Annotated in this window: 63 protein-coding genes (2 of these 63 running past the window's edge); 37 read left to right on the forward strand and 26 right to left on the reverse strand. The window is 36.1% G+C overall.

Features of this window, described 5'->3' with window-relative positions; genetic code table 11:
- The 8 genes from lpxA to VCM44_RS11070 all read left to right on the forward strand — a co-directional run.
- Nucleotides 1-753: the 3' portion of an acyl-ACP--UDP-N-acetylglucosamine O-acyltransferase gene (gene lpxA / locus VCM44_RS11035; RefSeq protein ID WP_334678803.1), read on the forward strand. Its footprint begins 51 nt before the window's first position; only the last 753 of its 804 coding nucleotides appear in the window; its start codon lies off the left edge, out of view; the stop codon is at nt 751-753.
- A gap of 16 nt (nt 754-769) precedes the next feature.
- Nucleotides 770-1717: a Gfo/Idh/MocA family protein gene (locus VCM44_RS11040; RefSeq protein ID WP_334678804.1), complete on the forward strand. Its 948-nt coding sequence runs from the start codon at nt 770-772 to the stop codon at nt 1715-1717.
- Nucleotides 1714-2850: a lipid-A-disaccharide synthase gene (lpxB, locus tag VCM44_RS11045; protein ID WP_120404169.1), complete on the forward strand. Its 1137-nt coding sequence runs from the start codon at nt 1714-1716 to the stop codon at nt 2848-2850. Before VCM44_RS11040 ends, lpxB begins: the two co-directional genes overlap by 4 nt.
- 15 nt (nt 2851-2865) lie before the next feature.
- Entirely contained in the window at nt 2866-3957 is a 1092-nt protein-coding gene (gene lpxK, locus VCM44_RS11050) for a tetraacyldisaccharide 4'-kinase (RefSeq protein WP_334678805.1), read from the forward strand.
- On the forward strand, nt 3950-5035 hold the full coding sequence (locus VCM44_RS11055) for a DUF3108 domain-containing protein (RefSeq protein ID WP_158536867.1): 1086 nt from the start codon (nt 3950-3952) through the stop codon (nt 5033-5035). The genes lpxK and VCM44_RS11055 overlap by 8 nt, the downstream gene beginning before the upstream one ends.
- Nucleotides 5035-6183 carry a glycosyltransferase gene (locus VCM44_RS11060; RefSeq protein WP_133296937.1) on the forward strand — a complete coding sequence of 383 codons (1149 nt, stop codon included), beginning with the start codon at nt 5035-5037 and terminating at the stop codon, nt 6181-6183. Before VCM44_RS11055 ends, VCM44_RS11060 begins: the two co-directional genes overlap by 1 nt.
- Nucleotides 6184-6346: 163 nt before the next feature.
- On the forward strand, nt 6347-8080 hold the full coding sequence (locus VCM44_RS11065) for a 30S ribosomal protein S1 (protein WP_115361886.1): 1734 nt from the start codon (nt 6347-6349) through the stop codon (nt 8078-8080).
- 515 nt (nt 8081-8595) lie between these two features.
- Entirely contained in the window at nt 8596-9432 is an 837-nt protein-coding gene (locus VCM44_RS11070) for a type II secretion system protein (protein WP_334678806.1), read from the forward strand.
- Nucleotides 9433-9435: 3 nt separating this feature from the next.
- Here the strand turns inward: VCM44_RS11070 and VCM44_RS11075 are convergent, their stop codons facing one another.
- Nucleotides 9436-9723, reverse strand: a complete 288-nt coding sequence (locus VCM44_RS11075) for a hypothetical protein (protein ID WP_115361881.1) — start codon at nt 9721-9723, stop codon at nt 9436-9438.
- Nucleotides 9724-9773: 50 nt separating this feature from the next.
- Between VCM44_RS11075 and VCM44_RS11080 the strand changes: the two genes are divergently transcribed.
- Nucleotides 9774-10121, forward strand: a complete 348-nt coding sequence (locus VCM44_RS11080; RefSeq protein ID WP_115361879.1) for a hypothetical protein — start codon at nt 9774-9776, stop codon at nt 10119-10121.
- A gap of 99 nt (nt 10122-10220) precedes the next feature.
- Nucleotides 10221-10493: a peptidylprolyl isomerase gene (locus tag VCM44_RS11085; RefSeq protein ID WP_334678807.1), complete on the forward strand. Its 273-nt coding sequence runs from the start codon at nt 10221-10223 to the stop codon at nt 10491-10493.
- A 3-nt stretch (nt 10494-10496) separates the two neighbouring features.
- Here VCM44_RS11085 and VCM44_RS11090 read toward each other — a convergent pair whose 3' ends face one another.
- From VCM44_RS11090 to coaBC, 4 genes are read right to left on the reverse strand one after another with little or no spacing between them, the layout of a single operon-like run.
- Nucleotides 10497-10850 carry a hypothetical protein gene (locus VCM44_RS11090; protein WP_334678808.1) on the reverse strand — a complete coding sequence of 118 codons (354 nt, stop codon included), beginning with the start codon at nt 10848-10850 and terminating at the stop codon, nt 10497-10499.
- A 34-nt stretch (nt 10851-10884) separates the two neighbouring features.
- Nucleotides 10885-12204: a GTPase HflX gene (gene hflX, locus VCM44_RS11095; protein ID WP_334678809.1), complete on the reverse strand. Its 1320-nt coding sequence runs from the start codon at nt 12202-12204 to the stop codon at nt 10885-10887.
- Nucleotides 12197-13066 (reverse strand): pantoate--beta-alanine ligase, encoded by an 870-nt coding sequence (gene panC / locus VCM44_RS11100; protein WP_334678810.1) that lies wholly within the window; start codon nt 13064-13066, stop codon nt 12197-12199. Before panC ends, hflX begins: the two co-directional genes overlap by 8 nt.
- Nucleotides 13066-14289 carry a bifunctional phosphopantothenoylcysteine decarboxylase/phosphopantothenate--cysteine ligase CoaBC gene (gene coaBC / locus VCM44_RS11105; protein WP_334678811.1) on the reverse strand — a complete coding sequence of 408 codons (1224 nt, stop codon included), beginning with the start codon at nt 14287-14289 and terminating at the stop codon, nt 13066-13068. The genes panC and coaBC overlap by 1 nt, the downstream gene beginning before the upstream one ends.
- A gap of 99 nt (nt 14290-14388) precedes the next feature.
- Here coaBC and VCM44_RS11110 point away from each other — a divergent pair, with 99 nt between their 5' ends.
- Nucleotides 14389-14613: a hypothetical protein gene (locus tag VCM44_RS11110; RefSeq protein ID WP_133296935.1), complete on the forward strand. Its 225-nt coding sequence runs from the start codon at nt 14389-14391 to the stop codon at nt 14611-14613.
- Here the strand turns inward: VCM44_RS11110 and VCM44_RS11115 are convergent.
- Genes VCM44_RS11115 through VCM44_RS11125 form a run of 3 tightly spaced genes read right to left on the reverse strand, consistent with a single transcriptional unit; the run spans nt 14545 to nt 16946 of the window.
- Nucleotides 14545-15219, reverse strand: coding sequence for a type III pantothenate kinase (locus tag VCM44_RS11115; protein ID WP_334678812.1), 675 nt, complete (start codon nt 15217-15219; stop codon nt 14545-14547). The two genes, VCM44_RS11110 and VCM44_RS11115, sit on opposite strands and share 69 nt — an antisense overlap.
- On the reverse strand, nt 15200-16006 hold the full coding sequence (gene panB, locus VCM44_RS11120) for a 3-methyl-2-oxobutanoate hydroxymethyltransferase (RefSeq protein ID WP_334678813.1): 807 nt from the start codon (nt 16004-16006) through the stop codon (nt 15200-15202). The genes VCM44_RS11115 and panB overlap by 20 nt, the downstream gene beginning before the upstream one ends.
- The gene (locus VCM44_RS11125; protein WP_334678814.1) at nt 15978-16946 is read right to left on the reverse strand and encodes an NAD(P)-binding domain-containing protein; all 969 of its coding nucleotides are present in this window, start codon (nt 16944-16946) and stop codon (nt 15978-15980) included. Before VCM44_RS11125 ends, panB begins: the two co-directional genes overlap by 29 nt.
- Before the next feature lie 39 nt (nt 16947-16985).
- On the opposite strand from VCM44_RS11125, the gene VCM44_RS11130 reads away from it, so the two are divergent.
- From VCM44_RS11130 to VCM44_RS11150, 5 genes are all read left to right on the forward strand, one after another.
- Complete coding sequence (locus VCM44_RS11130; RefSeq protein ID WP_115361862.1) at nt 16986-17786, forward strand: aminotransferase class IV; 801 nt, start codon at nt 16986-16988, stop codon at nt 17784-17786.
- A complete protein-coding gene (locus VCM44_RS11135) occupies nt 17783-17995 on the forward strand; it encodes a DNA gyrase inhibitor YacG (RefSeq protein WP_199506641.1) in 213 nt (70 codons plus the stop codon). The genes VCM44_RS11130 and VCM44_RS11135 overlap by 4 nt, the downstream gene beginning before the upstream one ends.
- Nucleotides 17979-18821, forward strand: coding sequence for an inositol monophosphatase family protein (locus VCM44_RS11140; RefSeq protein WP_115361860.1), 843 nt, complete (start codon nt 17979-17981; stop codon nt 18819-18821). Before VCM44_RS11135 ends, VCM44_RS11140 begins: the two co-directional genes overlap by 17 nt.
- A 119-nt stretch (nt 18822-18940) precedes the next feature.
- On the forward strand, nt 18941-19975 hold the full coding sequence (locus tag VCM44_RS11145; RefSeq protein ID WP_133296934.1) for a hypothetical protein: 1035 nt from the start codon (nt 18941-18943) through the stop codon (nt 19973-19975).
- Nucleotides 19976-20012: 37 nt separating this feature from the next.
- Nucleotides 20013-20777, forward strand: a complete 765-nt coding sequence (locus tag VCM44_RS11150; protein ID WP_334678815.1) for a HEAT repeat domain-containing protein — start codon at nt 20013-20015, stop codon at nt 20775-20777.
- Here the strand turns inward: VCM44_RS11150 and VCM44_RS11155 are convergent.
- The 6 genes from VCM44_RS11155 to fabF all read right to left on the reverse strand — a co-directional run bounded on the left by VCM44_RS11155 (nt 20774) and on the right by fabF (nt 26390).
- Nucleotides 20774-21175, reverse strand: coding sequence for a hypothetical protein (locus VCM44_RS11155; RefSeq protein WP_115361854.1), 402 nt, complete (start codon nt 21173-21175; stop codon nt 20774-20776). The genes VCM44_RS11150 and VCM44_RS11155 overlap by 4 nt on opposite strands.
- A 4-nt stretch (nt 21176-21179) precedes the next feature.
- Nucleotides 21180-21656, reverse strand: a complete 477-nt coding sequence (gene nusB, locus VCM44_RS11160; RefSeq protein WP_115361852.1) for a transcription antitermination factor NusB — start codon at nt 21654-21656, stop codon at nt 21180-21182.
- Complete coding sequence (nrdR, locus tag VCM44_RS11165; protein ID WP_233500255.1) at nt 21634-22185, reverse strand: transcriptional regulator NrdR; 552 nt, start codon at nt 22183-22185, stop codon at nt 21634-21636. Before nrdR ends, nusB begins: the two co-directional genes overlap by 23 nt.
- Before the next feature lie 9 nt (nt 22186-22194).
- Entirely contained in the window at nt 22195-23775 is a 1581-nt protein-coding gene (locus VCM44_RS11170; RefSeq protein WP_334678816.1) for a YiiX/YebB-like N1pC/P60 family cysteine hydrolase, read from the reverse strand.
- 93 nt (nt 23776-23868) lie between these two features.
- On the reverse strand, nt 23869-25119 hold the full coding sequence (gene glyA, locus VCM44_RS11175) for a serine hydroxymethyltransferase (protein WP_334678817.1): 1251 nt from the start codon (nt 25117-25119) through the stop codon (nt 23869-23871).
- A gap of 17 nt (nt 25120-25136) precedes the next feature.
- Complete coding sequence (gene fabF, locus VCM44_RS11180; protein ID WP_115361846.1) at nt 25137-26390, reverse strand: beta-ketoacyl-ACP synthase II; 1254 nt, start codon at nt 26388-26390, stop codon at nt 25137-25139.
- Nucleotides 26391-26582: 192 nt separating this feature from the next.
- On the opposite strand from fabF, the gene VCM44_RS11185 reads away from it, so the two are divergent.
- Together VCM44_RS11185 and VCM44_RS11190 are read left to right on the forward strand one after the other, a co-directional pair.
- Nucleotides 26583-28157, forward strand: a complete 1575-nt coding sequence (locus tag VCM44_RS11185; RefSeq protein ID WP_334678818.1) for a protein-glutamine glutaminase family protein — start codon at nt 26583-26585, stop codon at nt 28155-28157.
- On the forward strand, nt 28157-28417 hold the full coding sequence (locus VCM44_RS11190) for a hypothetical protein (RefSeq protein WP_115361842.1): 261 nt from the start codon (nt 28157-28159) through the stop codon (nt 28415-28417). The genes VCM44_RS11185 and VCM44_RS11190 overlap by 1 nt, the downstream gene beginning before the upstream one ends.
- 50 nt (nt 28418-28467) lie before the next feature.
- Here VCM44_RS11190 and acpP read toward each other — a convergent pair whose 3' ends face one another.
- The 7 genes from acpP to VCM44_RS11225 all read right to left on the reverse strand — a co-directional run bounded on the left by acpP (nt 28468) and on the right by VCM44_RS11225 (nt 34036).
- On the reverse strand, nt 28468-28692 hold the full coding sequence (acpP, locus tag VCM44_RS11195; protein ID WP_115361840.1) for an acyl carrier protein: 225 nt from the start codon (nt 28690-28692) through the stop codon (nt 28468-28470).
- Nucleotides 28693-28781: 89 nt separating this feature from the next.
- The gene (gene fabG, locus VCM44_RS11200) at nt 28782-29546 is read right to left on the reverse strand and encodes a 3-oxoacyl-ACP reductase FabG (protein ID WP_162929500.1); all 765 of its coding nucleotides are present in this window, start codon (nt 29544-29546) and stop codon (nt 28782-28784) included.
- Nucleotides 29547-29554: 8 nt separating this feature from the next.
- Nucleotides 29555-30508, reverse strand: coding sequence for an ACP S-malonyltransferase (gene fabD / locus VCM44_RS11205; protein ID WP_115361838.1), 954 nt, complete (start codon nt 30506-30508; stop codon nt 29555-29557).
- A gap of 17 nt (nt 30509-30525) precedes the next feature.
- Nucleotides 30526-31524, reverse strand: coding sequence for a beta-ketoacyl-ACP synthase III (locus tag VCM44_RS11210; protein WP_115361836.1), 999 nt, complete (start codon nt 31522-31524; stop codon nt 30526-30528).
- Nucleotides 31525-31672: 148 nt separating this feature from the next.
- Entirely contained in the window at nt 31673-32992 is a 1320-nt protein-coding gene (locus tag VCM44_RS11215; RefSeq protein WP_334678819.1) for a cytochrome-c peroxidase, read from the reverse strand.
- Between the two features lie 148 nt (nt 32993-33140).
- Complete coding sequence (gene rpmF / locus VCM44_RS11220) at nt 33141-33350, reverse strand: 50S ribosomal protein L32 (RefSeq protein ID WP_115361832.1); 210 nt, start codon at nt 33348-33350, stop codon at nt 33141-33143.
- Between the two features lie 113 nt (nt 33351-33463).
- A complete protein-coding gene (locus VCM44_RS11225) occupies nt 33464-34036 on the reverse strand; it encodes a YceD family protein (RefSeq protein ID WP_334678820.1) in 573 nt (190 codons plus the stop codon).
- Between the two features lie 98 nt (nt 34037-34134).
- On the opposite strand from VCM44_RS11225, the gene VCM44_RS11230 reads away from it, so the two are divergent.
- Genes VCM44_RS11230 through VCM44_RS11275 form a run of 10 tightly spaced genes read left to right on the forward strand, consistent with a single transcriptional unit; the run spans nt 34135 to nt 43538 of the window.
- A complete protein-coding gene (locus VCM44_RS11230) occupies nt 34135-34641 on the forward strand; it encodes a shikimate kinase (protein WP_158536866.1) in 507 nt (168 codons plus the stop codon).
- Between the two features lie 59 nt (nt 34642-34700).
- Nucleotides 34701-36053, forward strand: a complete 1353-nt coding sequence (locus tag VCM44_RS11235; RefSeq protein WP_115361826.1) for a hypothetical protein — start codon at nt 34701-34703, stop codon at nt 36051-36053.
- Entirely contained in the window at nt 36050-37177 is a 1128-nt protein-coding gene (alr, locus tag VCM44_RS11240) for an alanine racemase (RefSeq protein WP_334678821.1), read from the forward strand. Before VCM44_RS11235 ends, alr begins: the two co-directional genes overlap by 4 nt.
- A 37-nt stretch (nt 37178-37214) precedes the next feature.
- Nucleotides 37215-38015, forward strand: coding sequence for an MlaE family ABC transporter permease (locus VCM44_RS11245; RefSeq protein WP_120404178.1), 801 nt, complete (start codon nt 37215-37217; stop codon nt 38013-38015).
- Nucleotides 38016-38768, forward strand: a complete 753-nt coding sequence (locus VCM44_RS11250) for an ABC transporter ATP-binding protein (RefSeq protein WP_115361820.1) — start codon at nt 38016-38018, stop codon at nt 38766-38768.
- Nucleotides 38769-38792: 24 nt separating this feature from the next.
- Nucleotides 38793-40163: an MlaD family protein gene (locus VCM44_RS11255; RefSeq protein WP_115361818.1), complete on the forward strand. Its 1371-nt coding sequence runs from the start codon at nt 38793-38795 to the stop codon at nt 40161-40163.
- Between the two features lie 10 nt (nt 40164-40173).
- Nucleotides 40174-41247: a hypothetical protein gene (locus tag VCM44_RS11260; protein ID WP_334678822.1), complete on the forward strand. Its 1074-nt coding sequence runs from the start codon at nt 40174-40176 to the stop codon at nt 41245-41247.
- 5 nt (nt 41248-41252) lie between these two features.
- Nucleotides 41253-42344, forward strand: a complete 1092-nt coding sequence (locus tag VCM44_RS11265) for a hypothetical protein (RefSeq protein WP_120404180.1) — start codon at nt 41253-41255, stop codon at nt 42342-42344.
- Complete coding sequence (locus tag VCM44_RS11270; protein WP_334678823.1) at nt 42341-42928, forward strand: L-threonylcarbamoyladenylate synthase; 588 nt, start codon at nt 42341-42343, stop codon at nt 42926-42928. The genes VCM44_RS11265 and VCM44_RS11270 overlap by 4 nt, the downstream gene beginning before the upstream one ends.
- Nucleotides 42912-43538, forward strand: a complete 627-nt coding sequence (locus VCM44_RS11275; protein ID WP_334678824.1) for a methyltransferase — start codon at nt 42912-42914, stop codon at nt 43536-43538. The genes VCM44_RS11270 and VCM44_RS11275 overlap by 17 nt, the downstream gene beginning before the upstream one ends.
- Here VCM44_RS11275 and VCM44_RS11280 read toward each other — a convergent pair.
- Nucleotides 43512-44090 carry a DUF721 domain-containing protein gene (locus VCM44_RS11280; RefSeq protein WP_158536865.1) on the reverse strand — a complete coding sequence of 193 codons (579 nt, stop codon included), beginning with the start codon at nt 44088-44090 and terminating at the stop codon, nt 43512-43514. The two genes, VCM44_RS11275 and VCM44_RS11280, sit on opposite strands and share 27 nt — an antisense overlap.
- A gap of 77 nt (nt 44091-44167) precedes the next feature.
- On the opposite strand from VCM44_RS11280, the gene VCM44_RS11285 reads away from it, so the two are divergent.
- Nucleotides 44168-44827, forward strand: coding sequence for a hypothetical protein (locus tag VCM44_RS11285; RefSeq protein WP_120404183.1), 660 nt, complete (start codon nt 44168-44170; stop codon nt 44825-44827).
- Nucleotides 44790-45740, forward strand: coding sequence for a hypothetical protein (locus VCM44_RS11290; RefSeq protein WP_334678825.1), 951 nt, complete (start codon nt 44790-44792; stop codon nt 45738-45740). The genes VCM44_RS11285 and VCM44_RS11290 overlap by 38 nt, the downstream gene beginning before the upstream one ends.
- A gap of 107 nt (nt 45741-45847) precedes the next feature.
- On the opposite strand, the gene rpsT is transcribed toward VCM44_RS11290, so the two are convergent.
- Entirely contained in the window at nt 45848-46108 is a 261-nt protein-coding gene (rpsT, locus tag VCM44_RS11295; protein WP_115361801.1) for a 30S ribosomal protein S20, read from the reverse strand.
- Nucleotides 46109-46356: 248 nt separating this feature from the next.
- Here rpsT and VCM44_RS11300 point away from each other — a divergent pair, with 248 nt between their 5' ends.
- The 4 genes from VCM44_RS11300 (at nt 46357) to VCM44_RS11315 (ending at nt 50239) form a co-directional block, all read left to right on the forward strand.
- The gene (locus VCM44_RS11300) at nt 46357-47202 is read left to right on the forward strand and encodes a 3-hydroxybutyryl-CoA dehydrogenase (RefSeq protein WP_334678826.1); all 846 of its coding nucleotides are present in this window, start codon (nt 46357-46359) and stop codon (nt 47200-47202) included.
- On the forward strand, nt 47192-47983 hold the full coding sequence (locus VCM44_RS11305) for an enoyl-CoA hydratase/isomerase family protein (protein ID WP_334678827.1): 792 nt from the start codon (nt 47192-47194) through the stop codon (nt 47981-47983). The genes VCM44_RS11300 and VCM44_RS11305 overlap by 11 nt, the downstream gene beginning before the upstream one ends.
- Before the next feature lie 2 nt (nt 47984-47985).
- Nucleotides 47986-49125 carry an acyl-CoA dehydrogenase gene (locus VCM44_RS11310; protein ID WP_115361795.1) on the forward strand — a complete coding sequence of 380 codons (1140 nt, stop codon included), beginning with the start codon at nt 47986-47988 and terminating at the stop codon, nt 49123-49125.
- A 73-nt stretch (nt 49126-49198) separates the two neighbouring features.
- On the forward strand, nt 49199-50239 hold the full coding sequence (locus tag VCM44_RS11315) for a hypothetical protein (protein ID WP_334678828.1): 1041 nt from the start codon (nt 49199-49201) through the stop codon (nt 50237-50239).
- 291 nt (nt 50240-50530) lie between these two features.
- Here VCM44_RS11315 and VCM44_RS11320 read toward each other — a convergent pair whose 3' ends face one another.
- The 3 genes from VCM44_RS11320 to VCM44_RS11330 all read right to left on the reverse strand — a co-directional run bounded on the left by VCM44_RS11320 (nt 50531) and on the right by VCM44_RS11330 (nt 54227).
- On the reverse strand, nt 50531-52399 hold the full coding sequence (locus tag VCM44_RS11320) for a hypothetical protein (RefSeq protein ID WP_334678829.1): 1869 nt from the start codon (nt 52397-52399) through the stop codon (nt 50531-50533).
- 110 nt (nt 52400-52509) lie between these two features.
- Complete coding sequence (locus VCM44_RS11325; protein WP_115361792.1) at nt 52510-52740, reverse strand: ferredoxin; 231 nt, start codon at nt 52738-52740, stop codon at nt 52510-52512.
- 23 nt (nt 52741-52763) lie between these two features.
- The gene (locus VCM44_RS11330) at nt 52764-54227 is read right to left on the reverse strand and encodes a peptidylprolyl isomerase (protein WP_334678830.1); all 1464 of its coding nucleotides are present in this window, start codon (nt 54225-54227) and stop codon (nt 52764-52766) included.
- A gap of 130 nt (nt 54228-54357) precedes the next feature.
- Between VCM44_RS11330 and mreC the strand changes: the two genes are divergently transcribed.
- The 3 genes in view from mreC to mrdA are tightly spaced (each overlapping or abutting the next) and all read left to right on the forward strand, a layout consistent with a single transcriptional unit that may run on beyond the window.
- Nucleotides 54358-55248 (forward strand): rod shape-determining protein MreC, encoded by an 891-nt coding sequence (mreC, locus tag VCM44_RS11335; RefSeq protein WP_115361788.1) that lies wholly within the window; start codon nt 54358-54360, stop codon nt 55246-55248.
- Nucleotides 55245-55775, forward strand: coding sequence for a hypothetical protein (locus VCM44_RS11340; protein WP_115361785.1), 531 nt, complete (start codon nt 55245-55247; stop codon nt 55773-55775). Before mreC ends, VCM44_RS11340 begins: the two co-directional genes overlap by 4 nt.
- Nucleotides 55775-57671: the 5' portion of a penicillin-binding protein 2 gene (mrdA, locus tag VCM44_RS11345; RefSeq protein ID WP_334678831.1), read on the forward strand. It continues 122 nt past the right edge of the window; the window shows 1897 of its 2019 coding nt (coding positions 1-1897); it begins with the start codon at nt 55775-55777; its stop codon lies beyond the right edge, outside the window. Before VCM44_RS11340 ends, mrdA begins: the two co-directional genes overlap by 1 nt.

A 57671-nucleotide genomic window follows, 5' to 3' on the forward strand; every position in this document is an offset into this window, starting at 1 on the left:
GCAGAAATTGGAGAGGGGACAACAATAGGTGCATATTGCATTATTGGTCCAAATGTAAAGATTGGAAAAAACTGTGAAATTAGAAATCACGTTATTATAAATGGTCATACTAGAATTGGTGACAATAATAAGTTTTATCAATTTTGTTCTATTGGTGAAGAACCACAAGACTTAACTTATAAAGAAGATCCAACAGAAGTTGAAATTGGTGATAATAATGTAATGAGAGAATATGTCTCAATTCACCGTGGAACGATGAAGGATCGCCAAAAAACATCTCTAGGTAGTAATTGTCTTCTTATGGCAAAAGTTCACCTGGGTCACGATGTAGTTGTTGGGGATCGAGTAATCATGGCCAATTCGACAAACCTCGCAGGTCACGTAAAAGTCGGTAATAAAGTTATTATTGGTGGTGGAACAAATATTTCACAATTTGTTAAAGTTGCAGAGGGAGCATATATCGGTGGTGCTTCTGCAATTGATAAAGATATTCCTCTTTATTGTACTGCTTATGGAAATCGCGCAAAGCTTCGTGGAATCAATATTATTGGTCTTCGTCGTGCTGGAGTAGAAAGAAATGCTATTTCAGAAATCGTTGATTTCTTCCGTGATATGGAAGCTTCTACGTATTCTCCTCGTACATTTGTTGAAACAGAAGAACTTATGAAGCCATATGCGAATAATGAAATTATTGCACAAATTAAAGAACATATTATTTCGACGAAAATGGGAATTGCACCATTTTTAACTTAAGAACTAGGTTTTAATTATGACAAAAGTAAAAGTTGCTTCAATTGGATTTGGTCACCTCGGACAGTGGCATGCTCAGAAGGCCCATCAATTAGATGGATGTGAACTGATTGCTATTGTAGAGCCTTATGAGCCGAATCAGAAAAAAGCACAGGAAAAATATCCAGAAACAAAAATTGTTTCAGATATCAAAGAAGTGATGAATGAGATTGATGCTGCTGTTATTGCAACACCTACAAGTTATCACTATGAAATAGCTAAAAGCCTCCTTGAAAATGGAAAACATGTTTTTTGTGAAAAACCTGTAACGGTAACAGTTGAAGAAGCTAAGGAATTAAAAGAACTAGCTTCTAAAGCGGGTGTTAAGTTACAAGTTGGACATAGTGAAAGATGTCACCAGGTTTGGGAGAGATTAGAAGAGTTTGGTGAGATCGTTAAAAATAATAGCGTCGCAACTATTGTAAGAAATTCTCCTTTTAAAGGAAGGGCCGCAGATGTTGGAGTTGTTGAGGACTTGATGATTCATGATCTCGATCTTGCTCTGATGTTATTTGGTAAGCCTAAGTCAATTAGAGCTTATGGAATGAAGGTTCTCACTGATAAATTTGATCATGTTAAAGCACTATTAAATTACGGTCATTCTGTTGTAACAATTGAGAACTCTCGAAATGATGTAAAGACAGAACGAAGTGTTCAGCTAAATTCAGCTAATGGAATCTTAAGAGTCGATCTTCTAAATAATAAAGTTTCTTATTCAAAAGATATTAAATCTGATAGTGAACAAGAAATTCACGAGTTTGACTATGAGAAGAGAGATCATCTCTATATTGAGCAAGAAAAATTCTATAATTCAATTACAAATAATACTGAAGAATTTGTAACAATTGATGATGGGATTGCTGCAATGGAATTAATTGCTGCCGTAAATACTTCATTGAATGAAAACAAAGAGGTTAACTTAGTTTGAAAAGCTGTCTAATTATTGCTGGTGAGAAATCTGGTGAAGAACATGCAATGACATTTCTTCCGTCCCTTAAAGAAGGGGCTTCGGATATCCATTTCTATGGAGTAGGCGGTAGTCAGATGAAAGAGTCTGGCGTTGAACTGCTATATGAATTAAAGGACTTCTCAACTTGGGGAGTCACTGAAGCAATAAGAAAGGTTCCTTTTTACTACAAGGCATATCGTCATCTTATCGATGAAGTAAAGAAGAGAGATACTAAGGTTGCTATACTGATTGATTTTCAAACCTTTAATCTAAAGTTAGCAATGAAACTTGAGAAATTAGGTGTAAAAGTTCTCTATTATGTTGCACCTCAGGCATGGGTTTGGAAAGAATGGAGAACGAAGTATCTACAACAATCTGTTGATACGCTTTTTTGCATCTTACCCTTTGAAAAAAAGTGGTTTATGGATCGTGGTGTAAGTAAGGCCATTACAATTGAGCATCCTCTTTTGAAAAAGACAAAGCCGCTTCTTAAAGATTTTACACGCAGAAGTGTAGACTTTAAGAATGAAGAATTTAACTTACTTCTTCTTCCTGGTAGTCGTCGGTTTGAAATTGAATTTATGCTTCCAGAGTTCATAAAGGCCGTAAGAAGTCTTAAAGAAAAATATAATTTTAACTTAACTATTGTTAAAGCAAGCTCTGTTGATAATGAACTCTTCTCTCGCTTTGAAGGTGAGTTTGATAAAATTTATCGTGATGATCAACTAGATGAAGCATTAAAAGAAGCAGATTTTTCTTTTGCAACTAGTGGTACGGTAAATCTCTCACTTGCCTTATATGGTGTACCAAGTGTTATTTCTTATGATTTAAATTTACTCAATACTTTTATTGCTGAGAATATCGTAAAATATAAGGGATTTGTTTCAATTCCTAATCTCATTCTCGGACATGATGTCTATCCTGAGTTATTAGGAGATGCTTTTGGCCATTATAATTTAGAGAGGAAGGCAAAAGAGTTATTTGAAAATAAAGAACGTTATGAGTTTGTTATTAATGAACTCAAGAAAGTAAAAGAATTAACTGAGGGAGAGGATATTGAGATCTCTCAGTATTTGATTGATAAGCTTAAGCAAGCTTACCCTGAAGGATAATAGGAAAAAAGACTCATGAGTCAGTTAAATGTAAAAGTTTTCAACATGCTATCCCTGCTTCTTACTCCAGTAAGTTTCTTGTGGGAATGGATCTATCGTCTTCGTCGTTTCGCATTTAAGATGGGAGTTTTTAATTCTTCAAAGTTTGAAGTGCCTATTATTAGTATTGGAAACCTATCTCTTGGTGGAACTGGTAAAACACCATTCACTTTATGGATAGGGAATTATCTAAATGACTCACTAGAAAAAAAGACAATGGTTCTAACAAGAGGTTATAAAGGCGAGCTTGAAAACTCTAGCGGAATTATTAAAACGGGAAAGAAAATATCTGAAAACCCATTTGTTTTTGGAGATGAGGCCCTAGTTTTAAGTCGAAACTTAAAGAATGCTAGTGTTGTTGTTGGAGCTGATCGTAGAGATAATCTAAGACGCTACTATGAAGAAGAGAAGGCCGATATCGTCCTACTTGATGATGGGTTTCAGCATTTAAAAATAGAGCGTGATTTAAATATCGTACTATTTGACTCTCTTTTACCGATTTCTAAATATCATTGTCCACCTAGGGGATATCTTAGAGAGGGACTAAGTGCTCTTAAGGAAGCAGATGTCGTCTTATTTGGACGAGCTGACTTGGTTGATAGAAGCGAATTAGATGAATTGGAAAAGTTTGTCCTTACTCACTGTAAGAAAGATACACCAAGTGGTCAGTTTAAGTATGCACCTGGGGCGATTAGAAATCTCTTACACGAAGAAGATATTGCTCTTGATGAATTAAATGGAAAGAATGTTATTTGTGTATCTGGGTTAGCTTCACCACAGTCTTTTTTAAAGTTAGTTAAACAGCTAAACGCCAATATAGTTGATGATTTTAATTTTCCTGACCATCACCTATATAAAGTCAATGAGTTAGAAAGCTTAGTGTCCTTAGCGGAAGAAAAGGATGCCATCATTCTTACAACAGAAAAAGATATTGTTAAAATGAAGAGGTGTTCAAGTAGTGAGCGCATCCATTACTTACAAATTGGAATTGAATTTCTAAAGGGTGAGGAATTGGTAAAACAAAGAATTGATTCTGTTATTAGGGACTCTAGGGGGCAAGTTGAATAAACTTCTTTCAATCATACTTTTTCTATTACTTGTTAGTTGTGCTGGGGCACTTATGCAAGGTGAGAGTGATGAAAAAGATCTCGTTGAGATCTTTGAAAATGGTGACCGTGAAACCTTAGAAAAGTTTAAAACAGAAAATCCTGTTGCTGAACCATCATTGAAGTCTGCAACTCAAGAGCCAACTAAAGAAGAAAAAGAAATCGTCAAAAAAGAAAAGGCCAAAGAGAAGAAGCTTAAAGAAAAAGTAACCAAAAAGAAGATAGAGAAAAAAGAAGAAAAAATTATAAACCCTCAGACTCTTGATGATTATCCTGAGCAATATATTGCGATTGATGAAAAATCTAAAGAGTATTGGAAGTCTTATCGTCCAATGTATTTAATTGGTGAAGAATTTAAGTTTGAAATTGGGTGGTCAATTTTTAAAGCAGGTACAGCAACCATTAGAACAATGCCAATGGCGACAATGGGCGGTAAAGAAGTTCTCCATGTTAATGGGCTTTTAGAATCTGCAGAATACTTTGAAGGTATTTATAAGTTAAAAGATACACTCGATGTTTATGTTGATATTGAAAAAGGTGGCTTTTCACCTCTTAAGTATGAAATGAAGCAAAGAGAGTCTGGTCAGCTTGTTGATGATCTACAATTATTTGATCATGATAAGTTAAAGACTTATTTCTTTTATCATCGCTTAAAAGATGGAAAGACTAAGAATAAAAAGATTCAAGAATACTTACCACGTTATTTTACTGACTCTTTCTCTGCATTATATTTCCTGCGCGGGCTACCAATGAAAATTGGTTCAAAATTTGAATTCCCAATTGTAACAAGAGGGAAGGTTTGGATCTTAAAAGCAGAAGTGGATAATGTAGAAGAAGTCGAAGTCATGAATAAGAAGTTTCAGGCTTATCGAATAACAGCTCAAACTCAGTTTCCTGGTGTTTTGAAAAAGTCTGGAGATATTAACTTTTGGTTCTCAACTGATGAGAGTCGAATGCTTCTAAAATTTGCCGCTAAAATTAAAATAGGTGCTGTAAAAGGTGAGCTTATTAGTCATAAGAAAGGTGAATATAAGAAATAATGATGATTAATATCTTTAGAAAACAACAAAATATTCTCTACGTATCACCTACGTATAACTCTGGCTCTAGAGAGAGAATGCTCATTAGAGATTGCTTACTGCTAAAAGAAATTGGGCATAATATTTTTCTATACTGTTTAAAAGACTCGTTTCTACATCGTGAATGTAAGAAGGCGGGGATTGATTGTATCTTTCATACAGGGACAACAAAGCTTCGTGTCTGGAATTGGTATAAGTTAAATAAACTTAGAGGTATCATCAAAAGATACGATATTAATATTGTTCACTGCTATCAATTAAACTTTCTTTGGCCTTTAGCCTCTTATTTAAGAAAGAGAAACCTTACTGCCTTATTCTTTACAATTAATTTTGAAATGAAGAAGTTTTACAAGCAGTTCTGGTATCGTCCATTAATTAAAAGAATTGATCTGATCTTCATTCCTTTTAGAGAGATGATAGAGTCGATCAATGCTCATATGGATGTTCCCGTAAGAAAGATTTATTCTTCAGGTCTTGGTGTCGATAAAATTAACTTTGATCAGAAGTATACTTTCGATGAGGAAAGCCTAACGCACTTATCTTGCTGGGTTAATGATCATGAAGTTGAATTAAATGACTTAACTGTCTGTCTTGAAAGTTTATGGGCCTTAAATCTCGACAGCACAATGCCAAAGCGCTTTAAATTACATATTTTCTCTAATCGTAAATGGAAAAGAAATATTCTTTATAAGCCGCTTCAGGAAAAAATTGCAGAATATAAGCTTGAGAATTATGTCGAGTTTCATGAGGCCGATGATATTTACAATGTACGCTCTGATATTTGGATATCATATACTTCAAAGTCACCAATTGAAGATTATGCACTCTTGGCCATCTTAAAAGGAATTCCCACTGTTGTGCCGCGTAATGCCACAACTCAGGAACTTCATCGAATTTATCATGGCTCCCTTGAAACTTATCGACAAGGAGATGCAAGAGAGCTTAGATCCAAGGTAAAAGAGATCGTCTTAAAGAATAAAGAATATAAGCAGGCGTGTTTTAATTCTCGTGATGAATTATGGAATGAGCACGGTATTGATGGCTATAAATACAATTTATTCAAGCTCTACGAAAAGCACCTTAATAAACGTATAAGATTCTATAATTAATAGGTTTTATTGTTGACGTACAGTCCCAAAAATCATAAGATGCGCAAAATCAAAAAATGTAAATTGTCTTCAGTAGAAGAGATTTGCGCTAAAGGCTTTGCCTTTAGATATCAAAATTAAGACGCTGATTGGACACTTTCAGTTGTCTGCCGTGAGGTAAATTATGACAGATTTAAACAATCTAAAACAATCTTGGATGCAAGATTACGAAGTTGTTCTTGGTGAAGACATCGAGACAAAGGAAGAGACAGAGTTTTCGAAACTATTAGATTCGACAGAAACTCCAACTTTCACAGAAGGTGAAGTTTTCAAAGGTAAAGTTGTTAACATTTCACCAGACTATGTTCTTGTTGACATTGGTTACAAGCAAGAAGGACTAGTTCCAAAAAGAGAATTCACTAACTACGATGGTTCTCTAAAAGTATCTATGGGTGACGAAATTGAAGTTTATTTAGATAAGCTAGAGTCACACCTAGGAAACCTTGTTCTTTCAATGGACAAAGCTCAAATCCTTAAAGCTTGGGATAAAATTTCTGAAGCTTGTGAAGATGGTACTCCAGTTACTGGTACTGTTGTTGCAAAAGTTAAGGGTGGTCTTTCTGTTGATATCGGTGTTAAGGCATTCTTACCAGGTTCACAAATTGATGTTAGACCTACAAGAAACCTTGATAAGTACATCGGTAAAAAGATGGAATTCAAAGTTATTAAATTCAACAAGAAACGTGGAAACATCGTTCTTTCTAGAAGAGCTATTCTTCAAGAAGAAAGAGGTAAACTACGTGGTGAAGTTCTTTCTCAAATTGAAGAAGGAATGGTTGTTAAGGGTATCGTTAAAAACATCACTGATTACGGTGCATTCATCGATCTAGGTGGAATTGACGGTCTTCTACACATCACTGATATGTCATGGGGACGTGTTAAGCACCCATCTAATATCCTAACTCTTGGTGACGAAATCGAAGTTAAGATTCTTAAGTTTGATAAAGAAAAAGAAAGAGTATCTCTTGGTCTTAAGCAAGTTCAAGATAATCCATGGGAAACTGCTAACGAGAAATACGTTGCAGGAACTAAAGTTAAAGGTGAAATCGTATCTGTTAAAGATTACGGTATCTTTATTGAACTTGATGACGGAATCGAAGGTCTAATCCACGTTTCTGAAATGTCATGGACAAACTCTATCAAGAACCCAACTAAGCACTTCACTGTAGGTGAAATTGTTGAAGCTCAGGTTCTAGAAGTAGATGTAGAAAACAAGAGAATCTCTCTTGGTATCAAGCAACTTCAAGAAAACCCATGGGATGCTCTAGAAGCTAAATTCCCTGTTGGTTCAAAAGTTAACGGAAAAATCAAATCAATTGTTGAATTTGGAATCTTCGTTGACCTTGGAGAAGAAGTAGATGCACTAATTCACGTATCTGATTTTTCTTGGACTAAGAAGAATATCAACCTAAACGAAGAATACAATGTTGGTGACGAGATTGAAGCTGCTGTAGTTTCAGTTGATAAAGAAAACCAAAAATTCTGTCTAGGTGTTAAACAACTTAAAGAAGATCCTTGGAAGAAGATTGAAACAAGACTTCCAGTTGGTACAATCGTTGAAGCACAAATCGTTAGAGTAACTGACTTTGGTGCTTTCGTTGAACTTGAAACTGGTATTGAAGGTCTAGTTCACATCTCTGAACTATCTGAAGATAGAGTTGAGAAGCCAGAAGACGTAGTTAAGAAAGGTGACGTAGTTAAGGCTATGGTTATCTCTCTTGATAAAGATGCGAAGAAAATCGCTCTTTCTATCAAGTCTGCTCTAAACTCTGATACTCAAGGAATGCAACAAGATGTAGTTAAGTCTGCAACTCTTGGTGACGTTCTTAAGGGTTTCAACCTAGGAAATGAGGAGTAAGCAACCGCAAAATTGACTGGCTAAGGCCAGTCTATTGTTTGCGGTGCTAGCTCCCCTCAAAAGGAGCAAGCAACTGACCGAGAGGAGTGCATTTATGCACGACGGTTCGACTCAGGAGCAATGGGAAGTCTCCGTAAGGAACCTCCCGCAATCATGAAGTGATTGCAAAAAAAGAATATCTTAAATAAAAAGATATATAGGGCCACCGAAAGGTGGCCTTTTTTGTTTGTGGTAAACAACCGAATCACGCGAGCTTCGCTCTTTGATTCTTGAATCACATCCATCTCTGCTTCAAAACTGCCCGTTGGGGCACTTTTGCCGCAGGATGTGCCTCAGGAGCAATGGGAAAGTTGGCGAGCAGAAAGCGACACTTTAGCTTCGCTAAAGTTAGCAAAAAATATCTAAGATAAAATAGATATATAGGGCCACCGAAAGGTGGCCTTTTTTGTACAAGTTCCCGAAACTACATGAAATACCTACTACCATAAAATCCATTTATCCACTAAAATATACCCATGCTTAAATTTACGAAAAATGAGAATGGTTTTACCTTAATGGAAATAGTTATTGCTGCGGGACTTTTGGGTTTCTTAGCTTTAGCGTTTATGAAATATCAGCAAAATCAGATTAAATCGACAAAGACAAATATCAATAAAACCGAGTTAAATAACTACTTTCAGGGGATGAAGGCCTATATGGGGAAGCCTGGAACTTGTAAAAGAACTTTTGAGAAGCTTGGACGCTTAGAGAATCGATTAATAGTAGAAAAGATTTTAAGACCTGATGGTGAAGCAAAGTATTCTCTTGAAGAAAAAGTGGCCGGTACTAACTATATTCTTTCATCGATGTATATAAGTGATTTATTTGTTAATAAGATTGAAGACCGCGAACTTCACCGCGGTGAAGCCGTCTTAAACGTTGAGCTTACGCGAATAAATAATGCTTCCTATGGAGCGAAAAAACTTAATAAGAGTTTTGAGATTGATATGTATGTTGATAATGAGAATAAGATCTCAGATTGTGGTGTTTTAGGAGGGCTTTATCTCCCACTTGGTCCTTCTGTAATTTCTAACACGCAAGCCACTAATGAATCTCAGGATGATAGCAGTAGTGAGAGTGTAAGTTCTGCAGATGACAGCAGTAGTGAGAGTTTAAGTTCAAAGGATGATATGGACAAGGTCTTTCAAAGGTCTATACAGGAAGCAAGTCAGAAAACGGGACAGCAAATTTCACAGGAAGATATCAAGAAGGCCGTTCAAGATAGTCCTGAACTTCAAAAGGCAATGGAGTCTTTAAAGGTACTTCAAGAATCAAATAAGAAGATGGAAGCCTTGATGAACGAAGAGTTTTAGCTCTTATTGATGAATTTTTCCATCGGGAAGACAAATTGAGCAACTACCTTCTTCTTCGATATGGGATGCAATTTCTTCATCCATCATTTCTTTGAGTTTTTCAATTTTATCAGCATTTGCACCTAGAGATTTAATGAGTGTTTCTGAAACTGAAGGGATAATAAGCTTTATATCAAGCCCCATTTCCTCAAGTTCCTCTGACTTCTCATATGCACGGTCTGCGTCTTCCATTGAAAACTCATATAGGGTAGAATTAGATAAGTTATCAATAATTTTAATGCGACTCGACATAAGATCTCCATTTCGATTATTGTTTTAATGTAACATATCAGGACCTAAACGTGAAAATTAAAAAACTATTCTTTCTATCCGACAACCAAATGATGATCACTGCTATAGAGGCTTTAGGTAAAGAGGTTGGAGGAGAGTTTTTTACGCTTTCAAATGAAGATGATGCTTTCCATTTCATCCGAGATATTGTGCCTGAAGTCATTCTCGTCGATATTTCAACAATTTCAGCTGAAACAATTAAGAAGATTGAAGCTGAGTTTTGTGAAAAAATTCCAGTTGTAGAGCTCGTAACTAAGGGAGAAGAAGGCGCAAAGCGCGTCATTCAAGCACCTCTTGATATTGCAAATCTCATGTCTAATCTCGATCGTATTTGTGGAGACTTCAATGGAGAAGGATGAGTTTTACATGTGGCTGGGACTGGCCGTTATCTTACTTGTAATAATAGGAACATACTATTGGCGATTTCATTCTTAAAAAATCTATTCAAAGGAAATAACATGAGCAAGATTCGTTGTGCCCACATATTGGTGGATCAAGAATTTGAAGCAAAAGACTTATTAAAAAAGATGCAAGAGGGGAAGAGCTTCGAAGAGCTTGCAAAAGATTATTCGAATTGTCCTTCTGGGCAACAAGGTGGAGACCTTGGTGAGTTTGGAAAGGGAATGATGGTGGCACCATTTGAAAAAGCTGCATTTGCTCTTGAGGTTGGTGAAATGTCACCAATCGTTAGAACGCAATTTGGATACCACCTAATTAAGCGATTGGCCTAGCCCTTAAGGTTGAGCAGGGCACTTGCTATCTAGAACAAGTACTTTGCCTTCTGAATCATTAATAGCAAGGCATGAGCTTTTCTTGGCCTTGATATTTTTGATAATCTCGTTATGGATTGCCATACAATGTCCATAGCCTGGAAGAGTGAAGATATCATGTCCTCGAGTGCTATAGAGATTAAGGCCATTAATAAAGCCTTGGCAATCAAGAACAATTTTATCGTATTTCTTATTCTTGATTAAGAACATAAAGTCCATATCAGTTCGGTGATATGATTCTACGTCAATTGTTGTTATTCCAGCAGAAGCTGTCCATGCCATAAGGCCAAGTGTGAGTGCGAGTAGGATTTTTTTCATACTCGCTTGTCGGATGATTCAATAGAAAACTTAGCTACACTTCTTCAAGTAGAGGGTCATGTGGCCCAAGCTCAAACTTTTGTAAACCTAATGGGTTATAAATAAAGTCAGGTACTCGGACTTGATAGTAGATCCCTTTTTCATGATTAGTTGTCTTAATTACGTTAGTTTTTGAAACAACGATTGAATGGGCAGCTCCAGCATCATAAGGAATAAATAGGTCGTAATTATTTTGTTTTTCTAAGAAGTAATCCACGACATATTGACGTAAATTATCAATGTCAGCTTTATCAAAACTTGAAATTACGAAGCTATTTGGATGCTTTCTCTTAATAATATTTTCAGCTATTTTATCATTTAATTTATCTTTCTTATTAAAGATAATGATACGTTCTTTGTCTTCAAGCCCTAGTTCTTTAAGAACATTGTTAGTAACTTCAAGATGTTTTTCGTAATTTGGGTCACTAATATCACAAACAATCATAAGAAGATCAGCTTCAAGAGCAGATTCAAGAGTTGTTTTAAAACCATCAATTAGAGTGTTTGGTAGGTTTGATAAGAAACCAACCGTATCGATAAGGATCATTGGCGGTTTTGTATCTGGGTTTAACATCCTAAAAGTTGAGTCAAGTGTTGCAAAGAGCTTGTCTTCTTCAAGTACATCAACACGACATAGGCGATTCATTAAAGAAGACTTACCTGCATTGGTGTATCCAACGAGTGCTGTCGTAATTGCTTTTTTTGACCTACGCTTCTTTTGTTCAATACGAGACTTTTCAACTTCTTTAAGCTCACGTTTATAGAACTCAATTCTTTCGCGAATAATACGACGGTCAAGCTCAATTTGTTGCTCACCCTCACCACCGCGAACACCAATACCTCCTTTTTGACGGCCAAGGTGTGACCAGAATCCGGCCAGTCGTGGAAGAATATATTGAAGACGAGCAATTTCAATTTGAATACGTGCTTCTTTTGTTCTTGCGTGCTCTGAGAAGATCTCAAGAATAATGTGGCAACGATCAACGACAGATAGCCCTGTCAGCTTCTTGATATTTCTAATTTGCGAAGAAGTTAACTCACAGTCAAAAACGAGTAGAGATGAGCCTTCGGCCTTTGCCGCTGCTGCAATTTCTTCAAGCTTTCCTGTTCCTAAAATCGTTCCAGCATCAACAGTCTTCTTATTTTGAATATACTGTTCACCTGTTTCAATATTTAAAGTACGCATTAGCTCTCGAAGCTCTTCTAAACTTCGAAGAGTGTCTTTTTCTGTCGCATGTTCTTTAAACTTAGGACAAATTAAAGAGACAAGGGAGGCCTTTGCCTCACGTGAGATATAAAATTCATTATCAAGCATATGTAATTTCCACTAGTCGGTTATCGATGATTCTCGTTGGACGATCTCCAACAAAATAAGCTCCAGCGATAACGACTTCTTTTGTATTTTGATCAACATCTTCAAGAGTCTTGCTATCTAGAATATCTAGATAGTCCCAAGCCTTATCAATAAGTGTTGATTCTAGTATTTCATTTAATTGTGCTCCAGCGTCTACCCAAGTATTGAACTTTAAAAGAGATTCAATAACTTCTAATTTTGTAGGAAGATTTAGAGCGATTTCTTTTTCTTCGTTTGATAAGTAACCATTTCGAGAAGAGAGGGCAAGTCCCGATTCTTCTCTTATAATTGGTACGGTTTTAATATCGATATTTAAATTTAAGTCCTGTGCCATCTTACGAATAACACATACTTGTTGGTAATCTTTTTGTCCAAAGTAAGCACGAGCAGGATTTATTAGAGTAAATAATTGGTAGACTACAGTTGTCACTCCTGCAAAATGAGTAGGACGACTCTTTCCACAAAGCTTTTCAGTTATTCCAGAAACACTAATCGTTGTATTGAATCCTGGAGGATAAACTTCGGCATTACCCTCTGGCATGAAAACGATAATATCGTTAGCACGATTGCCCGCAGTTTCTTTTATCTTATCGAGATCTTCCTGAGGAGTTCTTGGGTATGTTGAGAGGTCTTCATTTGCACTAAATTGTTTTGGGTTAACAAAAATTGTTAGAACAACTTGCTGACAGTCATTAAGAGCACTTTCAAGTAAGCTCATGTGTCCAGCATGAAGATTTCCCATTGTTGGAACAAGTCCAAGACTTTGGTGGGAAACTTCCTTCATTGTGTTAATAAGTTCATTACGTTTTGTGATAACTTTCACTATTTAATCCTCTCAAATATTTCTTTGGCCAATTGAAGCTTTGAAAGTTCTCCTTCAAAAGCAACTTTTCCATTTTCAAGAATCGTATATGTTGCACTATCATTGCCAAATCCTTGGCGTGCCTTATCACAAAGTCCACTATTTACATGAGTACCTATTAATAGCTTTGTTGGTTTACGATTATATTTGCTTTCCAAGACTTCTTTAGTCATTTGTGTCTCAGCTGCAAATCCAACAATACATTGAGAAGGACTTTGATTTGAAACTACATAGCTTAGAATATCTTGTGCTTTTTCAAATTCAAGTGAATTTGAGAGAGTGTCTTTCTTTAACTTGTCACCAGCGGTTTTAAATTTAAGATCACTAATAGCGGCAGTTGAAATATATGTATCAAAACGATTCTCAAGAGATTTCACTGCTTCATACATCTCATCCGTTGTACGAACCTTAATGATTTTAACTCCTGGAAGTTTTGCTAGGTGCTTAAAGCCATCGCATGAATTTTCTCCTAAAAGAACTGTGGTGCGATTGCCAAGGCGAAGGGATTGTTTTGCTATCTCAAGTCCTGTCTTTCCTGATGAAGGATTCGTCACAAAACGAACAGGATCAATTGGAGCAACTGTTGCACCTGCTGTAATGACAACATGAGGAGAGTTATCAGTGATACCAAGGTTTATGGCATCGTAATTTGTTAGCACTTCTTCTACATCGGGAATTTTTCCACTACCAGTATCACCGCAGGCGAGTGTTCCACTCTGTGGTGGATATATATAGATATGATCATACTTATCAAGACGATTTATTAAATCAATATTTTCTTGGGTAATTGGATTAGTCCACATCGAAGTGTTCATGGCCGGGTAAATAATTGTTTGAAACTTATCCCATCCTGCGAGGAAGACACTACTAAGTAGGTCATTGGCCTGACCCATGGCAAGCTTGGCTATCGTATTGGCACTGGCCGGGTAGATATGGAGCTTGTCGGCCCACTTTGCTAATTCTATATGAAGTACACTCTTTGACTCAATACTGCCGCTAAAGTCAGCACTCGCTTCGTAAACTTCTTGGGCGCCAAGGTATGAGTATAGGTTTGGGCAAACAAATTCCTTTGCTCCATTTGTTAAAATGACTTTTACTTGGTGGCCGGCCTTAACAAGTCCTCTGACAAACTCAATTGACTTGTAAGCGGAAACTGAACCACATACACCTACTAATATTTTCATATAGTTAACTTTATGGTTGTTAATACCCTGAGACTCCCTTATATATGTTTTAAAGGGTTTAGGCCATTGAATTTGAAACGATGTAACAAAGGTAAGTATATGAAATTTGGTAAGTTTTCGATTATTTCACAACGCGATGTTCAAGCATTGGGAGATACTTGTGAGCCAATTTATATAAACTATGATCACATTGTATCAATGAAGCCAATTAATATTGTTATTGATGGTGAAGTGCAAGAAGGTTACTGGATCCGACTAAGTAATGGGAAGAAGTACCGAGCTATCGAAATCCCTGCTAAGTTCAAAGAGAGCATGGTGCATTAGATCGCCTTGTTCATCTGCACAGTCTTGAAAGTTTCTAGCGTCACCACCGGTTACGATAACTTGATCAGTCTGAAATTTCTGAATTTCATTTTTAATCATTGAAAGATATTGAGTGAATGCTGTGCTAATGGCCTCTTTCGTATTTGCACATTCTCCTGCTTTTACATTATCAACTAGAGGAAGATTTTGTGAAAATGCCGGATAAGCTTTGAGGTAATTCCCAAGTCCAAGGTAGATGGGCCCGCCTCGATGGATTCCACTCTCTATATAGTCAAAAGTGATAAAACTACCCGCATCGATAATGAGAATATTTTCATTTGGAAACTTCTTTTGAAGATAATGTGAAATGATTTTTCGATCCACACCAAATGTTGATTGATCATAAGTAGACTTGAAGTCTTCTATTAGCCCAGCTGCAGCTATGGCAGACGATGGTAATTTGTGGATAATATTTTTGGATACATTTGAAAAAATGATTTTTTCATCTTTTTGAAATGTTGGATTAAAGTCTTCTGGCGTATAGCGAGTGATCTTTGAAAGAATATTATTTTCAAACTTCGCTACTTTAATAAATGTGTTGCCACTATCAATGGTGTAAGTCGGCATTATCAATTCCTTGAGGAATTTTCTTATCCTGAATATACTTTGAAACAAGCTCTAGCTTTAAGTCGTAAAAATTTGCAATTGGCTTACAGAAATTAGGGTACTTTCCTGGACCCATCTTTAAAAGGTCGTTGATTACGAGAACCTGTCCATCTGTACCGTTGCCTGCTCCAATGCCAATTGTTGGAATTGAAATCTCTTTTGTAATAAGATTTGCAATCTCTTCTGTTACACACTCAAGTACTAGGGAAAAACATCCGGCAGCTTCTAAGTCTTTTGCCTCTTTTAAAAGTCTTTCTTTATCGGCATCAGTCTTACCATGAGTATAGTATCCACCTTGTTGATGAACACTTTGAGGAGTTAAACCGATATGTCCCATTACAGGAATTCCACTTTGAGTTAAGCGGTTGATTATCTCAAGTTGATGAGGGAAAGCGCCTTCAAGCTTTAAGGCTTCAGCTTTTGTTTGTTGATAAATCTTGGTCGCATTTTCAATGGCCTTATTAAAAGTAGAATAAGAACCAAAAGGCATATCGACGATGACGAATTTATTAGGAGCACCTCTTTTAACGGCCGCTCCAAAGATTGCCATTTCTTCTAAGCTCACTTCAACAGTTGTATCGTATCCTAAAACGACATTTCCAAGGCTGTCACCAACGAGAATCATATCTAATTGAGTCTCATTTAACATTTGCGCTGTTTGGAAGTCATAGCAAGTGAGAACTTGCAGTGAAGTTTTAGTCTTTTCGGCTTTGAAGCTTCTAATTTTTCTCGTTGTTAACTTTTTCATTCACATGAACCAATTTTTTTCCAAAGCGTTGATAAACTTTGGAAATTTCAAGATTATCCCACTCACTTATAGCTTGTTTCAGCTGCATTTGGAAATCACTATGAAGAATTTCATGGGCAAATTGGCCATTATCGATTTCATTGTAGATTTTATGGAGTTTCTGCTGATACCCTTCATCAAATATCAGTGACTTAGCTTTCTCTCCACCCATGAAAGCATTAGGTGAAATTAATTTAAGAAGAGCACTTGGCCCGTGTTTAATCATAGCATCAGCAATGAGTTTTACCTCATGCCAACATTCGATATACGCAATCTCCGGCGAGTGACCCTTATTTACAAGAGTTTCAAAAGAAAGGCGTGCGGCCTGTGGAATGACTGAGCAAAGAAGAGACTGCTCTGAAAATAAATCACAAATTGTTTCTTCTCTAAAACTGCTCTCAATTGGACCAACAGTAATACCCAAATCTTTGGCCAACCTTTTAAGGGCATCTTTAGACTCAGCATCGCTATTGATAACAGCAGTTAAAGGTGCTTTTGTTTCATAACCAAATCTTAATTCACTTGCGATGGCCTTCGGTGCTAAGAGCATATGTTCGTGATGAGGAAGTAGCTTCCTTAGCTCATCGTATATAACACTGTAACCATGGGCATAAATAAATTTTTGCTTACTTTTCTTATTAGAAAATTTAAGTGAAGTTAAAATCTCTTTATGGGTATCATCAGGTGTAAGGATAATGATAAATTCGTATTGAGGTAGTGCAAGATTTTCAATATCAAGAACCTTAAAGCCTAATTCGTTGGCCAGCTCTATAGAAGAGCTATTTGATCGAAGGCCAATATGAATATTTCGCTTTGAGTCTCTTAGGTTCATTGCCCAAGATTTTGCTTGAGAGCCAAAGCCAATAATTAGAATTTCTTGATTATCACTATCTGTCATCATGATTTTTAGATATCATGTTTTATAACAATAAGGAAAGTTATGGCACAGGAAGTAATCTATTTTTCGAGAAAAGGTTTATCGGCAAGAGATGCATTTATTAATGAAGGGAACTTATGGGGGAATTCATTCTTTACCACGGCCCTTGTTCGCTCAGGTAAGGCCATATTTTGGGATCAACATCGAGCTCGACTTGAAAAGTGCTTCGAGTTTTGTTGGCCTAAGCAATTTGATAAAGGGCTTATCGATGAAGCACAATTAGCGACGGCCCAAATATTAGATGAATTTGTCCACATTGATCATGCTTATTTGAGAATAACTTTCTATCGTGAGTTATCTGGTGATATTCAGTTTTGGATATGGGCCTTAGAAAAAGAACAGGTGACTACACCTTTGAAGTTAACAACTCACTGTTATTATCCTGATCGAAATTTTCCCGACTATTTAAAACGTAGCGATTATCAATATCAGTTTAAGATAAGAAAAGAGGCCATTTTTAATGGTTATGATGATGTTCTCTTACTAGATCATGATTCGTATTTATTGGAGCTTCCCACGTCAAACCTAATTTTGAAAAAAGGGGATACTTATATAACTCCAACAGCAGAATATGGAGTCTTAGATGGAATCACTCTTGATCGGGTAAGATTTATGCTAAGTGAAACAGGCCATGAATTTAAAGAAATGCGAGTACATGCTGCTGAACTACATGAATTTGATAGCTGTTTTGCGACGAGTTCATTTAATGGCATAAGGCATATTTCAAGTATAGGTGAAGTAGCATATAATGAAGATAGTAAGATAAAAGATATGATCAAAGAATTTTACGGAGAAATTTGGTGACAAAGAAGTTGAATGTTAAGTGTCCTGAATGCTCACAAGAGTTTAATTATTATGAAAGTGAATTTAGACCATTTTGTAGTGAAAAATGTAAGATGGTTGATTTAGGGATGTGGCTAACTGAGAATTATACAGTGGCTTCACATGAGCCTCTTTCAGACTCTGACCTTGAAGCAGTTATAAAGAAGAGACAGGATGAAGAAGATTACTAAGAAAGATTTATTAGCTTATGAAGCGCAGCTTATTTCAATAGCAAAGGGAGCAGGTAAGATTCTTTCTCCTTATCAAAAAGATTTAGCTAATCTGAAAATTGATATTAAAGAAGCTCAAGGGGCAGTCTCTGCAGCAGACCATGCTTCTGAAGAGTATATAATTAAAAAGCTTAAAAAGTTAAATCCAGAGATTCCTGTTTTGGCCGAAGAAGACTTTTATAAGAAGTATCAAGGCAATTATAAATATTTAAAAGAATATCAAGACCATGATTATATGTGGGTTATTGATCCTTTGGATGGTACGAATAATTTTGTTCATGGACTTGAGCATTATTGTATTAGCCTCTCCTTAACATATAAGCTACAACCGGTTGTTGGAGTTATCTATATCCCTGAACGCAAAGAGACTTATTGTGCAACTAAAGGCAACGGTTCATACTTTATTAAGGGAAAAGATAAGAAGAGACTCAAGCAAAATAAATCTCGTTCAAAAGGTTTCTTATTAGCAACTGGCTTTGCTACTGAAAAAGGCAAGCCGTTCAATGATGAATTCCGTAAGTTTAAAAAAGTCATGACTAGTATCTCCGCTGTGAGAAGATTGGGCTCGGCGGCCATCGACTTATGTTATGTGGCCCAAGGAATCTTTGATGGTTTTTGGGAGAAGGGGCTTGCTCCTTGGGATGTGGCCGCAGGAAAGATCATTTGTTTAGAAGCTGGGGCAAAAATAACTGAGTATAATGGTCATGATCATAATATTTTTTCTAAGACAATCATAGTTGGCAGAAATCCTCTTTATAAGAAACTTAGTGAAATGGTTTCTGACTAAAAAACTCACCTTATAAATGGAAATAATGGGTTCATAATTGCTCTTTTTTCATATCTTTTAAATAATGCTGATTATGTTAAAATAATCAAAGGTTTATCTAATTTAAAAGGAATAAAGAAGTGACTGGTACTATTACAAGATTATCGAGAGAAATGATGTACGTTAGTGATAACGTCTTCTATATTTTGTTCTCAGTTCTTATATTGTTAATTTGTGTCATTGTCGTTTACTGGTTTTACACAAGAAAACGTATGCAGGAATTACAACATCAAATTCCAGCAAATGTATTAAAGAGCTATCTCGATTCAGTAATTCAAAATTCAAATGCGTTAAAGTCATCTCTATTTAGAGGTGGAGGGCTTGAGGCCGGAGAGGGGATACCATCTGTTGTTCCAGGTGGAAGTTTACCTACTGGTAATGTTGATGGGGCCCAGCTTGCAAGTAAGAATGCCGAAATAGCTGCCTTAAAAGGGCAAGTTGCAAATAAAGAATCTCTTATAAAAGATCTTGAAGCACAATTAAGTGCAGCAGGTAGTAGTGATGATTCAGAGTCAGCTGCTATTATCACAAAGTTAAATACAGAGATCGCAGACCTAAAGGCACAAATTGCAGCACTTAAAGCTGCTGGTGATTCTGCGGCTGCCTCTAATGAAGAAATTGATGCTCTTAAAGATGAAAGAGACGAACTACAGTCTCGTCTTAAAGAATATGAAATGATTGAAGGTGATCTTGCCGATCTAAGAAAGTTCAAGCAAGAAAACGAACAATTAAAAGCTCAACTTGCTCAAGCTGGTGGGGATCCAACTCCTGCTCAGCCTGAACCTGAAATCGATCCAACTCCGGCCGAAGAGCCTGAGATTGATGTTACTCCTGAGCCTGCTGAAGTTCCAGTTCCTGAAGAAGAGCCTACGACTCCTCCAGAACCTGAAGAAGTTCCAGCGCCTGAGCAGCCACAGCCGACTCCTGAGGAGCCAATTGCAGAAGCTGCACCAGAGCCAGCACCTGAACCAGTTGCTGAAGAAGCGCCGGCACCTATTGAAGAAGCCGCGGCCCCTGCTGCTGAAGCTGCACCTGAAGAAGCTAAGGATGATGGAGCAGGTGAACAGAAATCAGCTGAAGAGTTACTAAGCGAATTTGAAAAAATGTTAGGATAATATTTAGAGCAAATTTTTTTGCAGACAAGGATGTCTTTTGAAGAAACTACTTTTAATTGTAACGATACTTGCAAGTTTAAATACTACTGCCGCAGTTAACCAAAAGGCACAGCGTTCTGTTCTAACTCAAAAGCTAGAAAGACAATTCAAATATAATATGAAAACAGCAGATATGGATAAGCTTAAGAAACAAGTCTTAAAGCTTAAAGGAAAGTCTGTTGCGGCCCTTATAAATGTCATGAAAAGTGATAAGTACCCAGATAAGAATCGTTGGATGGCAACATTCTTACTTGGAAGAATTATGGGGAAGAAGTCGGCACCATTTATTTCAAAATTCACAATGCACCCAAATTGGGTAATGCGAATGGCCGCTTTAAAATCTCTACTCGCTCTAGGGCAAACTGAATATACTGATATTTATAAAAAGTCTTTAAAAGATAATTCTCTAATTGTTCGTTACCAAGCACTTGAAAACGTAAAGAAGCTTAATCTTACAGGGCTTGCTCCAAATATTTGGGCAATGCTTTATGATAAGAGAAATTATCATATTAATGAAAAATTAAAGTCATCTAAAAGGGCCCATATTGTAAAAGAAATTATTAATACAATTGGAGATCTAAAATTTGAAAAGGCCCAAGGTCCACTTTTATCGATGATTCAAAAACCGAAGTATTCTGATATTCATTCTGAAATATCTGATACGTTAGAAAAGATTACAGGACGCCGAGCTCCTAAAACTAGTCTTAAGGAAAAGAAAAGATTCTGGTCTAAATTTGCTCAAGCAAAAGTGGTTATTCGCTAATATTCAAAGTGGTGAATTTGAAGGCTTGGGTGGTGAAATTTAAATGAATTTCCAGTGGGCTTTATAATTACAACTTCACATTCATTTTCTATATCGTATTGCTTATCAAGAATAGAGATAAATTGATTGATTTCATTCTTAGTTGGAGTCTTTGGTATCTGACTAAAAATGATATTAAGTTGCTGTCCAAAGTTTTTTGAAAAGAAGAAATGAGAATAATCTTCTTTTATTAAGTCTTGATTCTTCTTTTTTAGAATTCGTTCTTCTAGAGTTCCGTCAACCAGATGGTTAATTGCCTCAATCACATCGATAGAGTTAGAAGATGACTGGTCATATAGACAAATCACTGCTCCTACTCTTTCGTTTACTAATGTGAAGATCTCTTCTTTTACTGACATATCGTTAAGACTTACTCACTCTGTCTAAAAGACCATTTACAAAGTTCTTAGAGTCTTCTTTCCCGTAACTCTTTACAAGATTTACATATTCATTGATTGCTACATTATTTGGTGTTTCTTCAAATTTAATCTCATAAATACCAAGGCAGATAATAGCTCTTTCAATAGCATCAACAGAGTCAAAACTTCTTTTTAGAATACACTCCGAAGCTGTGGACTTAATGCTTTCAAAGTTTTTGATAACACCTGTGATAAGCTTATTTCCATAATTTTGAACACTTGGATTTAATTCATTATCACTGTGTTCATCATCTTCTTTAATATATGACTCTTCAAACTCTTCAATATCAACTTTTAATTTCTCAAGGTCAGATTGGTAGTCACTTAAATCATTTTTGAAATCTTTAAGAAAGAGTTTGTAGATGAATTTAAATGCAAAGCTTCTAGCAGCTGATTTATTATTGAATGCTTGGTTTTTCACTTAGTATATCCTTATTGATAAAAATCTTTTCTTTTATATTTGTAAATTGCCCAATACTTTTTTGTAAACTTTCAATGAAGCCATCAATGTCATTAAAGTTCCAATAAAAAGAAGCATAACGAACATAGGCAACAGGGTCTAATTCGTATAACTTTTCCATCACAACTTCACCAACAACCTTGGCCACAACTTCAGTATTATTCTTTTGAGATAAAGTCATTTCAACATCATCAATTAATCGGTTAATTTGTGCTGTTGTTAAAGGTCTTTTTTGACATGCCTTATTGATACCTTTTGAGATCTTTTCACGATTATATGGCTCACGTCTTTTGTCATTTTTAACAATGGCCGGAACCTGAAGCTGAAGCTTCTCATAAGTTGTGTAGCGAAAATCACACTTTGGGCACGAACGTCTACGGCGAACAGCAAGTCCATCCGAAAGATGACGCGAGTCGATAACTTTAGTGTTTGGTGTTTGGCAATTTGGGCAATACATAATTATTTCTATCATAATTGAGATGCATTGCATATTCCCATTTTAGTTTTGAGAGGAAATGGTTCGAAAATTTTCCTCAAGGTCTTCTAGAACTTCTTTACCATTTCGATATAGTAGAACTGTGAAGAAGTCTTTTTCTTCACCGGTGCGCTGTGTAATCTTATACGGAGAAACTGCTTCTTGTTTATACATATGTGACTTATCCCAATTCACTTGAGGAAAGCTGTCAAAGACGAGCTGCGCAAAAGATACTTTCTCTTTATCTTGTGGATTCATTGAGTAATCATAAGGTTTTCCAAGATTGCTAAAGGCAAGAGTTAGGCCTTTAACTGTTTCTTCGTAGCTAAGTCTTCGTTTTCTAACAATTGCAATATCGTCTTGATTTAATATCGAGCTCATATTCTTAAGTTTAACCCCTTGTCTGGTTGAGACTAGGAAGTTTAACTCTTTCGTTTGAATTTTTTCTTGATGCTCTTTGATCAGAGGATGAGTGGAAAGTCCTAATTTTACAATATCGTCCCAGCTTCCAATCCAGATTCCTACATTATCCCAAAACTTTTCAACAACAGCATTGTTGAAATTATTTTCATTATGAATAAAGACAATATCCATAGGTTTTAGTTGATAGAGTAGATGTGCTTTTTCATTCTTACCAATTTTTGTCACTTCACCATAAGTTGGGTTTTCAAACTTGATAGACTTCTTAAAGTAAACAGCAAAGCGCTTGTCTACTGTCGTTGCCATCTTTGCAACTATATCGTGGATCACTTTAGTTTCTTGATTCCATCTCTTTTTCTTGTGAAGCTCTTTGTGAACATTACTATAAACTAGAGTCTCTTCAATTAAAGGGTCAATATAGTAAGAAAGTTTTGATTTTGTTTTTGCCTTCTCAAAGATCGTGATATCTCGATACATCGATAAGAGATTTGCTAATTTCATATGTGAAGGAGAGTTCTTTAACTTCTCTTCTAACTTCTCATGGTATAGTTCAAGTTCTTTTTGAAGTGTTGGGTCGGATTCAATTTTTATTGCCTCTGCAATTTTTCTTTTAAGTAAAAGATGATTTTCATAAATCGCAATATTAGCAATGAGACCGACTTTTATGGCCTTAAATGTATCTTGTCCAATTTCATCATAAGGATTGATTATAGCAAAATCGACATCTCTTTCTTTTCTTTTAAGCTTTCGATTTCCTACGAAATATATTTCTTTTCGTTGTTCTATCGATGAAATTTTATCAGTGCGTATTTCAAAGCGAGTAGTAGGGTCAGTTACCCAGTCAATATTCTTCAAAAAGCGATTTAGATTAGCAGTAATTTTTTGGTTTTGATTAAAGTAGGGAGAAATAAACTTCAAGGAGTTTTGATCTTCTTTCTTTTTTGCATTAGCAAAATTCTTTCTCCAAACTAAATTCAATTCGATTTCTTCTTGTAGCTTATAGAGATTATCTTTATTAATCTCAAATTCAGAAGGATGGTATTGTCCTTTTACTGAAGCGATGTAGCGGCTAACAGAGCTACGATAATTATCATAGGCCATCTCAATTTGATCGACACTAGCACATGAGCTCAACAGAGAGCTTGCTGATAAATATAGTAGTAATTTCGAAATGTTAATCCTCATCAATCTTTCCTCACTGAAAGACTTATCGGATAGCTAAGACAATAAATTTAGGAGATGAAAAAGGGAGCTGAAAAGCTCCCTAATGTATTGAAATTAGTATACTGGAAATTCTTTGCAAAGAGCTTGGACCTGTCCTTTTATATCTGCAAGAACACTTTCATTCTCTGCATTCTTAAGGGCCTCAACTATCCAAGTTCCTATCTTCTTCATTTCGTCCTCTTTCATTCCTCTCGTTGTAAGAGCTGGAGTTCCAAGACGAATACCTGAAGTAACAAATGGTGATCTTGTATCACCTGGAATCATATTCTTATTACAAGTAATACCTGCTTGCTCAAGGGCCTTTTCTGCCACTTTACCAGTTACTCCTGCTGGATCTGTTTTCATAAGAACAAGGTGGTTATCTGTTCCACCTGAAACTAGTTCCATACCAAGATCTGTTAACTGCTTAGCAAGGGCCTGTGCATTTGTAATAACTTGTTTTTGATACTCTTTGTATTGTGGATCAAGTGCTTCTTTGAAAGATACTGCTTTTGCTGCAATAACATGCTCTAGTGGGCCACCTTGAATTCCTGGGAAGACATTAAAGTTAATTTTCTTTGCTAGCTCTTCATCGTTTGTAAGAATGATTCCACCACGTGGACCTCTTAACGTCTTATGAGTTGTCGATGTGACTATATGAGCGTGTGGAAATGGTGAAGGATGAAGACCTGCGGCAACAAGACCTGCAATATGGGCCATATCAACTAATAGATAAGCACCAACTTCATCAGCAATTTCTCTAAATTTTGCAAAATCAATTGTACGAGGATAAGCACTTGCACCAGCTACAATTACATTTGGCTTATGTTCTTGAGCTGCACGTCTTACATCTTCATAGTCAATCATTTCAGTTTCTGGATTAAGTCCGTAAAATTTTACATCAAAATACTTTCCAGAAAAATTAACCGGTGATCCATGTGTTAAGTGACCACCTTCAGATAGGTTCATCCCTAAGATTCTGTCACCAGGTGAGATGATAGAAAAGTAGGCTGCCATATTAGCACCTGATCCTGAGTGTGGTTGAACGTTGGCAAATTTACAACCAAAGACTTTACATAGGCGATCAATTGCAATTTGTTCTACTGTATCAACAACTTCACAACCACCGTAGTAGCGTTTCTTTGGAAGACCTTCAGCGTACTTATTTGTAAGAACTGAGCCTTGGGCCTGCATAACTGCTTTTGATGTATAATTTTCAGAAGCAATAAGTTCAAGACCTTCTTCTTGTCTTGCTAATTCTTTATTAGTTAATGAGAAAATTTCCTCATCCATTTTTTCTAGGCTAACGGCGTCTTTATGAAACATCTTAATCCTTTTTGACTTTAAACTTTCTTTAATACGAGTGACGAATTTGTCGAACCGAATCCAAAAGAATTGTTAAGCGCATATTTAATATCTTTTTTAACGGCCTTATTTGCCGTGTAATTAAGATCGCACTTCGGGTCCTGATTGTCGATATTAATAGTTGGAGGAATCGTTCCAGTGTGTAGCGCAAGCGCTGTAAAGACTGTTTCAATACCACCAGCTGCACCAAGAAGGTGACCAGTCATTGATTTAGTTGAAGATACATTAATTTTCTTTGCATGCTCTTCACCAAGAACACGCTTAATAGCACCAGTTTCAGCAACGTCACCCAGAGGAGTCGAAGTTCCGTGTGCATTAACATATTCGATATCTTCTGGAGAAATTCCTGCGTCTTCGATTGCTTTTTTCATACAACCATAAGCACCATCACCCTCAGGATGAGGAGCTGTAATATGGTGAGCATCTGAAGTTGCTCCATGTCCTGCTACTTCAGCGTAAATCGTTGCTCCACGCTTAACAGCACTTTCATAATCTTCAAGCACTAGAATCCCAGCACCTTCTCCCATAACGAATCCATCACGATCAATATCAAATGGTCTTGATGCTTTTGTTGGCTCATCAACTCTTTTTGAGAATGCCTTCATATTAATGAAACCACCCATACCTAGGTTACAGATTACGGCTTCAGTTCCACCTGTAATCATTAGGTCATGACGGCCAGATCTAATCTCTTCAACAGCATTTGAAATAGCGTGGCATGAAGATGCACAAGCAGATGAAACTGTGTAGTTAACACCCATAAATCCATGCTTAATACTTAATACACCTGATGCCATATTTGGAATGATAGCTGGAATGAAGAAAGGAGAAATACGTCGTGGCCCTTTTTCAACAAAAGCTCTTGCAGTTTGTTCTGTAATAGGGAAGCCACCAATTCCTACACCAAGAATTGCACCTACTTTATACTTATCAAACTCTTCAAGATTAACTCCAGAGTCTTTTAAGGCCTCATCTGTTGCATGAAGAGCAAAGTGTATAAAGCGGTCATATTTCTTGGCCTCTCTTGCTTCCATTATATCTTCTGAAAGTTCGAAGTCCTTTACCTCTCCAGCAATCTTGATTGCAAGATCTGGTACTGGCCAACTTTCAACTTCTGAGATTCCTGACTTTCCTTCAACAATCCCATTCCATACTTCTTTTGTGTTTTTACCTAGGCCACAGATTGTTCCTAGTCCTGTTATAACTACACGGCGATTTCTATTTGTCGTCATATACATATCCTTATTTTTTCCTAGTATTTGATAATTTTGAAGGCCATTTGACAAGTCTTTGAGGCTCTTAAATTTTACAGAATTCAATGGGTTCTGTTTAAATTTAAACGATATTTCAATAAGTTATAAGAAATAGCGAATTTAATTCTTAATAAGTTAATATTTTTAGGTAATTACCCCGATAATGCCTCTATGACTAAAAATATTATCCTATCGGTTTTGTCAATTTTTTCTATTTACACACATGCAGCATCAGTTGTCTTCTCTGATGATCTCAGCTTTGATAATTGTAAGGCTCCTTCAAATGTACCAGTTGTCGTTTGTGAAAACGGTGGAAAAAGAGCGATTGTTCAAATCAATAGCAGGGGACATCTTTTAGGTCTTGTTACTGAAGGTGGGACTTCAAAAACATTTGCTGTTAAACAGATCGTTGAAAATGGTGTTCCGACATATTACAACAGCTTAAGTGATAAGATTAATGAGGAGAGAGCAACCTCAGAATTCACAACACCTATTACAAAGTTACAAGAAATTGCAGAAAGAAAAAAATCAATCGAACAAGCGATAGAAATTGCTAAAAAAGAAAATAGTAATATTTTAGAAGATCTTGAAGATTTTGATAGTGACTTAGATGATAGCTTAAATAAGTTAAAATCAGTTGTTGCTCAGGCTTCAAACTTATTATGGGTTAACACTAAAAAAGATGGAAATATTCATTGTGAGATGAGTACAAAGTGTCCCATTAAAAAGTGTGGAGACAATCATTTCTTTATTTTTGATCCTTCTCGAAATATTTTCATGCCAATTAACTACACTCGTGACTCACGAGGTAATGCAAAGTTTACCAAGAGTGATTCTCAAATAACTATAGCAAGAACAATGAATGGTGCAGTCCTAGAATTAAATGACGATTATAAAACATCTCGTTTAACAGCTGCAAGAAAGGCACCTCAAAACTTACAAAGTAATCCTACGGCCTATTTTAGTTTTCAAGATGCCCGCTTTAGTGATTATCTCAAGACAATCATTCCACATTGTTCTCAGAACATTAAAGACGATATTATTAGCCTTGGTGTACAAACTAATAATGAAAGAGCAAACCTAGACTTTGTTCATCTTGTTGAAGTTGTTAATGGCACTATCAATAGTCAGTATATTAATAAGAAATTCCTTCCAAAAAATAGCTGTCGTGATGGTGATTCATATTACACGGCCGAAAGTTATAAAGAGTCGCAAGAATTTGTTCCTCGATCAAGTGGTGTTATCTCTTGGAAAAAAGCAGGAGAGCTCTTTGATAAAGCAAAGAAAATGAAAGAGTTAACTTGGCGTTATACAGCAGATGGTTGTTATGCCAGAGCTGAACTTATGGTTAATATGATGGAAGAAGAAGGAGTCATTGCTGATAAGGCATGGACCTCTGGATATTTGAAATCAAAATCTTCACCTCATCCATGGTCTTACCATGTTGCTCCAGTAGTATATGTTAATAATGGGCGAGGTCATGTACAAAAAATGGTTATTGACCCTGCCGTTGCAGATCGCCCAGTTGAGCCTGATGAGTGGTTAAGGCTTATGGGTGTTAATGAAAAGAACCTCGATCAAGTTGGCTTCCCACCAAGTTTAGATGCTGTCTCAGTTGGTCGAAATACATTTACGATTTCTGATCGAAGTACATTTCATCCTCAGGACAAGACAAGACTTACAAAAGAGCAAAGGGTTACTGCCGCGAGAGCTCTTTTAACTGATTTAGGTAAGAGGTTACAATAATGCACAAGGTATTTTTAATTCTTTCAATATTATGTAGCTCTGTTTTTGCCTCAAGTATTAGTAGTGCAAAGTACACTGTCTCAAAGATTATTAATAAAGATGGAAAAACTCTTGTTTCCTTTATTGAAAGTGCAACTTTTTATAAGGCAAATGAAAAAGAGTTAAAGTGTATTCAAGAATCAACTAAGAATGATAGAAAAGTTAAAATAGATTACGACTATAAAACATATGAAATAAAGTCATGTAAGATTGTAGAATAAAAAAAGCCTGCAAATAGCAGGCTTTCTTTCTATCTAAAATTTAAATTAGATTATTGCTTAGACTCAAGGTACTTAACAACGTCTTGAACAGACTTAAGACCTTCTGCATCTTCTTCTGGAATTTGAATATCAAATTCATCTTCCATTTTCATCATAAGTTCTACGATGTCTAATGAGTCAAGGTTTAGATCATCTACGAATGATGTTGAAGCGTTGATTTTTGCGATATCGATTTTTGTTTGATCCGCTACTAGTTGAATTACTTTTTGTTCCATATTTGTCTCCTAATTAAATATTAAGCTTTAAACTCAATCTCTCTCTATTAGTTATGTTAAATTTTTAATTTTAGTATATTAATATTTTTCTAGATATAAAGTCCACCGTCAATTTTAATTACTTCACCAGTTATATATCCTGACGCTTGGCTAAGAAGAAAACAAACGAGGTTTGATACATCTTCAGTTGACCCAAAGCGTGAAGTTGGAATTGAAGCAATATAGGCTTCTTTAGCCTTTTCTTCGAGAGAATCAGTCATATCAGTTTCAATAAAACCTGGACAGATTGCGTTACAGCGAATGTTGCGGCTAGCTAATTCTTTCGCTACTGACTTTGTTGCTCCAATTAGCCCCGCTTTAGAAGCAGAGTAAGCTGTTTGTGAAATATTACCCATTAGGCCAACAATTGAGCTGATATTAACAATTGATACATTCTCGGCCTTTAGGAAACCACGAGAACAAATACTTGTTAACATGATTGCACCCTTTAGGTTTGTATCAATAATTGCATCCAGATCTGCTTTTCTCGTTCTAAGGATAAGGCTGTCTTTTGATACTCCGGCATTATTTACTAACCCCTCAAGTGGGCCATATTCTTTTGTGAAGTCGTTTACTGCAGTCTTCATTTGTTCTTCGTTATTTAGATCAAACATGAGTCCTGTTACATTTGAAGCACCAAGCTCTTTTAGTTTTGCTTCTACTTCTTTTGCGACCTCTTCTTTACCTTCACGATAATTGAAGACAACGTGAGCACCTTGAGTTGCAAGAGATTTTGCAATCTCTAAACCGATACCACGGCTAGCACCAGTGATTAGAACTTTCTTATTTTTAAGGTCATTATAAGTTGCAATCATATATGCTCCTATGAGTTTAAAGCTTCTTTTAGCTCGTCAAATGCACCGTCTTTATCAAGTGAGATGACTTTTATATTGCGGTTAATTTTTCTAGCAAGTCCCATTAGCACTCTTCCTGGCCCAACTTCAATACAAAGAGTATCGTCATCAAGACTCTGGAAACTTTGAGTCCATAGTACAGAACCATCAATTTGCTTAATGAGGTTCTCTTTTACGATGTCACCGTCTGTACCAATTTGATACTTTTTGGCATCGATGTTGGCAATATAAGGAATTGTCGTTTTATTAAAAGTTACGTCATTAAAAAATGCTGCCATATTCTCTCGAGCTGGCTTCATTAGGCTTGAATGGAAAGGAGCACTTACTTTAAGTTCAACAGTCTTATGTGGATCAGAAAAGTTTTCTGAAATCCAAGCAACGGCCTTATCACATGCATCAGCATGTCCTGAGATAACTATTTGACCAGGTTCATTGAAGTTTGCTGGCATAACTTCATTACCTTCTGATGAAACTTCTTTACATGCCTTTTCTACAATTTCTGCTGGCACTCTCATGACAGCATACATTTTACCCATTCCTGCTGGAACGGCTTCTTGCATATATTTTCCACGATTGTGCACAGACTTTAGTGCGTCTTCGAAACTTAAAGTACCGGCAGCGACAAGCGCAGGGTATTCACCAACTGAGTGGCCAAGAACACATGATACTTCAATTCCTGCTTCGTCTAAAATTTCTTTGGCTTTTTGATAAAGGCCAATTGAATAAGTAAGAATTGCTGGCTGTGTATTTTGAGTTAGTGTTAACTCTTCAGCAGGACCTTCAAGCATAATTTTTGAAAGATCATAACCAAGAGTCTTATTTGCTTTTTCTAGTAATTCGAAAGAAGGGTGTCCTTCAAGACTTTTTCCCATTCCAACATATTGTGATCCCTGACCAGGGAAGATTAATACTACTTTCTTCATATCAATAAACCTTTTAATTAGTATTTAAGTAATGTAGCACCGCTTGTTAATCCGGCACCAAATGCATCTAGTAATAATAATTGTCCGCGCTTAATTCGACCGTCTGTAATTGCTTCGTGCATTGCAATCGGTACTGTGGCCGCAGATGTATTGGCATACTTATCAATATTTATAATAACTTTTTCAGGATTGATTCCTAAAAGTTTTCCTGTTGTTTCAATAATTCTCACATTCGCTTGATGAGGAATTAGCCAATCGACTTCTTCAAGATCCTTTCCTGCTTTTTCTAAAACTTTCTTTGCATTATCTGCAAGTGTTCTAGTGGCAACACGGAACATTTCTTTTCCTTTCATTTGCATATAGTGAGTTCTATTTTCTAAGTGCTCAGCTGTGATTGGATCAATTGCTCCTCCAACTGGTTGGTCGAAGAATTCTTTTCCTGAACCGTCGGCACCAAGCTCAAGTGATAGGATATCTGAATCATCACCATCTTCATTGGCCCCAATAATAGCAACACCACAACCATCTCCAAAAAGAATACAAGTGTTACGATCTTCCCAGTTAACTTCTCGTGATAACATTTCAGAACCTACGATTAGTGCATTTTTAATTGCACCCATTTTTATCAGTCCTGTGACCATATTGATTCCGTAAACAAATCCAGAGCAAGCTGCTGCAATATCGATTGCCGCACACTTATTTGTAATGCCTAGTTTTTGTTGAAGAATACATGCTGTATTTGGTAGCTTGTAATCAGGTGTAACAGAAGCAAAGACAATCATGTCGATATCATTTGGTTCCATTCCAGCTGTTTTTAATGCATCCATTGTTGCATGATAGGCCATATCACTTGGCCATTCTCCACCTTCAGTAGAGCAGATATGTCTTTGGCGAATACCTGTTCTTTCAAAGATCCATTCATCACTAGTTTCAACCATGCTTTCGAGGTCGACATTTGTTCTAACTTCTTTAGGAACGTAGATCCCTGTTCCTTTAATTTTAACTTTTGTATTCATTTAAAATTCCTAACCTTGGTTATAAAAATTGGCCCTATTTTAGGTAGTATAGCAATGATGGGGAAGGGAAGGGGCGTTATGAATTGATGCGCAGTGTTTTTGTATAGGTTTTACAAAAAAAGGCCACTGATGTGGCCTTTCGTTCATATTATTTAGTTTGTTTACTTGATAAGTCTTCAGATAGCCCTCTGAGACGCTTTGTTGCCAACCCTGTTCTGAGGAATTGAACGAGGTCAGCCTTCTCGTTTTCAGTCAGATTCAGTGGACGTCTAATATCATCATCACTTATTAACTGAAATCTAAGTTTATTGTTAACAAAACTTTCATCTTTTACGATTTTTTCTTCATAAAGGGCCTGAATTGTTTCGGAAACATCGTAGTTTCTGATAGCTCGTCGAGTGTGATTATAATGATCAACAACTTCTTCTAATGTTGAGTAAACCCCATTGTGCATGTACGGAGCTGAAAGATGAATATTTCTAAGAGGAGGTGTCCTAAAGTTATATTGATCGGCCTTGGCCCCTGTTACTTCATATCTTCCCTTATCGTTTAGAGAAGCTTGAGCATCAACCGGTCCAATTTCAGGTAGTCCAATCGATTTATAATCCCAATCTGTTAAATGACGACCACTATGGCAATTGATACATGCTCCTTTATCGAGGAATACCTTTAATCCGCGCTTTTCGCTATCATTCATGGCATTTAAGTCTCCATCAAGATATTGGTCATATGGTGTATTCACAACATTGAAGTTTCTTGTAATAAAAGCTGCAAGAGAATTTGCCACATGAGTGATATCTATTTTTCCCTTTTTATAATCTTGAGGGTAGGCGCGCTTAAAGAGGTTTTGATACATGGCATTTTTCTTACCATTTAAAAGTCGTTTAACAAGTCCATTCCATTTTTTTAAGTCACCTTCAAGTGATGCAATTTCATTATTTTCACCAAGCATTTCTTCAGGCGAGAGTAGTGGAAAGATAACTTGAACAGCAAGAGAGCCGCTAAACTTACTCCATAGGTCCTTTCTTGCATTAAGCTCAGTACTTGGAGACATAAACTCTTGTTTTGATTTATCGTAGTGTACTCTTCCATCCCAGAACATATCAACAATATCATCGTAACCAAGATTTATAAGAGTAGGTGCGTGGCGCTTAATAATTTTACCCTTACCGTCTTGAACACGTCCTGTTCCTAGGCCTTTTCCACCTGTTCCAATTGAGAAAGGAAGATCATCACCTGTGCCAAGCATTGGATGGTGACAGTGCATACAAGTAATGTCGTTATTTCCACTTAATTGAAGTTCAGCAAAAAGCCTCGAACCTAGGATAACCTCATTCTGGTTTTGTAATTTTGACTCTGGAAGTGATGTCAGTTGATGCTTTTCAATTAGGGTTGCAAGTGACTTATCTAGTGGTGACATTGCTGATGCATAAACTGTCATCATTAGAATGATTAAAATTTTATTCATGTGTGTTCTCTCTCTAAATATTTTCTATCTTTATACAAGAGAAGAGTTTGATGGGTCAAACTGATTTTTATTAGCTTTAGAAAGATATTAAACACAAAAAGCCCACTCAAAGAGTGGGCCTTTCTTATATGAAAAATAATGAATTATCTTATTCTTCTGTTGTTTCTTCTCTATCCGCTTTAGTAGTGAAGATCTGCTTACCTTTCCAGTAACCTGAAGGAGAGATACATCCCTTCTTAGTAAGTTCACCAGTTGTTGAATCAGCTACAACTACATTGTTCGCGTAAAGCTTGTGTGTTTGTCCAGCTCTTCTTAGGCCTTTTCTTGAAACACTTGTCTTCTTCTTAGGTACTGCCATTTTCTACTCCGTTATATTCAACTACAAAATTATTTCTTTTATAAATGAGCTTATGTAAATACATCACTCACGTCATTTTTACAAGCCAAAAGAGGCCTTGTTTTTATCTATTCTTAATTCGCATGCTCGCAAGTCTCTGAATTTTGGTCAATACCACATATTTGGCAAAGACCTTTGCATTCTGCGTCATGTAGAGGGTAGTGATTTACTGCCAAAAAGCAACATTCTGCCAAGGCTTCTTTTAAGTCGGCCTTTCCGCGATTATGAAAGTACATATCTGCCATTTCATCACTTACAAAAATCTCATCAACCTCTTCGTACTCAGGATCGTCTTCGTAGCGCTTATTTACATATGCAGCTGTGAATTCAGAATCAAAAGTCTGTGGTGTATCAATTAAGCAGCGGATACAAGTTGCTGTATACGCCCCTGATACCTTTCCTTTGACGATTAAGTGCTCACCAAAAGTATAGTCTCTTGCATTTTTTAGTTGTAGCTCTACGCTTAAGCCTTCAAAACCTTCCGGCTTAACTTCAGGTTCAAAGTCTTTTGTGATTCCATCAAGAATCTCTTTTACCCAAGTGCAATCTTTATCAGTAAGATTGTAAGTTTCAAACTCGTCTCCAACTCGTGAGATTAGGATTGTCGAATCTTTTAGAAAGCTATTTTCTTTATTAACTATTTGCATATTTCCTCTAAATTTAGATGTCCTTCTGTGTATATTGCGTAAGGCCAAAATGCAAGAAAATTAGGACATTATGGTGGGAATCGTGTAGTTTTTTACGTATGAGAATCTTTATAACGGGCTTTTCTGGAGCCGGCAAAACAACTTTTGGTGAGAAACTATCTAAAGATAGTGAATTTCAAGTATTTGATCTGGATGAAGAGATTTTTAATCGAATGGGGACTGGCTACGACAGTCTTGGGGAGTATATCCAAGAGATCGGTATTGATGAATTTCGTAAGGATGAATTTGATATGCTCAAGCTCCTACATCAAAATATGAAGGATAACTATATGATTACATTAGGAGCAGGTGCTCTTGATGAAAAGAGTGTAGCAGATTTTATAGAAGAGATTGGTGGAAAATTAGTCTATTTAAAATGTGACTTCGAAGAGTGTTGGCAACGTTTAAAGAAAGATGGAAATCGCCCTCTTGCTAAATATGGCCGCGAGTTTATGGAAAATCTCTATAAAAAGAGAGCTCCTACTTATGAAAAGAGTCATCTTTTACTTAATCAAGAAGAAATTCTTGAAATAAATACAGTCCAGGACCTCTTAAAATTGCTATAGAACGTCTCTTTTGATACGATTTTAAGCGATGTTATGTCCTTAGAAGGAGTTTTTGCGCCATGACAATGAATAGTCCAAAAGTTGCGATCCTTTCATCAATGATTGATGACTGTAAATCATTTTCAAAAATTTTCAAAAGTATTAATACTGTTGTCGACTCATACGACACTGTAGACTCTTTCTTAATCGCTCACTTACAAAAGCAATACGACCTTGTTATAGCAAGTGCAAATGATGCGACATTTGAGGGACAATTTCTTTTTAATCGATCTGAGTTAAAGGCCGTTAAGAGAGCTTTCATTGTTTCAACGAATTCAGAACTGAAGACTGTTGCAACGAATGAGAATATTGGAATTATATATCGCGATTTAGATTTGCTTGCGCAAATTAGACATGTACTAAATCAGTACAATCAACAAACATCGTTAAAGAGGCAATTAGCTCAACTTGAATCATTTCATGATAAGTACCGTCACCGTCAAGAAGCACTTGTTGCGAGTCTTGAAAGTGAAAGAACGAAGACTCTTTATGGGAAAGACTTCTTTGAAGTTTGTGACAGCATTAATTTTAATAGAGAAGAAAATGATTTAACTTCACTTATAACAAATGTTTTTGAACCTTTAGAGTTTGTCTCAGGTTATACAATTTTTGAATTAAATCAAAAGACCAATAAGCTTTCACCTTTAAAGCATGATGGGCATAAGTCTATTGAAGTTCCTGAGGTTTGGCTTGGTCATATTAAACTTAAAGGCGTTAATGAAAATGGAATGAATATGGTGAAGAATATTGTTTCTAACCTAGTTCACAATCCTGTTGTTACCTTAGAATTATCGGAAAATGGTGTCGATACAACTAGTGTTGTAGCACTTGAAGTTGATCGCGATTATTTATTTAACTTTAATTGGCAGGTCATAGAAACACTTTTAAGTGGGATTTATTCTCAAATAAAGAATTCATTAACTCATGTTTCTTCTATCGCACAGGCTAAAGGGCCATTTGAATTATTATCAAATATCTCTGAAGTTAGTCATGGAAGGAATTTAATATCGATTGATACTTCTGAAATTACAGATCTAATGGAGTTAAGATCAGACTTCTCATTTGACTGGAATACATTTTGGAAAGATATGAAAGTTTATCTTTCTCAAATCACTAGTATTGGCAATATTTACAATATCTCTTTTGAATCAATTGTACTGGATGTGGAAAATGACTTTTTTGATGAAAGTTATGCAGCCGCTCAAGACCTTTGTAAGAATATAAGATTAGGAAAGTATTTTAGCGGAAAAGATAAGAGTCTTATTCTATCAATGCAGTTAAATGTTTCTGAAATTCCTTACTCTGGGTATTCAATGGTGACGACATCACGAAAGTTGAGAGGAAAAAGAGCGTTTCAAGATAGTACCTTATGAGAATAAAAAGTAGTATGGAGGTTAATGTCTCCACTCTTGCGCAAAACTATCAACTTTTAAAAGAAATTTGTCCTAATAATGAAACTCTCTTTATGGTCAAGGCCAATGCCTATGGACATGGATTGGTGCCAGTTGTTAAGTTTGCTTATTATGAGCTTGGCATAAAAGAGTTTGGCTGTGCCAGTATTGGAGAGGCTCTTAGGCTTCGTGAAGAAATTCCAAATGGAGAGTTTGAAGTTTATGTCTTTTCTGATGTGAACCTAGACCTTCAAGAAGCAGCAGATATTTATTTAAATAATCGAATTATCCCAGTTATTTCAAATGAAACAAACTTAGAGTTCTTCTTGTCTCATGAGGAATTTCGCTACTTCCCACTTTGTTTAAAATTTAATACGGGAATGAATCGACTGGGAATAAAAATGGATCGAATTGATTATGCGATTCAAACAATCAAAAAGCATGGCCGATCAAGTATTTATCATTTGATGACCCACTTTTCGAGCTCAAGCTTATCAATGCAAAAAAATAAGAGAAATCTAACTCAAAAAGAGAATTGGAAAGAATTAAAGTCTCAAATCAATAGTTCTGGAATTGAAATTCATAAATCATCAATTGCAAACTCTGGTGCAATTGAGCAAAAGGTTGGACTTGAAGAGTCTCATGTTCGTGCAGGATTAATGATGTATGGCCCGTCTTCTTTGTTGCCTCAGTATAATAAGTTGAGTTGTTGGAAAGGAAAGTTGATCTCTAAACTTGAGACAACTTTTATTGATAGTTTTCAAGTTGATCGAGGTACGCCTATAGGCTATGGAGCAACCCCATGCCCATCAGCAGGTACTATGGGAGTTTTTGCTCTAGGATATGGTGATGGTTTTTCAACTCGCTATCAAAATGTTCACCTTAATCATGGAGAGCATGAAGGGCAAATTGTAGGGCGAGTTAATATGGATATGGCACAGATTTTGTTTCCTAACACAAACTTAACAATCAAAAATGGAGAAAGGTTTGTCGTATGGGATCAAAATGGTCAAAACTTTTCTAATATATGTGTCGAATCAAAGACTATTCCTTACGAAGTGTTTATTCACTTAACTGAAAGAATTCCCAAAATATATCGACAGTAAGTAGCAGTTTCATTCTTTTTCCATTAGAATTTAAGTAATGAATCTTTTACTTAGAACATTTGTTTCCTTTAATGAAAATTTAGGAAAATTAGTTATTTTCAATTTGGCAGGTCTTGGCAAAGTGATGAAGTTCATTGTGAACTTTTTTTACTGGTTAACGAAGAGGCCGTATCGTTTCAAATTATTTTTTGAACAAATGGAATTTGTCGGAAACAAAAGTCTATTTATTATTTTCTTGGCCGGTGCATTCACGGGAATGGTTATGGCCTATCAAACATACTTTGGCTTTAAGTTAATCAATGTTGATTCTCTTGTTGGTCCAGTTGTTGCAATTTCTTTAGCAAAGGAATTAGCTCCTGTTTTGACAGGGCTAATTGTTGCAGGTCGAGCAGGGGCTGCTATGGCAGCACAAATTGGAACGATGAAAGTTACTGAACAAATTGATGCTCTTGAAGTTATGGGTATTAGTAGTATGCAATACCTTGCTGTTCCAAGAATTATTGCTGGTACTTTATCAGTTCCACTATTATCAGTTTTCTTTTTATTAGTAGGGAATGTTGGCTCTTACATTGTCGGAACCTATGCCTTGCAGATTGATGATGCCATATACTTGTCTAAGCTTGGACAATTTATGTACGTCTCAGATATTTTCCAAGGTGTAATTAAAGCGACTGTCTTTGGTTTCGTTATTTCAGTAATTGGAACTTACTTTGGCTTTGCTGTCACAAAAGGTGCACAAGGAGTCGGTAAGGGGACAAACCTCGCTGTTGTATGGGGAATGATTTCGGTTTTAGTTTTAGATTATTTTTTAACAAGTTTCTTAGTGCAGGTGATGTAGATGTTAGAGTTTGATGATCATTCAGTACGAATTAGAAACTTAACCAAGACTTTTGGTAAGCACACTGTTTTAAGTGAATTAAACTTTGATATAAAACGAGGAAGTATTACTACAATCCTCGGCTTTTCAGGAGCTGGAAAATCAACACTCTTAAAGCATATCCTAGGACTTCATCATCCAACTTCTGGATCAATTGAGGTTTTGGGAAAAGACTTATCAACTCTTCAAGAAGATAAGCTTCGTGAATTCCGTCAAAACTACGGAATGCTTTTTCAATATGCGGCACTTTTTGATTCAATGACAACAATTGAAAATGTGGCCTTTCCATTAATTGAATTCACAAAATTAAATGAAAGTGAAATTAAAGAGAAAGCAGCTTCTTTATTAAAGTCAGTAGGTCTTCAGGAGATCTCTTTTGATAAACTACCAAGTGAATTGTCTGGTGGTATGAGAAAAAGGGTAGGTCTTGCAAGAGCACTGGCCCTAAGTCCACAACTTATGCTCTATGATGAGCCAACAACTGGACTTGATCCTATTACAACTAAAATGGTCAACGATTTGATCATAGAAACAAGTAAATTACATAAAGATATTGGATTAACCTCAATTATTATTTCGCACGACGTAAAAGCATCGCTTGAAATTTCCGACTACGTTGCCTTTTTAAACCGTGGTAATATTGTTGAGTATCTACCTGCAAATGATTTTAAAAACTCAGACCATCCATTGGTTCAAGAGTTTATTAATTTATAGGTAGTTCCAGGGAAGAGGAATTATATGAATGAATTTAAAGTCGGCTTAATGGCCTTGGCCGCCATGATAGCTGTTGTTGTTATGTCCTTAGTTGTAACTTCAAACCAATCTGGTTTTGGAGCTTATAATGATTATTACACAACTATTAATGATGCCTCAGGTATCTTTCCAAAAACTCCAATCAAAGTTGCTGGTATTAATGCGGGACGAATTAAAGATATTCAACTAACTGGAAATAAGGCCCGTATTAGTTTTGAGGTTCTTGAAAGAGTTAAGATCACAAAGGGTTCAAAACTTAGAATTCGATCAGTAGGTTTCTTAGGTGATAAGTACTTAGAGATTTACGTTGCTAATAATGATGAACTCCTTCCGGATGGTTCAGAGCTTCTAGCAGAAGAGAAAGCAGGTATTGAAACACTTCTAAAAGATGCAAGTGAAGTTATGCAAGATGTAAAAGTTCTTGTTGGAAGTATTAAAGAGTCTTTTGTTCCTGAGGGTGGTGAGCCAGCGATGAAAAAGATCGTAGCTGATGTTCAGGAGACGATGACGAATACGAAAGAATTAACAGGTAAACTTAATGATCTCGTTGGAAGGAATAATCAAAAACTTCAACGAATTATTGATAATCTCGAAGACTTTACTGCTCAAATAGCATACCAGACAGATGCAAACGAGCCAGCAAGTGCTGTTGCAGATGTAAAAGAGATTCTTAAGAAAGCTGATAATATGATGGCCGATCTTGAGGACCTTGTTCAAAATATCAAAGATGGGAAGGGAACAGTTGGTAAGCTTCTTGTTGAAGAAGAGATTGCTGATGAAGTTAAGTCAACTCTATCAAGTGTTCAAAAAGTAATTGGACGAGTTGATAGTATCCGAACACAATTGTCGGTTTATACTGGTGCAAATACGAGAACTGATCAAACAGATACAACTGCTGAACTTCGTATCTTTCCATCGCCTGGCCGTTTTTACCTGGTAGGTGTAACGACTTCTGAATTTGGGCCTGAAAGACGAAAGATCACAGAAACAACTGTTGGTGGGACAACGACTATTGAGGATGAGAAGGTTAGAAAATACAATGACGTTCTCCTCAACCTTCAATTAGGTCGTCGTATCGACAATTGGACATTCCGTGGAGGACTTATCGATTCTTACGGTGGTCTTGCTGTTGATTATAATTTTGATGACTGGAATACCATTACAAGCCTTGAGGTCTTCGATTACCGAGATAATATTGGGCCAAATATTCGTATCGGATTAGATTTTCAACTATGGAGTGTAATTTATGGTAAAATTGAGGGTGAAGATTTAATTAATGATCCTGGTATGGTTTATAGTTTAGGATTAAAGTTTAATGACGAAGATATTAAAGGCTTAGTAGGGATTTTCTTATAAAGAATAAGTAATGACGGAAAGAAACTGGTTAATTAGAACAGAATCGAAAAAAATACTCGGTCCACTTTCAAAGCAGAAGGTTGTCGAGTTTGTACAAAATGGAACCCTCTCTGGAGAGGATGAGATTTGTAGCGGTAATGGTTACTGGTTTTGGGTCAAAGAAGAAGACCTATTAAATAAGTTTCTCTATGGAGATGAAGAACAAACCTTCAATCCTGTAGCAGAGGCCAAGACGAAAGTTGCAAATAGCGTAACAAAACTTGTTAAAACAAGTGGTATCGTAGAAAAAATCTCTAAAGAGAATGGGGATGAAATCCCTGCAACACCCTTATCTTCTGAAAACCCTGCAACAGATAATTCAACAACAATTAATGATGAAGAAGAAATATTACTTCCTGCTGAAGATGACTTAGATTTTCCAGAGCCAATTGATTACAGTGATACCGCAGTTGCAGCTCCAAGTAGTGAGCCTAATATTGTTCAAGAAAAACCACTGGCAGATGTGGCCGATGACGAATCAATCAGTTTAGCCGAAGCAACAAGTGCTATGGATATCGAGGAAGAAGAAGTAATCCTTCCTTCATCTGATGATCTCGATTTCCCAGATATTGGTGGTGTTTCAGAAAGTACACCTGCTGAGGAAGTTGCACAAGAAGCTTCTCAAGTAAGCCAGATTGATCAATTTGTTGAAGAAGTAGAAAAGAATAAAGAAGATGAATTAGCTGCTCAAGCAGAAGAGATTCTTAAGTCTGAAAAAAAACAGCCACCAACTGCACCGGATTTAGATAGTATTGAAGATGATAATATCGAGCCTATGAAGGCCGTAGAAATGCCTCGTCCTTCAAAAAAGAAGAAGTCAGGTGCTAAGAAAAAGTCAAAAGCTAAAAAGAAGAAAAGAAAAAACGATTATAGCTTTGTCTATATTGCTATTGCTGTATTAATTGTTCTTCTTTTCTTTATTTCAAAATTCTATTCAAAGCTTGTAGGTAAGGAATTGTTTTCTGATATTCAATTTAAAACACCAACTAGCTTAGTTTACGCGCAAGAGTTTAGATCACAGGATAAAAAAAAAAGATTTTTCTAAACTATGTGAATGTTTCATATAGTTTATCATTAGAAGGTGTCGAGTATATACCGGACTTTATTAAAACACCTCCTAGTACTTGTGATAAAATTACACAATTTGAGTTCAATTTGATTTATGCTTTTACGACGTCAGAACTTAAAAGTGACGAGAAGCCTTGGGTTGAGTTTCAGGCCAAGTGTCAGCATCTATTTTATCCAGATATCGTTATAAAGTCTTATGTTGAGTCTCGTTCTGATAAGCCTGTTTTGGAGTTTGAAGAAGCTTTAAAAATGAAGTTTGATAGTAAAAAAGTAGCTCATCAAAACTTCTTAAAAAGTTTAGAGAGAAAGAATATTCATCAATTACTTTTAGAAATAATAATCGCTTCTTCGTTAAATAAAAACGAATGGCTAACCACTGTTATTATCGACTTACTAGGTCGAGACATTACAAATTATTCCGTTTGGATTAATGAAAATATCATTCCAAAATCAAGACAGAAGTATGCAAAATATATTAATAGAACATTTGAATTGGTAAACGAGTCCAGTATAGATGAATTTTATAAATTAATGTTTTTTAAAAAATTCACTCATATATCTACTGGTGATAGTCGATTAAAGTTAACACAGCTTTTAAATCAAACTTTTGGAGCAACTCTTGAGTTTGATATAACAAGTTATAAATATGGAGTTAAGATGACTCCATTTTGGGTGCAGGAGCTTGAGAATTTTAATGAAAAGAAGCGCTTAGTAGAGAGGTTCTTTGCTACTCCTGCTGTAAAAGAATTATCTGATTATAATGGCCTATTATTTGAATACAATCTACCAAAGGTTGGAAGTGGCCGAGATAAGATTATCGATAAAATAGCTAGTGAGTATAAGGATTATAATTTTGATAAAATGATGTCCTTGATTTCTGGATTGCGTAACCCTGTTTTTAAAAAAGAGTTGGTCAAACGTGATAAGTATTTTGAAAGGCCAATCTTTAGTATTGAAAGAACTTTTCTAAATAAGAAATTAAGAGAAAAAAAGAGTAGCTGGCTTGCGTATCAGCTGTTATATCTTGGACAAAGAAACGAAGAAATTATTAAAAACTTAATGGTTGATTTATGAAAGACTTATTCATTTATCCAACGGATACTGTCTGGGGAATTGGTGGAGATCCATTCTCTATTGAAACGTATGAACTCATTGCTCAAGTGAAGGGAACTTCAATTAGAAAGCCTTTGAGTATATTAACTAATGATGTTCAAAATTTGATTGATACTTTTCATGGCTCAGAATCCTATACAACTCTTTTTGATGACCTTTTCAAATACGAAATCACAGTGGGACTGCCAAAGGCGAGTTTATCCCTTCAATTTCCTGAAGGTCCATTTGATGAAACGGACTTTATATGTTTTCGAGTCATTCAAAATGAGATCATAGATGAGTGTATTAAGGACTTTCCTGGATTCATTACTTCGACAAGTTTAAATAAAACAGGTCAGCCTCCGATTTACGACTCTGAAGAAGCAAATGAATTTTGGCATCGATATTGTCCTGATAGTAATTTCATAAGTTCAGATTTTCTTAAACCGAGTGGGCATTCATCAACTATTATCTTAATCTCAGGATTGACGGCCCAAGTTGTTCGAGAAGGTAATCATATTGACAATATTTTAGAAGTGTTAAAATCTCATGGCATTAATTACTGATTATTCCCAGCCCTCATTTTATCATTTTTCTCGTGATTCAATTGAGTTAGCAAATTGTGTAGCCGAGCATATTGAATTTCATGAGCTTGTCGTTGATAACGTCGCTGACCTCTGCTGTGGTTGTGGTGTCATTGGACTCGAGATCTTACAAAAGCTAGATGAAGAAACTCTAAGTTCGATAAAAGAGATTCATTTTGTTGAAGTGCAAGATGATTACAACTCTCATCTTCATCGTAATATTGAACAAGTTAAAAGAGGAATAAATGGCCTTGAATATCAGGTTCATTTCGAAAGTATTCTTCAATTTAATACAGTAAAAGACTTTGACCTTATTGTGATGAATCCACCATATTTTAAAAATGGCCATGGAAGATCTAGTGAGAATGAAAAGAAAAGAACTTGCCGAGAGTATTCTGGTGATGAGCTTAAGAGTTATATCGTTCACGCTGCTAATTTACTGAGTCAAAATGGTGTTTTATTCTTTGTTTGTCGAGAAGATGAGCAATTAAAAGAATTACTAAGTGGTATTTCTAAGAACTATTATATAGAGAAGGTTGAGGAAGCAGAGGGCTTTTCGATTTTCTTACTTCTTCGTTCTCAGTTGCATTAATATTGAAGTTAATGACTTTTTGAGCTCTTCATCTTCAATATCTGAAAATTGTTCTTGAGCATCTCTCATAATTGCTTTGTATTCTGGAGATTGTGGATGTAGACGATTTTCAACTTCTTGTTTTACTATCTCTTTTCTTTCGACTTCCGACTTCTTTTTCTGGAAGAATTGATTATCTACTTGGAAGAAGATTTTCTTAATCTGTCCTTTTGTTGCAGGTAGAACATTTCCAATTGATTTTATAATTTCTGTTTCCATGTATTTAAGCTGTTGAGCGTAAACAGGATGTGAAGTTAAAATCGTTAGAGATTTATTTTTTAGCTTAAGTGGAATAGTGAATTGAGAAAGCCTTGGCCCTACGATCTTATTCCAAGAACTTGAGAGCTCGAGAAAGTCAAAGAGATCAATGGCCTTATTCGCTTTAAAGTTAGATTGTTTATTACCATAACTACCATAACTTGAAACGCTCGCAACACCAGCGTTTTTACTGAAGTCACTATCGATATCTTTTAAAACATCTTTTAAATTTTTGAGATTTTTCAGCTTTTTCACAAGATGCATCATATATTAAAGAGGTCTTACCAGTCAAAGTAATAGACGATTGATTGAATCATAGGCATATTATTAATATGAGGTTTTTCGTATTAACTTGTTTAATTTTACTTTCTTCTTGTGCAGGGTATCGTTTCAGTGAGTCAAATAACCCATTTGAGGCCCAAGGAGTTAATAGTATTACAATTTTTGTTGTAAAAAATCACACTGGAATATCAGGTCTTTCTCAAATATATACTGATGAAATTGTTGAAACTCTTTCTTCTTTTAGTTCTTTAAGGGTTAGAACAGGAAAGAATTATGACAGTGATGCAATTTTACTTGCAGAGATCACTAGTCGAAAAAAAGCGGGGAAAGAAGTTACTGAAACTGGTGACACCTTAATGAATGATGAGCAGAAGAATCAATTGGGTGGAAATAGAAATGCCTTCTATCTAGCTACATCTGGAAGTTATCAATTTCAGATACAAGTGACAGTCTTTAAGAAGCCAAATAATGATGAAATTCAGTTCTATGAATCATTTTATAAAATTGACCACTCTCAATTTCCTCGTAGTATCTTTTCAAAGACTTTTAATATAAGTGATTCTTATATTATTGAAAATACAGTAGGTGGAATTGACAGTGCTGCTCCTCTTAGAAGTGTAAAGAATCGAGGTACTTTTAAGAAGTCCCTAGCTGATGGAGCAAGTGATTTCGGTGATGACTTTAGAGAGGTTCTTCTTTATGCCTTCTAAAAAGCAAAGCTTTGATATTAATAACGTTGATCAAGTTTCAAAAGTTCTTAGTGAATTAAATGGCCTATACCATTTAGCTGTCCCAGATGAATTTATTTCAAAAATCGTTTGTGACAAATTAAAAGGTGAGACAAAGAAGATGTGGCCTAATGAGTTTAATATCGACTTTGTAGAGCAAGAGCTTCTTGCTGGAGGCGGTCTATTTGGGACTAATGGCCCTTATGTTGTTATTGATGCTCAGGATATTAAAGCTAATGCTTTTGAAGCATTTAATAATAATCGTCACTTAATTGAAGACTCAATTATCTTCATAACGAAAGGGCGCCTGCCTAAAGCTTTTCCTAAAGATATGAATGCTTTGGCCATCGCTGCACCAAAGCCATGGCATTTTGGCCAATACTTAGATATTTTTGCTAAGTACTTTGGTTTTCAAATGAATCCTCAAGTGAAGAACTTTATTGAAAAGTCAGTCCAGGATAATGTTGGTGATTATTTCAATTCATGTCATATTCTTTCTCACCATGTGGATGCAAATGGGAATATCTCTCTTGAAAAAGCCAGAGAGCTTATAAAGGTTAGAAAGTTAGATTTCTTTGATCAGACAGATCTTTTTAATCAGCAAAACTTAAAAAGGTTCTACCTCAACTTATTATTAGTGGAAGATGATTTTAGTTTATATATGGATTTCTTCCGTTCATTTCAGGGCCATATATCAAAAATTATTGACCCTAGTTATTTGGCCACTAAAAAATCCCTTAGTAAGTATGATAGGGGAATTCAATTAGCATCTAAAAAGTGGAATTTTGAAGAGTTAATCGATATTCAGCAGAAGATGATTAATTTTGAAGTGCTGGCCAAGTCTAAAGACCTTTGGCTTAGAGATCAAATCCGTAGAGAATACCTCTGTCTCTAAAATTATAAGAAAAAATTAAGAAGTTAGTATTTTAAAAGATATAGCTACAAACACAAAAAGCGGAGATTGCTCTCCGCTTTTTATATATCAAACTATCTAATTAAAGATTAAAGCTTGTTGATTTGGTTTGCTAGTCTAGAAGTTTTTCTTCCAGCTGTGTTAGTTTTAATAACACCGTGCTTTGCTAGACGACCAAGTAGCTTTTGAGCTGTAACTAGAAGAGTTGATGCTTCTTCTTTCTTACCTGCTTCAATAGCATTTCTTACGTTCTTAACAGCTGTTTTTACAGCAGTTCTTTTTGAAGTATTTCTTTCGTTTCTAACAATTGCTTGTCTAGCTCTTTTCTTTGAAGATTTGTGGTTTGCCACAATGGACTCCTACGTTTAACTTGTTCAACATCTAATTAATAAGTCACTTTTTATAATCCGCACAATGCATTTTTGCAAGAGAAAAGTGAATATTACACATCTCTACAATAGGATTTATGGACCTAGCTCCTTTTTATTATCAAATGATTCATAGCGTCTAAGTATTTGATATATCTGAGTGAAATAGTAATTTAATGGACGATCCTTTATAATTTAGGTACTTTGAATGCCAATACAAAGGAGACACAATGATTAAACAAATTGCCGTTATAGGAGCTGGGCAGATGGGTCGAGGAATCGCTCAAGTTGCCGCTATGAATGACTATAAAGTTTTTATGTATGATATCTCAGCTGAAGGCCTTGAGTTCGGACAGAGCTTTATAAAAAAGCAATTAGAAAAAGGTGTTTCAAAAGGTAAGTGGGAACAATCATTTGTTGATTCAACGCTAGCTAACTTAAGTGCAACTTCAGAAATGAATGATCTTAAAGATTGTGACCTTTTCATTGAAGCAGCTACTGAAAATAAAGAGATAAAATTCAAAATCTTTAAGCAATTAGATGAGATTGCAAAACCTGAAGCAATCTTAGCTTCAAATACATCTTCAATTTCAATTACTGAAATTGCTGCAGCTACTTCACGTCCAGAAAAGGTTGCTGGAATGCACTTTATGAATCCAGTACCTGTAATGAAGTTAGTTGAAACAATCACTGGGCTTGAAACAAGTGTTGAAACAATTAATGCTGTTGAAGAAGCAGCAACAAAAATGGGTAAAACAGTTGTACGTGCAGATGATGTAGCAGGCTTTGCTGTTAATAGAATCCTTATGCCAATGATCAATGAAGCTTTCTACACTCTATACGAAGGAGTTGCTGAGGCTAAAGGGATCGACGATGCTATGAAGCTTGGATGTAACCAGCCAATGGGACCACTAGAGCTTGCTGACTTTATTGGACTTGATACATGTTTAGCTATTATGGAAGTTCTACATGATGGCCTAGGTGATACAAAGTATCGTCCATGCCCACTTCTTAAGAAGTATGTAACAGCTGGTCGCTTTGGTCGCAAAGTAGGGAAGGGTGTTTATGAATACTAATTTTGAAACAATTGCTTTTGAAAAGCTCGGTGAAATCGGGATTTTAAAAGTAAATCGTGAAAAGAAATATAATGCACTTAACTCACAAGTACTTCACGAGTTAAAAGATTTTTTATCTTCACTAAGTGAAGGTCATGAGCTTAAAGGGATGATCTTTACTGGAGCTGGTGACAAAGCTTTTATTGCTGGTGCAGATATTGCTGAAATGAGTGATATGACAGTTGATGAAGGGCATGACTTCTCAACTCTTGGGCAAGATGTAACGCTACTTTTTGAAAGTTTAAATATTCCAGTAATCGCTTGTGTAAATGGTTTTGCACTTGGCGGTGGTTGTGAAATGGCCATGGCATGTGACTTTATTTATGCAACGAAGACAGCAGTTTTTGGGCAGCCTGAAGTAAAACTTGGTCTTGTTCCAGGCTTTGGTGGTACACAGAGATTAGCAAAGTTAATTGGACGCAATCGCGCTAAAGAAATTATTTATAGTGGCCGTAATGTTGATATTAATGAAGCAAAAGAAATCGGGTTAGTTGTTCGTTCTTTTGATTCACAAGATGAAATGATTAGTGAGGCGATGAAGACATTGGAAGCAATTTCTAAAAACTCACCAAATGCAGTGGCCATATCAAAACAAATTATGAACGAAGGAAATGACCTGACTAATGAACAAGGTCTAGATATTGAAGCTGGCCACTTTGGCGATATCTTCTCTTCTTATGATATGAAAGAAGGAACAAAGGCCTTTGTTGAAAAAAGAAAACCAGAATTTAAGGGAGAATAATAATGATGTTAAGTGACTACCAAGAACTTAGAGACCTTGTTTCTAAATTTGCTGATAGCGAAGTAGCTCCTCTAGCGGCTTCAATTGATAAAAATGAAAAGATTCCAAGTGATCTCGTTGGTAAGCTCGGTGAGAATGGATTCCTAGGTTCATATGTTCCAGAAGAATATGGTGGAGCAGGAATGGATTATGTATCTTACTCAATCATCGTAGAAGAAATTTCTCGTGCTTGTGCTTCAACAGGGGTTTTAATCTCGGCACACACTTCACTATGTGTTTACCCAATTCTAAACTTTGGTAATGAAGAGCAAAAGAAGAAGTATCTTCCTAAGCTAGCTTCTGGTGAGCATATTGGTTGTTTCTGTCTGTCTGAGCCAAATGCAGGTACAGACGCAGGTTCTCTGACAACATTTGCTGAAGATAAAGGTGACTACTTTGAGATTAGTGGAACAAAGAACTTCATTACAAATGGTAAAGAAGCTAATATCGCAGTTGTTTTCGCTAAGACATCAAAAACAGATAATTACAAAGGAATCTCGGCATTCATCGTTGAATGTGACTCTGAAGGTTTTGAAGTAATGAAATGTGAAGATAAGCTAGGGATCAAAGGATCATCAACAGCTCAAATCGCATTCGATAAAGTAAAAGTGCCAAAAGAGAATCTTTTAGGTGAGTATGAGAAAGGTTTCAAAATTGCGATGAATACACTAGATGGTGGACGTATCGGTATTGCTGCTCAGGCACTTGGTATTGGTGAAGCTGCATTCCGTTATGCTAAGCATTACTCAAATGAAAGAGTTCAGTTTGGTAAGCCACTTCATGCAATTCAAGCAATCCAGTTTAAGTTAGCTGATATGAGTACAAAACTTGCAGCATCACGTCTTCTTATTTGGGAAGCATCTCGTAGAAAAGATAATGGTGAAGAGTACTCATTACAATCTGCTCAGGCCAAGCTTTTTGCTGCTGAAGCTGCAATGTGGATTACGACTCAAGCTATTCAGGTTTGTGGTGGTAATGGATATACTAAAGAGTATCCGGTTGAGAGGTTCTTCCGTGATGCTAAGATTACTGAAATTTATGAAGGGACTTCAGAAATTCAAAGAGTCGTAATTGCCGCTAACGAGCTTAAGAGCTTAAAGTAGGCGTTGTTCTATTGAAAGAGAAGTGATACGGTTTTAACTTGTTATGTTAAAGAAAATCTTGGAGAAAGTAGGCATGGCCAAAAAGAAAACTACTAAGAAGAAAACTGCGAAAAAAGCGGCTAAGAAAGTAGCAAAGAAAACTACGAAGAAAAAGACTGCAAAAAAAGCGGCTAAAAAAGTAGCAAAGAAAACTACGAAGAAAAAGACTGCAAAAAAAGCGGCTAAGAAAGTAGCAAAGAAAACTACGAAGAAAAAGACTGCAAAAAAAGCGGCTAAAAAAGTAGCAAAGAAAACTACGAAGAAAAAGACTGCAAAAAAAGCGGCTAAAAAAGTAGCAAAGAAAACTACGAAGAAAAAGACTGCGAAAAAAGCGGCTAAAAAAGTAGCAAAGAAAACTACGAAGAAAAAGACTGCGAAAAAAGTGGCTAAAAAAGCAGCAACTTCTTCAACAAAGAAGAAGACAGCTAAAAAAGCCGCTTCTTCAGTTAAGAAGAAGGCAGAAAATAAAGTAGCAAAAAAGGCTGAAGCGACACCTAAGAAGAAAACTTCAAAAGCTAAAGCAAAGAAGGAAGAAGTAGTTGAGGCAGTTGAAGAGCAGCCGGAACTATTTACTGAAGAAGAGGTAGTTGAGGAAGTCGTTGAAGAGAAGAAGCCTGCACCAAAGGCCAAGAAGAAAACAAAAGCTGAAGAAAAGAAAGAAGCTGAAGAAGACCGTATCGAACAAGTATTTGATATGGCCGATAATTTAGATTATTTCCTAGGTGATACTGATGATTGTCTAGCTAAAGGATGTGATAATCCAGCTACAACGGCCGGATACTGTCGTCTTCACTATATTGGTTATTGGAAAGAAATTAAAAACAAAATAACAATCCTTGAAGAAGGAATGCTACAGAAGTTTGTTCGTGAGATCACTTCTAAATATCCAGTAAAAGTTATCGACGAGGTTTTAAAAGATCTTGCTGATGATAAGTCTTTCGTTGATGTTCTTCGTGAGATGGATATTGAAGCAGATGAAAGCTTTGATGAAGTTGATGATATTGATGCAGAAGATGATCAAGACATCGCCTTCGAAACAAAGTCATCTGTTAAAGCTATTATGGATGAGGAATAGCGTCATTGTTTGCCCAAAGGCAAACTATTGGACGCTATGCCAGCTCCCCATGCAAAAGAAATTAAACTAATTCAACAAGCCGGGTTCAAGCCCGGCTTTGTTGCCTCTGGAGCAATGGGAAAGAAAACGCAAAGAAAAAGCGACATTTTAGCGTAGCTAAAATAAGCCAAATCCCCCACAAATAAAAAGCGACACTTTAGCGAAGCTAAAGTTAGCCAAAACCCCCGCAAAGAAAAAATCAACATTTTCACTTCGTGAAAATAAGCCATTACCCCACAAAAAAACTATCTCTTATTTCTCTTGAATATTCTCGGCCCCATCAAATAAACTAAAGATCAGTTTATTGATATCTTCCAACTCTACAGTTGTATCGTCATTAGGAGCTTCAGAGTAATCAATTCCTGCCTGAGCAAATCTCTCCCCAAGCTGATCCTCTGAATAGCCAAGTGTTGCTAAATTTACGTTCATCTCTTCATATTTCTGCTTATTTTCTTCAGATAGAAATGAATTTTTCATTTCAGCTGATAGGGAAGCGGTGTTTCGGTTTTTAACTTCTTCACCATCTTCACCAGTACTAGAAACCTCAAGAAATGATGAAATGATATTGTTATAGTGAACTAGTTTTGAAAAGTTCTCTGGTCGTGATTCAATTTCTTTAGCAATCTTTGCGATCTTTTCAACATCCTGGGCATTATTAGCATCAAACTCATCACCTGTTGTTGTATGGGCTTCAATCTCTTCTCTTAAAGAAGCAAGGATGGCATCTTTCTTTGCTTGATAACGACTCTCAACTTGTTCTTTTACACCTTGAATTGTTGCAAGTTCTTGGGCCTGCGTTTCTGTATAACCTTCTTCAATTAGGATCTTTGCGATCTCTTCTGGATCGTTTTCACTATTTTTTAACTTTTCAAGAGTCGCTTCTTGTTGGACTTTTAGCTCACCTAGAAGTGCGTATTGTTCTTCTTTATCTGTTGCTAAGTATTGACTACAAGCTTCAGCATCTACAATTGCTCCGTCTTTATAGCACTCTTCCATTTTTGCAACATCTTGCTTGTGACCTTCTGATAAGGCCTCAAGGGCCTCACCTGAAGAAATCGTCGTTAGAGCATTGATACTCTCGTCTTGATTCTTAGTTGAGTCATAGAATTCAACATTTTGAATTCCGGCCATTCCGGACTTCTTATCGAGTTTGGCTACGATATCATCTGTTTTAAGAAGACTTTGCTTAGCTAGTTCAATATATTGAACAACCTGGCAGGCCCTCATATTAGAGTTATCGACAATTTTCTCACATGTTTCAGTTTCATCTGCTGTAGGGTCTTTTCCCTTCTTCATGCGGTCTTCACATGAGCCAAGAATATCTGAATACTTCTTTGAATCTTTTTGTTTCTTTGTTGAAACATCATATTTCTTATAGGTAACTTCGTCTTTATTAGCACTCGAGCCAATAGCACAAATTACAGGTAGGTTTTGAATACATCGTTCCCAATTTGAATATGCACCTTTTTCGATGTCTTGCTTATTAAGACTAGCGATATTTTTGTTCTTATCACCACTCGCTTTTTCATCACTAAAATGAATAAGAGGATATGCTGGTATTCCTGTTTGATGTATTTCTGTAGCGTATGGCCCAGTCTCAATACAATATGATGTCATTGAAGCAATAATATTTTTACCAAGTTGAGTTTTATAGAGTTCAAAGAAGGTTCTTTGATCGGCGATTTTTTCAAATCGGCCTTTATCACTTTGATACTCACCGTAAAGGGCCTCTTCAAGGCGTTTTTGGAAAAATTCCTTTAGGCCTTTTAATCCTGCCGACTGTTTCTTTGTCGTTTCCATGGTCGTACGATAGCGTCCAGTACCTTCCTCGCCACTTTGCTCATTAACAAGCTTCATGACTTTTTCTTTAATACCTTCATCCGCTTTGATGCGATCCCATAAACAATTACTTAATTTATTGTCGCCATCTTCAAGCTTTCCATTTTGCGCATCAATTTGATAACACTCTGAATACATTTCTCGAACGCCTTCAACTTGCATAGCACTTTTAAAAAGAGGATTTTTACTACTGATAACTTGTAGATACTGGGCCTCTCCATTGTCATTTGCAAGGGCCGTTGTCAGAGACAAGAGTGTGAATAGCGTAAGAGTTTTCCTCATAACCATATTATACTACTCGGTTATTTGAGGCAGAAGCTTTAGATAAATTTAATGTGATTTTAACTAGTTAGAAGAGAGCTAAGGGTTTGAAATTGCAAAGAAAATGAGGTTTAACCATCATCTCCAATGGCCTCAACTGGGCATGCTTCAAGGGCAGAGATACATTCTTCTAATTCAGCATCGTTTGTTGGCTGGAGTTTTACGAAGGCGTGTCCTTCATCATCATTCATTTCAAAGAAGCGAGGAGCCTCCATCACGCAAGCATCACAGGCGATGCATTGGTCATCAACATAGAATTTGCCATCTACATTCTGATCAAATTTTGCGCTTTTGTCGGCCATCTCGCTTCTCCAAAAATTCTAAATTACTGTGGTAATTGAGCGTATTTATTTTGTTTAAAAGTATATTCTTTGCTTAAGTTATCTAGCAGATTTTTTATCATTTGTTGAGAACTAATATTTGTAAGACCTTCAATATTATAAGATTTTACATCTTTTTCATCAGCTGGCTTTGTCGCAACAATTGTTGTTTGTGTTGCTTCATCAAAAGTGAATAATCCGCTATCTTTTGAAAAGATCTCAGCTGTTTGCTTCTCATCTAATGCACCTGTTGGACCGGCACCTTCAAGCTTATTAATATTTTGATCTTTAATAGTTAAGTTGTACTTTTTCTTTAAACGACTAAGAGCTTTACCGCTTCCAGCTGCATTTTTAATCTCATTAGTTGCCTTGGCCACCATGTCTTTTATATCGATTTCTTTTTGTAAGATTTCTTTTGCAAGACTTCTTTCATGATTTTCAAGTTTAGCAACGACTGCATCTTTGCGATCTTGAGCATAGATAATATGATAACCATATGATGTTTTAACTGGCTCAGAGATTTCACCCTCTTTTAAAGCAAAGGCTGCTTTTTCAAATTCTGGTACCATTTGACCGCGCTTTACCCAATTAAGATCACCACCATTTTCTTTACCTTGTGGTTCTTGAGTATATTTCTTAGCAAGACGAACGAAGTTTTTAGGATTAACTTCCTTTCTAATCTTCTTTGCCTGCTTAAGAGCTTCTTCTTCATTACCTTCATCAACAGTAATAAGGATGTGTCTTGTTCTTACTTGTTCAGGTGTTGAAAGAACAGGCTTCTTTTCATTGAAAAGAGCTTCAACTTTTGACTTATTTTCTTCATTGCTTAAAAACTTAGTAATCTCTTTATCTGAAACATTAACAAGCTTTCTAACTTCACTATGCTTTAAAGAAATAATTTTTGCATTTCTTTGGTCTTGGTATAATTCATTTAATTCGTTTTCTAGTCCTTTTGATAGAGGAACGTGTTGAACGATATTTTGTAGTCTTCTTAGGGCCACACGATCTTTCGTTTCATTCTCATAATCTTCAGGAGTGAATTTATTGTATGAAAGTAGTGCTTTATACTTTGTGATATCAAATTGCTTATTTGTTTGGAAATATGGCTGGTTTTGAATATCGTTGATAACTTCTTCATTTGAAACAACAATTCCTAGATCATCAGCAACAACAATTCTTAACTTTTGAAAAACAAGGTTTCTAATAGCATTGTCATAAACTTTATATTGAGACATTTGTTGTGATGTTAATGGTTGTCCACCATTTAGAATATTTGCGTAGAACTCAGATTGTCTTTGAACTTCAGCATTGAATTCACGAACTTTTATATCATGACCTGCAACACTTCCTATTGAATCAGGTGTACCAGTATTAAACATTGGTCCTGAAACCATAAATGAAATTACAATAATCCCGATAAAAAGAGTCAGGAATATCTGCGATGATTTTTTCTGAAAACTAGATGACATTATACCACTCCATGTAATTTTTGATTTCCGATATTATCACTTAAATAAGGTGGGTCGTAAAGATTATTGGCAGTTTAAATAATCCTGTGTACGATTTTAATATAAAAAAAATTAGCAACTTAGGATTAGAATGAAGCTGATCGCATCGGAAGGATCTCGAACCAAATTAATCATTAATCTCGTTGTCTTATCACTTGCATTTTACGGCGTGTCAAAACGTAAGGCCCCTTATAAAGAAGCCTCTATTTTCGAGAATGTAATGATGGATACACTAGCACCTCTTCAAAGAGGGATTTCCAACGCATATGGAAATGTCGCGTCTTTTTTTGAAGATTATATGCTCAATGTTAATGCGTCGAAAGAAAATGTTGCACTGAAAGAAAAAATCGGTGCCTTGAAGCAAGAGGTTTTTGCACTAAAGCAATTAGAGCAAGAAAATCGACGTTTAAGAGATATCTTAAATTTTGGAGAAAAGATAAAACATGAAATGATCTCTGCTCAGGTTGTGGCCTGGGACTCGTCGAGTGACTTTCGTGTAATTCGTATTAATAAAGGTGTTGAAGATGGTATTAAACTTCAGTCAACAGTTGTTACCTCTGAAGGTGTTGTTGGTTATGTATACCGTCTAACAGATCATTTCGCTGATATTTTAACGATCCTTGATCCAAGTAATCGCGTTGATGTTATTGTAAATCGCACAAGGTCTTATGGAATACTTGAAGGTTATTCTGGCTGGAGAACAGTGATGAAGTATGTCGTTCGTACTGATCCTGTTCGCCTAAATGATCTTGTTATTACTTCTGGTCTTGGAAATATTTATCCAAAAGGTATTCCTGTTGGAAGAATTACAAAAATTGAACGTGAAAGTTATGGGATTACTCAGCACCTTGAAGTAACTCCTGCGGTTGATTTTTCAAAGCTTGAAGAAGTTGCAGTTCTTGTAACGACGAAAGATCAAGAAAGAAAGAGAGTGGAGTGGCAAGCTCTAGAGAATAACGCTGAACAAGGAGATGACAAATGATTAAGTCATCAGATATCCCAATTCGTTTATTAATTACGGTATTAATCCTTATTGTCTTAGAGGTTTTGGCAAGTGCCTTTCTTCCTTTATTTGGACTTAATAAGTACATGATTCCATTTAATATCTTAATTGTTCTCTATGTTGGGTTTAAATTAGAAACTCCATACTTAGCTCTTATAATTCTCTCTCTTCAATTAGTTCATTCACTCTTCTCAATTGAAGGTTGGGAGTATGGGACTATTGCAGGTGTTCTTATTTGTATCGTCATTGCATATTTAAGAGATCTACTTCATTTTACAAGTAGCTTCATTACGATGCTGACAACATTTATATTTCAAATTCTTTGGTTCTTAATCAGTTCATCACTACTGTATTTAAAGTTTGATAGTTTTGATTATATTGTTCAGAAGTTTTGGCGTTTTATTCCAGAGAGTATAATTTTGTCTTTATTGGCACCAGTTTTCTTCTCTTTACTTGATAAGGTATGGAAGACGAAAGGTGAAGGCCTTATGGGAAGTAATGTTTAATGTTTGCTGAAGAAGAAGTAGTTCGCTCCCATAAGACACGAGCGGATATTCTATTTACATTAATTACTTTAGCTTTTGCGATTATCTTAATTCGCCTTTGGTATTTACAGATATATCAAGGGGACCTGTTGTATCAATATTCGATTCAAAACCGCTTAAGAAAAGAGACAGTCAAAGCACCAAGGGGGATGATTTTTTCTCGTAATAATCAACTTCTTGTTGATAACGTTCCTCGTTTTGACCTCGTTATTATTCCTCAATATTTAACGAATAAGAAAGAGACTATAAAGAAGCTTTCAAAAATTCTTGAGATGGATGAGAAAGATATTTATAAAACGTTAAAGAAGTATCGTGGCCAAGCAAGATACCGTCCCGTAAGAATTAAAAAGAATATTTCAAATAAAGAAGTGGCCATTGTCGAAACTGAAAATGAAAAGCTTCCAGGTGTGCAGGTCGAAACATTTATTTCACGTGAATATCGAGATAAAGAAGTTGGCTCACACTTACTTGGCTATATTGGTGAGATCTCTCAAAACCAATTACCAAGGTATCGTAAAAGAGATAATATTGATTACAAGCTAGGTGACTTTATCGGACAAGCCGGAATTGAAGAACGTTTTGATCGCTATTTACGTGGTGAAGACGGATACCAAATTATGGAAGTCGATGCCAGAGGACGTATGCGTCGCTCAATTGGTACGAGTAATCTTTTGGCCGGTATTCAAAATAAGAAAGCTAGACCAGGAAATAATTTAAGATTAACAATCGATCGTGATATGCAAATTACTGCCTACAAGGCCCTTGAGGAAAAGGTTGGTGGGGTTGTAGCAGTAGACGTTAGAAATGGTGAAGTTTTAACAATGGTATCACGTCCTTCTTTTGACCCAGGACAATTTTCTAAAGGATTAACATCAGAGTATTGGAACTCGCTAATTAATAATCCTGATCGTCCTCTAAGAGATCGTACAATTCAGGATCACTACGCTCCAGGTTCAACTTTTAAAACTTTTACAGGAATTGCTGCTCTCGAAGAGGGAATTATAAAAGCAAAAGATGAAATAATGTGTGGCCCTCGCTTCAGGTTAGGACGTCGTACTTATAATGATTGGAAGCGATCTGGACACGGGATTACAAATCTGTATAAGTCATTACGTCGCTCTGTTGATGTTTACTATTATAAGATCGCTGTTGAACTGGATATTGATATCCTTGCAAAGTATGCTCGTATGTTCGGACTTGGTGAAAAGACAGGAATTGCTCTACCTCGCGAAACAACTGGCCTTATTCCAACTAGAGAATGGAAGGAGAAACGTTTTGGTGAGAAGTGGCAAGACGGTGAAACCGTAAGTTGTGTAATCGGTCAATCATATGTTCTTGCAACACCTCTACAATTGGCCGTCTCTTATGCTGCCATTGCAAATGGTGGGAAAGTATTTAAACCGCAAATTGTTAGAGAAGTTTTTAATAATAAAGGTGACATTATTAAAAGTTATAAAGAAGAGCTCATTCAAACGGCCGACATTAGTGAGCAAACTTTTGTCGACATCAGACAAGGCCTATACGAAGTTGCCAATCACCCAAAAGGAACAGGTTGGTGGGTACGTGGTACAGGTATAAAAATGGCCGGAAAGTCTGGTACTTCTCAAGTTATTTCAATGACGACATCAGAGCTATTTTCTAAGTGTAGTGAAAAGCCATATAACCAAAGACACCACGGTCTATTTGTGGCCTTTGCACCATATGAGAATCCAAGAGTTGCAGTTGCTGCTGTTGTTGAACACGGATGTTCCGGTTCAGGTGCAGCGGGCCCAATTGTTCGAGATGTTCTTACGACTTATATGAAAAAGTATATGCCAGATCTTCATCAAATTTATGCAAAAGAAGATCGTGCCATTA

This window comes from Halobacteriovorax sp. DPLXC-1, assembly GCF_036903125.1.
GTDB lineage: Bacteria > Bdellovibrionota > Bacteriovoracia > Bacteriovoracales > Bacteriovoracaceae > Halobacteriovorax_A > Halobacteriovorax_A vibrionivorans.

Coding starts and splice junctions, on each gene's coding strand:
- fabD (WP_115361838.1), bottom strand. CDS start 30,508: ATGAAGAAAGTAGTATTAATCTTCCCTGGTCAGGGATCACAATATGTT.
- VCM44_RS11110 (WP_133296935.1), top strand. CDS start 14,389: ATGAAATTTGGTAAGTTTTCGATTATTTCACAACGCGATGTTCAAGCA.
- VCM44_RS11330 (WP_334678830.1), bottom strand. CDS start 54,227: ATGTCATCTAGTTTTCAGAAAAAATCATCGCAGATATTCCTGACTCTT.
- fabG (WP_162929500.1), bottom strand. CDS start 29,546: ATGATTGCAACTTATAATGACCTTAAAAATAAGAAAGTTCTAATCACT.
- rpmF (WP_115361832.1), bottom strand. CDS start 33,350: ATGGCAGTACCTAAGAAGAAGACAAGTGTTTCAAGAAAAGGCCTAAGA.
- VCM44_RS11115 (WP_334678812.1), bottom strand. CDS start 15,219: ATGCCGACTTACACCATTGATAGTGGCAACACATTTATTAAAGTAGCG.
- VCM44_RS11310 (WP_115361795.1), top strand. CDS start 47,986: ATGATGTTAAGTGACTACCAAGAACTTAGAGACCTTGTTTCTAAATTT.
- VCM44_RS11075 (WP_115361881.1), bottom strand. CDS start 9,723: ATGTCGAGTCGCATTAAAATTATTGATAACTTATCTAATTCTACCCTA.
- VCM44_RS11270 (WP_334678823.1), top strand. CDS start 42,341: ATGAAAGACTTATTCATTTATCCAACGGATACTGTCTGGGGAATTGGT.
- VCM44_RS11130 (WP_115361862.1), top strand. CDS start 16,986: ATGGCACAGGAAGTAATCTATTTTTCGAGAAAAGGTTTATCGGCAAGA.
- VCM44_RS11140 (WP_115361860.1), top strand. CDS start 17,979: ATGAAGAAGATTACTAAGAAAGATTTATTAGCTTATGAAGCGCAGCTT.
- alr (WP_334678821.1), top strand. CDS start 36,050: ATGAGAATAAAAAGTAGTATGGAGGTTAATGTCTCCACTCTTGCGCAA.
- VCM44_RS11210 (WP_115361836.1), bottom strand. CDS start 31,524: ATGAATACAAAAGTTAAAATTAAAGGAACAGGGATCTACGTTCCTAAA.
- VCM44_RS11125 (WP_334678814.1), bottom strand. CDS start 16,946: ATGATGACAGATAGTGATAATCAAGAAATTCTAATTATTGGCTTTGGC.
- VCM44_RS11090 (WP_334678808.1), bottom strand. CDS start 10,850: ATGAAAAAAATCCTACTCGCACTCACACTTGGCCTTATGGCATGGACA.
- VCM44_RS11250 (WP_115361820.1), top strand. CDS start 38,016: ATGTTAGAGTTTGATGATCATTCAGTACGAATTAGAAACTTAACCAAG.
- VCM44_RS11300 (WP_334678826.1), top strand. CDS start 46,357: ATGATTAAACAAATTGCCGTTATAGGAGCTGGGCAGATGGGTCGAGGA.
- VCM44_RS11085 (WP_334678807.1), top strand. CDS start 10,221: ATGAGCAAGATTCGTTGTGCCCACATATTGGTGGATCAAGAATTTGAA.
- fabF (WP_115361846.1), bottom strand. CDS start 26,390: ATGACGACAAATAGAAATCGCCGTGTAGTTATAACAGGACTAGGAACA.
- VCM44_RS11190 (WP_115361842.1), top strand. CDS start 28,157: ATGCACAAGGTATTTTTAATTCTTTCAATATTATGTAGCTCTGTTTTT.
- VCM44_RS11155 (WP_115361854.1), bottom strand. CDS start 21,175: ATGTCAGTAAAAGAAGAGATCTTCACATTAGTAAACGAAAGAGTAGGA.
- VCM44_RS11215 (WP_334678819.1), bottom strand. CDS start 32,992: ATGAATAAAATTTTAATCATTCTAATGATGACAGTTTATGCATCAGCA.
- mreC (WP_115361788.1), top strand. CDS start 54,358: ATGAAGCTGATCGCATCGGAAGGATCTCGAACCAAATTAATCATTAAT.
- VCM44_RS11040 (WP_334678804.1), top strand. CDS start 770: ATGACAAAAGTAAAAGTTGCTTCAATTGGATTTGGTCACCTCGGACAG.
- VCM44_RS11255 (WP_115361818.1), top strand. CDS start 38,793: ATGAATGAATTTAAAGTCGGCTTAATGGCCTTGGCCGCCATGATAGCT.
- VCM44_RS11065 (WP_115361886.1), top strand. CDS start 6,347: ATGACAGATTTAAACAATCTAAAACAATCTTGGATGCAAGATTACGAA.
- VCM44_RS11225 (WP_334678820.1), bottom strand. CDS start 34,036: ATGCAAATAGTTAATAAAGAAAATAGCTTTCTAAAAGATTCGACAATC.
- VCM44_RS11275 (WP_334678824.1), top strand. CDS start 42,912: ATGGCATTAATTACTGATTATTCCCAGCCCTCATTTTATCATTTTTCT.
- VCM44_RS11170 (WP_334678816.1), bottom strand. CDS start 23,775: ATGAGGATTAACATTTCGAAATTACTACTATATTTATCAGCAAGCTCT.
- VCM44_RS11245 (WP_120404178.1), top strand. CDS start 37,215: ATGAATCTTTTACTTAGAACATTTGTTTCCTTTAATGAAAATTTAGGA.
- VCM44_RS11285 (WP_120404183.1), top strand. CDS start 44,168: ATGAGGTTTTTCGTATTAACTTGTTTAATTTTACTTTCTTCTTGTGCA.
- VCM44_RS11060 (WP_133296937.1), top strand. CDS start 5,035: ATGATGATTAATATCTTTAGAAAACAACAAAATATTCTCTACGTATCA.
- VCM44_RS11235 (WP_115361826.1), top strand. CDS start 34,701: ATGACAATGAATAGTCCAAAAGTTGCGATCCTTTCATCAATGATTGAT.
- VCM44_RS11070 (WP_334678806.1), top strand. CDS start 8,596: ATGCTTAAATTTACGAAAAATGAGAATGGTTTTACCTTAATGGAAATA.
- VCM44_RS11185 (WP_334678818.1), top strand. CDS start 26,583: ATGACTAAAAATATTATCCTATCGGTTTTGTCAATTTTTTCTATTTAC.
- VCM44_RS11305 (WP_334678827.1), top strand. CDS start 47,192: ATGAATACTAATTTTGAAACAATTGCTTTTGAAAAGCTCGGTGAAATC.
- panB (WP_334678813.1), bottom strand. CDS start 16,006: ATGAAAAAGTTAACAACGAGAAAAATTAGAAGCTTCAAAGCCGAAAAG.
- VCM44_RS11260 (WP_334678822.1), top strand. CDS start 40,174: ATGACGGAAAGAAACTGGTTAATTAGAACAGAATCGAAAAAAATACTC.
- VCM44_RS11230 (WP_158536866.1), top strand. CDS start 34,135: ATGAGAATCTTTATAACGGGCTTTTCTGGAGCCGGCAAAACAACTTTT.
- nrdR (WP_233500255.1), bottom strand. CDS start 22,185: ATGCAATGCATCTCAATTATGATAGAAATAATTATGTATTGCCCAAAT.
- VCM44_RS11325 (WP_115361792.1), bottom strand. CDS start 52,740: ATGGCCGACAAAAGCGCAAAATTTGATCAGAATGTAGATGGCAAATTC.
- hflX (WP_334678809.1), bottom strand. CDS start 12,204: ATGCTTGATAATGAATTTTATATCTCACGTGAGGCAAAGGCCTCCCTT.
- VCM44_RS11320 (WP_334678829.1), bottom strand. CDS start 52,399: ATGAGGAAAACTCTTACGCTATTCACACTCTTGTCTCTGACAACGGCC.
- VCM44_RS11340 (WP_115361785.1), top strand. CDS start 55,245: ATGATTAAGTCATCAGATATCCCAATTCGTTTATTAATTACGGTATTA.
- coaBC (WP_334678811.1), bottom strand. CDS start 14,289: ATGAAAATATTAGTAGGTGTATGTGGTTCAGTTTCCGCTTACAAGTCA.
- lpxK (WP_334678805.1), top strand. CDS start 2,866: ATGAGTCAGTTAAATGTAAAAGTTTTCAACATGCTATCCCTGCTTCTT.
- glyA (WP_334678817.1), bottom strand. CDS start 25,119: ATGTTTCATAAAGACGCCGTTAGCCTAGAAAAAATGGATGAGGAAATT.
- acpP (WP_115361840.1), bottom strand. CDS start 28,692: ATGGAACAAAAAGTAATTCAACTAGTAGCGGATCAAACAAAAATCGAT.
- VCM44_RS11315 (WP_334678828.1), top strand. CDS start 49,199: ATGGCCAAAAAGAAAACTACTAAGAAGAAAACTGCGAAAAAAGCGGCT.